Annotated in this window: 54 protein-coding genes, 1 riboswitch and 1 other annotated feature (1 of these 56 running past the window's edge); of the genes, 40 read left to right on the forward strand and 14 right to left on the reverse strand. The window is 45.4% G+C overall.

Translation table 11 applies throughout. From position 1 onward, the window contains the following. Positions 1 to 135 precede the first annotated feature (135 nt). Together ACKA06_RS15240 and ACKA06_RS15245 are read left to right on the forward strand one after the other, a co-directional pair. Positions 136 to 681 carry a CBO0543 family protein gene (locus ACKA06_RS15240; protein ID WP_058298011.1) on the forward strand — a complete coding sequence of 182 codons (546 nt, stop codon included), beginning with the start codon at positions 136 to 138 and terminating at the stop codon, positions 679 to 681. 53 nt (positions 682 to 734) lie between these two features. Then, positions 735 to 1,298 carry a biotin transporter BioY gene (locus ACKA06_RS15245; protein ID WP_064564588.1) on the forward strand — a complete coding sequence of 188 codons (564 nt, stop codon included), beginning with the start codon at positions 735 to 737 and terminating at the stop codon, positions 1,296 to 1,298. A 49-nt stretch (positions 1,299 to 1,347) separates the two neighbouring features. Here ACKA06_RS15245 and ACKA06_RS15250 read toward each other — a convergent pair whose 3' ends face one another. Then, positions 1,348 to 2,136: a GNAT family N-acetyltransferase gene (locus ACKA06_RS15250; protein WP_411160050.1), complete on the reverse strand. Its 789-nt coding sequence runs from the start codon at positions 2,134 to 2,136 to the stop codon at positions 1,348 to 1,350. 186 nt (positions 2,137 to 2,322) lie between these two features. Here ACKA06_RS15250 and ACKA06_RS15255 point away from each other — a divergent pair, with 186 nt between their 5' ends. Continuing rightward, complete coding sequence (locus ACKA06_RS15255; protein ID WP_141687673.1) at positions 2,323 to 2,472, forward strand: lmo0937 family membrane protein; 150 nt, start codon at positions 2,323 to 2,325, stop codon at positions 2,470 to 2,472. Positions 2,473 to 2,785: 313 nt separating this feature from the next. Here ACKA06_RS15255 and pckA read toward each other — a convergent pair whose 3' ends face one another. Then, complete coding sequence (gene pckA, locus ACKA06_RS15260; protein ID WP_032087270.1) at positions 2,786 to 4,375, reverse strand: phosphoenolpyruvate carboxykinase (ATP); 1,590 nt, start codon at positions 4,373 to 4,375, stop codon at positions 2,786 to 2,788. A 330-nt stretch (positions 4,376 to 4,705) separates the two neighbouring features. After that, a riboswitch (SAM riboswitch) is annotated at positions 4,706 to 4,846 on the forward strand. Positions 4,847 to 5,071: 225 nt separating this feature from the next. Here pckA and metK point away from each other — a divergent pair. After that, the gene (gene metK, locus ACKA06_RS15265; RefSeq protein WP_058298007.1) at positions 5,072 to 6,271 is read left to right on the forward strand and encodes a methionine adenosyltransferase; all 1,200 of its coding nucleotides are present in this window, start codon (positions 5,072 to 5,074) and stop codon (positions 6,269 to 6,271) included. 389 nt (positions 6,272 to 6,660) lie between these two features. Here the strand turns inward: metK and ACKA06_RS15270 are convergent, their stop codons facing one another. Then, positions 6,661 to 7,176 carry a gamma carbonic anhydrase gene (locus ACKA06_RS15270; protein WP_411160051.1) on the reverse strand — a complete coding sequence of 172 codons (516 nt, stop codon included), beginning with the start codon at positions 7,174 to 7,176 and terminating at the stop codon, positions 6,661 to 6,663. 84 nt (positions 7,177 to 7,260) lie between these two features. Here ACKA06_RS15270 and ACKA06_RS15275 point away from each other — a divergent pair, with 84 nt between their 5' ends. From ACKA06_RS15275 to ACKA06_RS15290, 4 genes are all read left to right on the forward strand, one after another. Then, positions 7,261 to 8,064, forward strand: coding sequence for an alpha/beta hydrolase (locus ACKA06_RS15275; protein ID WP_032087273.1), 804 nt, complete (start codon positions 7,261 to 7,263; stop codon positions 8,062 to 8,064). A gap of 13 nt (positions 8,065 to 8,077) precedes the next feature. Beyond that, positions 8,078 to 9,142, forward strand: a complete 1,065-nt coding sequence (locus ACKA06_RS15280; RefSeq protein WP_411160052.1) for a tetraprenyl-beta-curcumene synthase family protein — start codon at positions 8,078 to 8,080, stop codon at positions 9,140 to 9,142. Positions 9,143 to 9,382: 240 nt separating this feature from the next. Further along, positions 9,383 to 11,782 (forward strand): immune inhibitor A domain-containing protein, encoded by a 2,400-nt coding sequence (locus tag ACKA06_RS15285; RefSeq protein WP_411160053.1) that lies wholly within the window; start codon positions 9,383 to 9,385, stop codon positions 11,780 to 11,782. 116 nt (positions 11,783 to 11,898) lie between these two features. Continuing rightward, positions 11,899 to 12,900 (forward strand): LLM class flavin-dependent oxidoreductase, encoded by a 1,002-nt coding sequence (locus ACKA06_RS15290; protein WP_411160054.1) that lies wholly within the window; start codon positions 11,899 to 11,901, stop codon positions 12,898 to 12,900. A 453-nt stretch (positions 12,901 to 13,353) separates the two neighbouring features. On the opposite strand, the gene ACKA06_RS15295 is transcribed toward ACKA06_RS15290, so the two are convergent. Continuing rightward, positions 13,354 to 13,926 (reverse strand): class I SAM-dependent methyltransferase, encoded by a 573-nt coding sequence (locus tag ACKA06_RS15295; RefSeq protein ID WP_032087276.1) that lies wholly within the window; start codon positions 13,924 to 13,926, stop codon positions 13,354 to 13,356. Then, the gene (locus ACKA06_RS15300; protein WP_411160055.1) at positions 13,923 to 14,876 is read right to left on the reverse strand and encodes a TIGR01212 family radical SAM protein; all 954 of its coding nucleotides are present in this window, start codon (positions 14,874 to 14,876) and stop codon (positions 13,923 to 13,925) included. Before ACKA06_RS15300 ends, ACKA06_RS15295 begins: the two co-directional genes overlap by 4 nt. Before the next feature lie 201 nt (positions 14,877 to 15,077). Between ACKA06_RS15300 and ACKA06_RS15305 the strand changes: the two genes are divergently transcribed. The 3 genes from ACKA06_RS15305 (at position 15,078) to ACKA06_RS15315 (ending at position 17,027) form a co-directional block, all read left to right on the forward strand. Then, positions 15,078 to 15,371, forward strand: coding sequence for a YtzC family protein (locus tag ACKA06_RS15305; RefSeq protein WP_064564577.1), 294 nt, complete (start codon positions 15,078 to 15,080; stop codon positions 15,369 to 15,371). Next, complete coding sequence (locus ACKA06_RS15310) at positions 15,368 to 15,532, forward strand: glycogen biosynthesis protein GlgD (protein WP_197669275.1); 165 nt, start codon at positions 15,368 to 15,370, stop codon at positions 15,530 to 15,532. The genes ACKA06_RS15305 and ACKA06_RS15310 overlap by 4 nt, the downstream gene beginning before the upstream one ends. 307 nt (positions 15,533 to 15,839) lie before the next feature. Beyond that, positions 15,840 to 17,027 (forward strand): MDR family MFS transporter, encoded by a 1,188-nt coding sequence (locus tag ACKA06_RS15315; protein WP_411160056.1) that lies wholly within the window; start codon positions 15,840 to 15,842, stop codon positions 17,025 to 17,027. Between the two features lie 461 nt (positions 17,028 to 17,488). On the opposite strand, the gene ACKA06_RS15320 is transcribed toward ACKA06_RS15315, so the two are convergent. Next, on the reverse strand, positions 17,489 to 18,004 hold the full coding sequence (locus ACKA06_RS15320) for a cupin domain-containing protein (RefSeq protein ID WP_058298002.1): 516 nt from the start codon (positions 18,002 to 18,004) through the stop codon (positions 17,489 to 17,491). 190 nt (positions 18,005 to 18,194) lie between these two features. On the opposite strand from ACKA06_RS15320, the gene ACKA06_RS15325 reads away from it, so the two are divergent. The 6 genes from ACKA06_RS15325 to ACKA06_RS15350 all read left to right on the forward strand — a co-directional run bounded on the left by ACKA06_RS15325 (position 18,195) and on the right by ACKA06_RS15350 (position 26,122). Beyond that, positions 18,195 to 19,559 carry a sigma-54 interaction domain-containing protein gene (locus ACKA06_RS15325; RefSeq protein ID WP_411160073.1) on the forward strand — a complete coding sequence of 455 codons (1,365 nt, stop codon included), beginning with the start codon at positions 18,195 to 18,197 and terminating at the stop codon, positions 19,557 to 19,559. A gap of 272 nt (positions 19,560 to 19,831) precedes the next feature. Continuing rightward, positions 19,832 to 21,154, forward strand: a complete 1,323-nt coding sequence (locus ACKA06_RS15330; RefSeq protein ID WP_032087283.1) for a GntP family permease — start codon at positions 19,832 to 19,834, stop codon at positions 21,152 to 21,154. Positions 21,155 to 21,169: 15 nt separating this feature from the next. Further along, entirely contained in the window at positions 21,170 to 21,946 is a 777-nt protein-coding gene (locus ACKA06_RS15335) for a 3-hydroxybutyrate dehydrogenase (protein ID WP_214871956.1), read from the forward strand. Between the two features lie 513 nt (positions 21,947 to 22,459). Beyond that, positions 22,460 to 22,681: a binding site (T-box leader), on the forward strand. Between the two features lie 109 nt (positions 22,682 to 22,790). Further along, positions 22,791 to 25,205, forward strand: a complete 2,415-nt coding sequence (gene leuS / locus ACKA06_RS15340; protein WP_064564569.1) for a leucine--tRNA ligase — start codon at positions 22,791 to 22,793, stop codon at positions 25,203 to 25,205. 301 nt (positions 25,206 to 25,506) lie between these two features. Continuing rightward, on the forward strand, positions 25,507 to 25,821 hold the full coding sequence (locus tag ACKA06_RS15345; RefSeq protein WP_032087454.1) for a rhodanese-like domain-containing protein: 315 nt from the start codon (positions 25,507 to 25,509) through the stop codon (positions 25,819 to 25,821). Positions 25,822 to 25,939: 118 nt separating this feature from the next. Next, on the forward strand, positions 25,940 to 26,122 hold the full coding sequence (locus ACKA06_RS15350; RefSeq protein ID WP_032087287.1) for a sporulation protein Cse60: 183 nt from the start codon (positions 25,940 to 25,942) through the stop codon (positions 26,120 to 26,122). A 44-nt stretch (positions 26,123 to 26,166) separates the two neighbouring features. Here ACKA06_RS15350 and ACKA06_RS15355 read toward each other — a convergent pair whose 3' ends face one another. After that, positions 26,167 to 27,426 carry a BaiN/RdsA family NAD(P)/FAD-dependent oxidoreductase gene (locus ACKA06_RS15355; protein ID WP_058297999.1) on the reverse strand — a complete coding sequence of 420 codons (1,260 nt, stop codon included), beginning with the start codon at positions 27,424 to 27,426 and terminating at the stop codon, positions 26,167 to 26,169. A 204-nt stretch (positions 27,427 to 27,630) separates the two neighbouring features. Here ACKA06_RS15355 and ACKA06_RS15360 point away from each other — a divergent pair, with 204 nt between their 5' ends. Further along, positions 27,631 to 29,253 (forward strand): putative polysaccharide biosynthesis protein, encoded by a 1,623-nt coding sequence (locus tag ACKA06_RS15360; RefSeq protein ID WP_032087289.1) that lies wholly within the window; start codon positions 27,631 to 27,633, stop codon positions 29,251 to 29,253. 34 nt (positions 29,254 to 29,287) lie between these two features. On the opposite strand, the gene ACKA06_RS15365 is transcribed toward ACKA06_RS15360, so the two are convergent. Further along, the gene (locus ACKA06_RS15365; protein ID WP_052011486.1) at positions 29,288 to 29,512 is read right to left on the reverse strand and encodes a hypothetical protein; all 225 of its coding nucleotides are present in this window, start codon (positions 29,510 to 29,512) and stop codon (positions 29,288 to 29,290) included. Positions 29,513 to 29,647: 135 nt separating this feature from the next. Here ACKA06_RS15365 and ACKA06_RS15370 point away from each other — a divergent pair, with 135 nt between their 5' ends. Beyond that, the gene (locus ACKA06_RS15370; RefSeq protein ID WP_032087290.1) at positions 29,648 to 30,364 is read left to right on the forward strand and encodes a pseudouridine synthase; all 717 of its coding nucleotides are present in this window, start codon (positions 29,648 to 29,650) and stop codon (positions 30,362 to 30,364) included. Between the two features lie 89 nt (positions 30,365 to 30,453). On the opposite strand, the gene ACKA06_RS15375 is transcribed toward ACKA06_RS15370, so the two are convergent. After that, positions 30,454 to 30,675, reverse strand: a complete 222-nt coding sequence (locus ACKA06_RS15375; RefSeq protein WP_032087291.1) for a DeoR family transcriptional regulator — start codon at positions 30,673 to 30,675, stop codon at positions 30,454 to 30,456. A 372-nt stretch (positions 30,676 to 31,047) separates the two neighbouring features. Here ACKA06_RS15375 and pepV point away from each other — a divergent pair, with 372 nt between their 5' ends. The 3 genes from pepV to ACKA06_RS15390 are packed head-to-tail and all read left to right on the forward strand — an operon-like array spanning position 31,048 to position 33,637. Further along, on the forward strand, positions 31,048 to 32,448 hold the full coding sequence (pepV, locus tag ACKA06_RS15380; protein ID WP_411160074.1) for a dipeptidase PepV: 1,401 nt from the start codon (positions 31,048 to 31,050) through the stop codon (positions 32,446 to 32,448). 21 nt (positions 32,449 to 32,469) lie between these two features. Then, positions 32,470 to 33,336 carry a D-amino-acid transaminase gene (gene dat / locus ACKA06_RS15385; protein ID WP_411160057.1) on the forward strand — a complete coding sequence of 289 codons (867 nt, stop codon included), beginning with the start codon at positions 32,470 to 32,472 and terminating at the stop codon, positions 33,334 to 33,336. Between the two features lie 13 nt (positions 33,337 to 33,349). Next, positions 33,350 to 33,637 carry a hypothetical protein gene (locus tag ACKA06_RS15390; protein WP_032087294.1) on the forward strand — a complete coding sequence of 96 codons (288 nt, stop codon included), beginning with the start codon at positions 33,350 to 33,352 and terminating at the stop codon, positions 33,635 to 33,637. Positions 33,638 to 33,699: 62 nt separating this feature from the next. Here the strand turns inward: ACKA06_RS15390 and cysK are convergent, their stop codons facing one another. Beyond that, positions 33,700 to 34,629 carry a cysteine synthase A gene (cysK, locus tag ACKA06_RS15395; protein ID WP_032087295.1) on the reverse strand — a complete coding sequence of 310 codons (930 nt, stop codon included), beginning with the start codon at positions 34,627 to 34,629 and terminating at the stop codon, positions 33,700 to 33,702. Positions 34,630 to 35,201: 572 nt separating this feature from the next. Here cysK and thpR point away from each other — a divergent pair. From thpR to ACKA06_RS15420, 5 genes are all read left to right on the forward strand, one after another. Beyond that, complete coding sequence (thpR, locus tag ACKA06_RS15400; protein WP_214871953.1) at positions 35,202 to 35,768, forward strand: RNA 2',3'-cyclic phosphodiesterase; 567 nt, start codon at positions 35,202 to 35,204, stop codon at positions 35,766 to 35,768. A 24-nt stretch (positions 35,769 to 35,792) separates the two neighbouring features. After that, a complete protein-coding gene (locus ACKA06_RS15405) occupies positions 35,793 to 36,770 on the forward strand; it encodes a nuclease-related domain-containing protein (RefSeq protein ID WP_411160058.1) in 978 nt (325 codons plus the stop codon). After that, positions 36,767 to 37,720, forward strand: a complete 954-nt coding sequence (locus ACKA06_RS15410; protein ID WP_052011487.1) for a diacylglycerol/lipid kinase family protein — start codon at positions 36,767 to 36,769, stop codon at positions 37,718 to 37,720. Before ACKA06_RS15405 ends, ACKA06_RS15410 begins: the two co-directional genes overlap by 4 nt. Then, positions 37,714 to 39,864: a type I pullulanase gene (pulA, locus tag ACKA06_RS15415; protein ID WP_411160059.1), complete on the forward strand. Its 2,151-nt coding sequence runs from the start codon at positions 37,714 to 37,716 to the stop codon at positions 39,862 to 39,864. Before ACKA06_RS15410 ends, pulA begins: the two co-directional genes overlap by 7 nt. Before the next feature lie 203 nt (positions 39,865 to 40,067). Continuing rightward, positions 40,068 to 40,841 carry a phosphotransferase family protein gene (locus tag ACKA06_RS15420; protein WP_032087299.1) on the forward strand — a complete coding sequence of 258 codons (774 nt, stop codon included), beginning with the start codon at positions 40,068 to 40,070 and terminating at the stop codon, positions 40,839 to 40,841. Here ACKA06_RS15420 and ACKA06_RS15425 read toward each other — a convergent pair whose 3' ends face one another. Next, positions 40,842 to 41,120, reverse strand: coding sequence for a YtzH-like family protein (locus ACKA06_RS15425; RefSeq protein ID WP_032087300.1), 279 nt, complete (start codon positions 41,118 to 41,120; stop codon positions 40,842 to 40,844). 568 nt (positions 41,121 to 41,688) lie between these two features. On the opposite strand from ACKA06_RS15425, the gene trmB reads away from it, so the two are divergent. Then, positions 41,689 to 42,333: a tRNA (guanosine(46)-N7)-methyltransferase TrmB gene (gene trmB / locus ACKA06_RS15430; RefSeq protein ID WP_032087301.1), complete on the forward strand. Its 645-nt coding sequence runs from the start codon at positions 41,689 to 41,691 to the stop codon at positions 42,331 to 42,333. 784 nt (positions 42,334 to 43,117) lie between these two features. Further along, positions 43,118 to 43,963 (forward strand): YtnP family quorum-quenching lactonase, encoded by an 846-nt coding sequence (locus ACKA06_RS15435; protein WP_058297987.1) that lies wholly within the window; start codon positions 43,118 to 43,120, stop codon positions 43,961 to 43,963. Positions 43,964 to 44,010: 47 nt separating this feature from the next. On the opposite strand, the gene ACKA06_RS15440 is transcribed toward ACKA06_RS15435, so the two are convergent. Then, a complete protein-coding gene (locus ACKA06_RS15440) occupies positions 44,011 to 44,325 on the reverse strand; it encodes a PepSY domain-containing protein (protein ID WP_058297986.1) in 315 nt (104 codons plus the stop codon). Positions 44,326 to 44,491: 166 nt separating this feature from the next. Between ACKA06_RS15440 and ACKA06_RS15445 the strand changes: the two genes are divergently transcribed. The 3 genes from ACKA06_RS15445 to ACKA06_RS15455 all read left to right on the forward strand — a co-directional run bounded on the left by ACKA06_RS15445 (position 44,492) and on the right by ACKA06_RS15455 (position 46,665). Next, complete coding sequence (locus ACKA06_RS15445) at positions 44,492 to 45,565, forward strand: M42 family metallopeptidase (RefSeq protein ID WP_411160060.1); 1,074 nt, start codon at positions 44,492 to 44,494, stop codon at positions 45,563 to 45,565. Positions 45,566 to 45,684: 119 nt separating this feature from the next. Then, on the forward strand, positions 45,685 to 46,209 hold the full coding sequence (locus ACKA06_RS15450) for a DUF84 family protein (RefSeq protein WP_411160061.1): 525 nt from the start codon (positions 45,685 to 45,687) through the stop codon (positions 46,207 to 46,209). A 108-nt stretch (positions 46,210 to 46,317) separates the two neighbouring features. After that, the gene (locus tag ACKA06_RS15455; protein WP_141687671.1) at positions 46,318 to 46,665 is read left to right on the forward strand and encodes a hypothetical protein; all 348 of its coding nucleotides are present in this window, start codon (positions 46,318 to 46,320) and stop codon (positions 46,663 to 46,665) included. 88 nt (positions 46,666 to 46,753) lie between these two features. Here ACKA06_RS15455 and ACKA06_RS15460 read toward each other — a convergent pair whose 3' ends face one another. Both ACKA06_RS15460 and ACKA06_RS15465 read right to left on the reverse strand, forming a co-directional pair. Beyond that, complete coding sequence (locus ACKA06_RS15460; RefSeq protein ID WP_411160062.1) at positions 46,754 to 48,247, reverse strand: peptide MFS transporter; 1,494 nt, start codon at positions 48,245 to 48,247, stop codon at positions 46,754 to 46,756. A 247-nt stretch (positions 48,248 to 48,494) separates the two neighbouring features. After that, positions 48,495 to 48,941 (reverse strand): YtoQ family protein, encoded by a 447-nt coding sequence (locus ACKA06_RS15465; protein ID WP_032087307.1) that lies wholly within the window; start codon positions 48,939 to 48,941, stop codon positions 48,495 to 48,497. A 197-nt stretch (positions 48,942 to 49,138) separates the two neighbouring features. On the opposite strand from ACKA06_RS15465, the gene ACKA06_RS15470 reads away from it, so the two are divergent. The 8 genes from ACKA06_RS15470 to murC all read left to right on the forward strand — a co-directional run. Further along, positions 49,139 to 49,645 (forward strand): hypothetical protein, encoded by a 507-nt coding sequence (locus ACKA06_RS15470; protein WP_411160063.1) that lies wholly within the window; start codon positions 49,139 to 49,141, stop codon positions 49,643 to 49,645. A 217-nt stretch (positions 49,646 to 49,862) separates the two neighbouring features. Beyond that, entirely contained in the window at positions 49,863 to 50,897 is a 1,035-nt protein-coding gene (locus ACKA06_RS15475) for a PTS transporter subunit IIC (protein WP_032087309.1), read from the forward strand. 1 nt (position 50,898) lies between these two features. Continuing rightward, positions 50,899 to 51,216 (forward strand): thioredoxin family protein, encoded by a 318-nt coding sequence (locus ACKA06_RS15480; protein ID WP_032087310.1) that lies wholly within the window; start codon positions 50,899 to 50,901, stop codon positions 51,214 to 51,216. Between the two features lie 140 nt (positions 51,217 to 51,356). Continuing rightward, positions 51,357 to 52,151: a DUF1444 domain-containing protein gene (locus tag ACKA06_RS15485; RefSeq protein WP_032087311.1), complete on the forward strand. Its 795-nt coding sequence runs from the start codon at positions 51,357 to 51,359 to the stop codon at positions 52,149 to 52,151. A 14-nt stretch (positions 52,152 to 52,165) separates the two neighbouring features. After that, a complete protein-coding gene (ytpR, locus tag ACKA06_RS15490) occupies positions 52,166 to 52,771 on the forward strand; it encodes a YtpR family tRNA-binding protein (protein ID WP_032087312.1) in 606 nt (201 codons plus the stop codon). A gap of 738 nt (positions 52,772 to 53,509) precedes the next feature. Continuing rightward, on the forward strand, positions 53,510 to 56,350 hold the full coding sequence (locus ACKA06_RS15495) for a DNA translocase FtsK (RefSeq protein WP_411160064.1): 2,841 nt from the start codon (positions 53,510 to 53,512) through the stop codon (positions 56,348 to 56,350). 78 nt (positions 56,351 to 56,428) lie between these two features. Next, entirely contained in the window at positions 56,429 to 57,280 is an 852-nt protein-coding gene (locus tag ACKA06_RS15500) for a hypothetical protein (RefSeq protein ID WP_411160065.1), read from the forward strand. Positions 57,281 to 57,497: 217 nt separating this feature from the next. Beyond that, positions 57,498 to 57,671, forward strand: partial view of a UDP-N-acetylmuramate--L-alanine ligase gene (murC, locus tag ACKA06_RS15505; protein ID WP_032087313.1) — the 5' portion only. It continues 1,149 nt past the right edge of the window; the window shows 174 of its 1,323 coding nt (coding positions 1-174); it begins with the start codon at positions 57,498 to 57,500; its stop codon lies off the right edge, out of view.

Consider the following 57,671-nt stretch of genomic DNA (forward strand, 5'->3'; position numbering starts at 1 on the left):
CTCACTATAACTCTAAAAAGAAAAATAGTGGGTAAAGTCATCCGTCGATGACTTTACCCACTAATCTTAGTATGTTTATTTTAGGATAAATACTTGGATATATTCCCATACTAGTAAAAAAACTGAGGTACTGCGATGGTTGAGAAATATGATAAAGTTCATGACGAGCTGCAGAGGGCGGTAAATTTAAATATTGACTATTGGTTGAAATACAATTTCCTTTCACTGAAGTGGTGGATCATAATTGTTTTAATGATTCTTCTCTGGGTGCTGCTGTTGAAATTGGTGGATCGCCGGCAGCTTCCGAGGATATTGTTCCTGGGTCTGGTATGGATCATGGCAGCGGCGAACTTGGACGGGTTTGGGTATGAACTGGGTTATTGGGGCTATCCGACCGAGCTTTTGCCCATTTATCCGAAAGCCTATTTATTTGATTATGCGTTGATACCGGTCACTTATATGTTAATTTATTATTATTTTCCCAAAGGAAAAGCATTTTTTATTGCAAATTTAGTTTTGGCCGGTGGAGCTTCATTCATCAGCGAACCGTTTTTCAGGTGGCTCGATTATTATAAGGCGTATCAATGGGAACCATGGTGGTCGTTTGTTATATATTTTGTCCTTTCCTATATCATACGCTGGTTTGTAGAAAAAGTATTTAAGGTTCTTCCCGAGAATTGAAAATTGTGTTAACTTTATATTATTGAAGGTTAACGCAAAAGGGGAGAACAATCATGAATGGGGAAAAATTAAGAGTGATCATACAGTGCAGCATCTTTGCTGCGATAACGGGGATTTTTGCGCAGATAGAAATACCGCTCCCGCTCGTTCCAATCAGCGGGCAGACACTGGCGGTCGGACTGACGGCAACGATTCTGGGAAGCAGATACGGAGCTTTCGCCATGATTGGATATGCATTGCTTGGAGCGGTAGGGGTGCCGGTCTTTGCAGGATTCAGCGGGGGTGCCCAGGTGTTGGTGGGACCAACCGGGGGCTACATATTCGGGTTTATCGCGGCGGCATTCATTACAGGCTTGATCCTTGAGAAGACAAAGTTCAATCTTACAATGGCAATGGTGGCGAATACGGCGGGGATGGTCGTCACCCTTCTGATCGGGACCATTCAATTGAAATACGTGGCAGATTTAAGCTGGACACAGGCGATGGCGGCAGGAGTGTATCCGTTCATCGTGGTCGGATTGATCAAGGCATTCCTGGCCAGCTGGATAGGGATTACCGTTCGAAAGCGGCTGATTCAGGCAAGATTGATACACAATCGTGCAGATGCTGCGGCATGAATCAGCCGGGTCTCCTGAAAATGGAGATCCGGCTGTTTTTTTGGGAACATTAAAATTTATACATCATCCAGAACCCGATATCCTCAAATCCGATATTTTTATAAATCCTGCCCGCTTCGGGATTATCGTAAAAAAGGCAGAGCTCCTTGCCTTCTTGGAGAACATCACGGCATAATTTTGTCATGCACTCGGTCGCATATCCTTTTTTCTTATAATCTGGATGAGTGCAGACGGCCACGATCATCGCCGAGGAGCTGTTCTCCGCAGTAGTGGAAGCGGAAGATACAAAGATGCCGTCTCTTTCGATATAGTAGCTGCGCGCGACCCCTTTTTCCATCCCGTGTTTTCTTTTCTCGACAGTGAAACTTCCGCCGCTGAACTCCGGGATGCTGTTCAGGAGCTCAACCAATTTTGGCAATGCCTCAATGGAGGCTTTTTCAACATGATGAAGCTCTCCTTCTGATAATGACTCCGAATTATCCAGTTTGGCATAGTACATCTGTCTTTTGGATTGGAATTCCCTTGATAGAAAAGGTTCGACTTTCGACGTTACGGCCTTTAACCCGGACATGATGGAAAAGTCCTCGCAGCTGTTGATGATGGCTGCAAACCCTTCCGCATCGAATTCCCCCGGAGAGTATGGAATAAAATTCTCTCTATATTTAAGAAGGACCCCTCTCAGATTCCCGTATTCGTCAAAATCTCCCCAGATTTTCTGAAAGTCCTGTTCGTAACCGAAAGCTTCGATGTCACCGATGATAAACAAGTTCTCTGCAGGCTCTTTTTGAATTAACTGCTGGCATTGCCTGTCATCCTCCTGTGTCAATACTCTGATCATTTCCCCAAACCCCTTTATAAGTTTTAATTGATATATTACCAAAATTTATAATATTTAGTAAAGAGAATTTTTACTAAATTTCCTGTTTTGTTTTAAAAAATGAATTTTAGGGAAAGTTAGCATCAATACATGATTTATCATCAGTAAATGAGTGAGCACTAATTCATCATGAAGGAGGCGTTATAGATGTTGTGGACCATTATCGGGATCCTTGTTGTCCTTTGGCTGCTTGGACTGATATTCAAGATCGGCGGAGCCATCATCCATATTTTATTGGTCATTGCCGTAATCGTGTTCTTGTGGAATCTGATTACAGGCCGGAAGAAAGGTGTATAGCTTTGTTTTAAGGAAAGAGGAGGAATCCTCTTTTTTTATTTGGGGATGGGTTGGATTGGGGTGCTGGATGTGGTTATCGGCGCGGGCGGAATTTGTTGATTTACAGAGAATTGTCGGTAACCAGAAAAAACGATGATAAATCGGTTTTTTTGTTGATAATCAATCCGAGATTTTCGTTGATAAAAAACTAAATCGTTGATTACCGCCCATGCCTCCAGATGAGACAACCAAGAATTAAGATCATCCCCGCAAAACCCGCCCCAAAAATAAAAAAAGCCCAACACATTTGAAGTGCTGGACTCTTCTGCATGAATTATTTTACTGACGGACCGCCTTTTGCTTCGATTTCGGCTGGAACGTTAGTGAATTTCTTGAAGTTGTCGTTGAATTGGCTGGCAAGTTCGGTCGCTTTCGCTTTGTACGCTTTTTCATCCGACCATGTCTTAACCGGCTGCAGTACCTCATCCGGTACTCCAGGTACGTGTACAGGGATGTTCAGGCCGAAGATTTCGTCCTTTTCGGTTTCGACGTTCGTCAGTTCCCCTTCCAATGCTGCCTGCACCATCGCACGCGTGAATGAAAGCTTCATTCGGCTGCCGACGCCATATTCACCGCCGGTCCATCCAGTATTCACGAGATACACTTCTGCATTATGCTCATCGATTTTCTTTCCGAGCATTTCAGCATAACGAGTAGCTGCAAGCGGCAGGAATGGCGAACCGAAGCATGTTGAGAATGTTGCCTGCGGCGAAGTGATGCCGCGCTCGGTTCCAGCAAGCTTGGAAGTGTATCCGCTCAGGAAGTGGTACATTGCCTGTTCTTTTGTCAGTTTGCTGATCGGAGGCAGTACGCCGAATGCATCCGCAGTCAGGAATACGATTGTATTAGGGTGTCCGGCCACGCTTGGCTCCACGATATTTTCCATTGCCTGGAGCGGATAAGCGGCACGGGTATTTTCTGTTAAACTGTTATCCTCATAATCCGGAATGCGTGAATCGTCATCAAGCACGACATTCTCAAGGACTGATCCGAATCGGATGGCATCGAAGATTTGAGGCTCTTTTTCACGGGTCAGCCCGATGCATTTTGCATAGCAGCCGCCTTCGATATTGAATACGCCGTTCGGCGACCATCCGTGTTCGTCGTCTCCGATAAGACGGCGGTTGGGATCTGCCGATAAAGTCGTCTTCCCGGTTCCGGAAAGTCCGAAGAATAAGGCAACATCGCCTTCGCGGCCTACATTCGCCGAGCAGTGCATGGAAAGGATATCGGCTTCAGGGAGCATGTAGTTCATGACTGAGAAGATTGACTTTTTCATTTCTCCTGCATATTCAGTCCCGCCGATCAGGACGATGCGTTTTTCAAATGAAACAATGATGAATGTTTCCGAGTTGGTGCCGTCAACCGCGGGATCTGCTTTAAAGTTAGGGGCAGAAACGATCGTGAATTCGGAATTGTGAGAGATTAGCTCCTCCGCACTTGGACGGATGAAAAGCTGGTGCGCGAAAAGGTTATGCCACGCAAATTCATTGATCACCTGAATCGGCAGTCTATGTTTTGGATCTGCGCCTGCAAACCCGTTGAAGACGAATACTTCTTCTTTTTCTTTTAAGTATGCAAGGACTTTATGATATAATTTATCGAATGATTCAGCGGAGATTGGCTGATTGACAGATCCCCAATCAATCTTATCTTTCGTAGTAGGCTCCTCGACGATGAATTTATCTTTAGGAGAGCGCCCTGTATATGTTCCAGTTTCAGCTCTTACCGCACCCGAAGAAGTTAAAACGCCTTCATTTCTATGGAGAACTTTTTCCACTAATTGTGAAACAGACAGTTGATTTTTTATGTTTTGACCGTTAAGTAATTCTGTTAACTCATTAGACATGCTCACTGAATTCATTAGAACCCTTCCTTTATATAAATTTAAATACCTTGTATCTTTTCAAAAATAGTATAACACAATTAATTTATTAGTCTATACTATTTAGTCATTTTTTATATTGTGACTTAAACTTGTAACATTTTCCTTAAAATCCGCACCTTATTTCTCCTTATTAGAGCAGTTTATGCTTGTCCACCGGAAAATCATCATGCATTTACCCATGGTTGTTATGTTTCTTCTTATATATTTGAGTCGTTTATCCAGTCGGATTTACCGGGAATCTTTTCATACTAAAAAACATTTGACACTCTTGAGTATTTAACGTTATTATTGTACCTTGAACGGATACTCTTATCCTGAGCTGGTGGAGGGAGCAGACCCTATGAAACCCAGCAACCTGCTAAATAGATAGTGGGTCCTTCTTATTGAAGGATCCCATGAAGCGAAGGTGCTAAACTGAGGCAAGGTGGATACCTTGAACGATAAGAGAGAAAAGGCGCGGCTATGATCTGAAACCTTTCCTCTTTGTGCTTTTTAGAGGAAGGGTTTTTTCTGTTTTTATAGTCTGCATAATTAGTTAAATCTCAGGTTTTATATAAGGGCCTTCCTTATAAAAAAACCATGTTTACTTCATACTACTTAGGGAAATGAGTACCGTATCTGTTTATTTGTTTTGCCGGTAAAGCCGGCAATTACGCTTAAGGAGGAACCTTGATGTCAACTAAACGTCGTCTGTTTACATCTGAGTCCGTAACTGAAGGACACCCAGATAAGATTTGTGACCAAATCTCTGATTCAATTCTTGATGCCATTTTAACGAATGATCCGAATGCCCGCGTGGCTTGTGAAACATCTGTTACAACAGGCCTTGTGCTTGTTGCAGGTGAAATCACGACGAGTACGTATGTGGACATTCCGAAAATCGTCCGTGAAACGATTCGCGGGATCGGCTACACTCGTGCAAAATATGGTTTCGATGCCGAAACTTGTGCTGTATTGACATCAATCGACGAGCAGTCCGCAGATATCGCCCAGGGTGTAGACCAGGCGCTTGAAGCTCGTGAAGGGCAAATGTCCGATGAAGAAATCGAAGCGATCGGTGCAGGGGACCAGGGGCTGATGTTCGGATTTGCGTGCAACGAAACGAAGGAGCTTATGCCGCTTCCGATCTCGCTTGCTCACAAAATATCCCGTCAATTGACTGAAGTCCGTAAAGAAGAAGTTCTTCCTTACCTACGTCCGGACGGTAAAACCCAGGTAACTGTTGAGTATGATGAAAACGATAAGCCTGTGCGTATCGACACGATCGTCATCTCTACACAGCATCACCCTGAAGTTTCACTTGAACAGATCCAGCGCAACCTGAAGGAATATGTCATCGATCCGGTTGTACCGAAAGAACTGATCGACGAAAACACTAAATACTTCATCAACCCGACTGGCCGCTTCGTCATCGGCGGACCTCAAGGGGATGCAGGTCTTACAGGCCGCAAGATCATCGTTGACACGTACGGCGGTTATGCACGCCACGGCGGCGGTGCCTTCTCCGGTAAGGATGCAACGAAGGTTGACCGATCTGCAGCTTATGCAGCACGCTATGTTGCGAAAAACATCGTGGCAGCAGGACTTGCTGAGAAATGTGAAGTCCAACTGGCGTATGCAATCGGTGTAGCTCAGCCTGTTTCGATCTCAGTCGATACATTCGGAACGGGTAAAGTTTCGGAGGATGTATTGGTTGATGTGGTTCGCAATAACTTTGACCTTCGCCCGGCAGGAATCATCAAGATGCTCGACCTTCGCCGTCCGATCTACAAGCAGACAGCTGCTTACGGACACTTCGGCCGCAACGATCTTGATCTTCCTTGGGAGCGTACGGACAAAGCTGAAGCATTGAAAGCAGAAGCTCTTAACTAATAGCAGGTATAAAAAAACCAGCACCTTTACGGGTGTTGGTTTTTTTGATGGAATTCCTTCGGGTAGGGGATGAAAGGAATATGTGGGTGAAGAGTGCGGGTTGAAAAGCAGAGCGAATGCAGGATTTGTCGTATTTTGCAGATTGGTCGATATATCGGGATTTTGGTCGATAAAAAGATATTCTGGCCGATATACTGTGCATTTGCACGATAAAATAAAAAAACGGGAGATATAATTTCATCCCGGGTGATAAAATAATAAGCACCAGCATTCTCTATTCTGCTGCAGGTTTCTAATTGCCGATCCGGCCAAAATTAAGACCGGATCAGTATATCCCGTTTTTTAACAGTAGTAATCCAGCTGGGATTGGGGTATCACAAGTATAAGAATCAAAATGGTTTGATGCTTTTATAATACTGTCCTTTTTCTGCATATTCCCTCGAGATCCGTTTCATTTCACTGATATCATGCTCATTTAGTTCCCTCACCACTTTAGCGGGACGGCCGAAGGCAAGTGTATTGGGAGGGATGACTTTCCCTTGGGGGACAAGACTTCCGGCACCGATAAAAGCACCTTCCCCGATTTCGGCATTATCGAGGATGATCGATCCCATGCCGATGAGGGCTTTTTTCCTTATTTTACAGCTGTGCAGGATGACACCATGGCCGACTGTCACTTCGTCTTCCAGGATAAGGGGGTTTTCAGGGCTTTGGTGAAGGATGGAATTATCCTGCACGTTCACCTTGCTGCCAATCCTGGTTGGGGCTACGTCCCCCCTGATGACAGTATTGAACCAGATGCTGGATGCTTCCCCGATCTCAACATCTCCCGTAATCGTTACATAATCAGCGATATAGGCAGATTCTGCAATCACTGGTTTTTTATCATGATAAGGATAAAGCATTTTTTACTACCCCTTTCAATTTTTTTTACTATAATAATGGTAGCAGATGATGACCATTAGAGAAACATTTAAGGAGGATTTGCCATGTGGAAATGGGAAACAGATCAAGAGGCAAAAGCAGTCATCGTCATCATTCATGGAGCAATGGAACATCATGGCCGGTACGGCTGGCTCATTGAAATGTGGCGGGCATCGGGCTTTCATGTCATAATGGGTGATTTGCCCGGCCAGGGAATGACGTCAAGGAGACAAAGAGGTCATATCGACTCGTTTGACGAATATATTATCGAAGTGAAAGACTGGGTTCAGGCTGCGTATCAATTTGACCTGCCCGTATTCATCCTTGGTCATAGTATGGGCGGACTGATTGCTGTAAGAATGCTTCAGGAATCCCACGTGAACGTGGCGGGAGTCATTTTGTCATCCCCATGCCTCGGGCTGGTTGACGGACCGTCGAAACCTGTGGAACTTCTTTCTTATGGTCTGAACAAGATTGCGCCGATGGTGAAATTCCCATCGGGATTGACGATCGATATGGCAACCAGGAACGCAGATGTAAGGGAAATCGACAGCAATGACACTCTTTATATTACAAAAGTTTCGGTCCGCTGGTACAGGGAGCTTGCACAAGCGATCAAGCTTGCTAAACTGAATATGAATAAAATGCCTGATGTCCCTTTGCTTGTGCTGCAGGCAGGGGATGATAAAATCGTGGATAAGAGTGCGGTCAAGAAATGGTTCAATGAACTGTCTCTTTCTGAAATGCATTATAAGGAATGGCCGAAGTGCTATCATGAAATTTATAACGAGCCTGAAAGGGAGGAGATCTTCGAATACTCGAAGATCTTCATCGAAAGCCGGCTGAAGGCGCTGGGATATTTAATCTAAACGAGGTGGTAACTTGTCAGTACCTGCAAGTCCTTTTTCATTAATGACTAAAGTATATCGGGATATTTTCCCGCTTGTTCATCAAGAGCTGGATCACTGGAAAGAACGTGCCGCTGAAATTCCAAATGATGAATTAAGAAAACAGGCATTAGCGAGTATTGAGCATAAGACCTTTCATTGTGAAGGAGGTTCGATCCTTTCCATCCTCTCGCTTAAAAAGAAGAAAGAAACGATACGCTTCACGGTTGCTTACCAGACGATCAGTGATTACCTTGATAATCTTTGTGACAGGAGTACGTCCCTCGATCCAGAGGACTTCAAACTCCTGCATCAGTCCATGAAGGATTCATTGACCGTCGGGGCGGAGCCTGTTAACTATTATGCACTGAGGGAAGACCAGGATGACGGCGGTTATTTGCGCGATCTAGTGCTTGCCTGCCAGGAATCGCTGTCGGGTATCCCTCACTATGAAAGTATCAAGAATGAGCTTCTGGAACTGTGCGATTACTATTGTGATCTGCAGATACATAAACATGTTACTCCGGAAGAAAGGGAAGGGCGGCTTCAGGCATGGTTTGAACGGCACCGCTCCGGACTCCCGGAGATGGATTGGTATGAATTTTCGGCATGTTCCGGTTCCACACTCGGCATCTTCTGCCTTGTGGCCTATGCCAGCAGGCCGGATTTTCAGCCTTCCTATACAGAAAAAATCAAGGCTGGTTATTTTCCTTACATACAGGGCCTTCATATCCTGCTGGATTATTTCATCGATCAGGAAGAGGATCATGAGGGAGGAGACTTGAATTTCTGTTTTTACTATGAAAATGAAGATCACCTGAAGGATAGACTCATTCATTTCCTGCGGAAAGCGGATGAACATACGAATGAACTTCCTCACTCGGGCTTTCACCGATTGATCAATAAAGGGCTGATCGGAGTGTACCTTTCTGATGAAAAAGCCAGAAGGCAGAAAAGGGTCCAGGCTTTTTCGAAAGAATTCATCGGAGAAGCCGGCTGGGTGACAAAATTTTTCTTCTGGAATGGAAAAATGTACCGGAAATTGAAGAAAGTTAAGTAAAAAAACATAGTTATTTCGTACCACGAAATAAAATAGTCCCATAAAAAAAGCTGGTCCTATATCTATAGGACCAGCTTTTTGTCATTTTATGTCTTTTCTTATTAGTTAAATTTTCCCTTGTAAATATTTCTTGTAGGAGAAAATAATCAACTTATGTCAGAATATATGGATTTTTCTGAAAAATCTAGTATATTGTAATTAGTTGTAAAAACATAGTACATACGAAGGGGGAATGACGTGTTGAAAACACGTAAAGTTTTATCTATGGCTCTCACTGCTGCCTTGGGTATCGGGGCTTTTGCCGTACCGGCATCAGCGGGGACTGTAGTACCAGAGAATGTGTTGGCGAAGCCGACGGTGAAGGTGGATCATAGTAAAGGTGGAGCATTTGATGCAGGCATCGCCAATGACGAGCGCCTGATCGAGATGCTGAAGAAAGAAGGAAAGATTGCGAAAGACGCGACTCCTGCACAAGCCCAAAAAGTGCTGAAGTCCTATCTCGCTTCAAAAGCGGACAGTGCCGGCAAATCAAAGGACAAGCTTCCAAAGGGTCTTAAAGGGAAAGTGAAGCAAGACGGTAATAAATCGACTGACAGCCTGACAAAAGGTAAAGGAAACAAATTAGGACAGGCTAAAAAGAACCAGCCGGACGGCGTCGAGAAGGAAAACTATGACGGTGACGTGCGGGAAGACAAAGTATTGGTCCTTGCAATTGACTTCCCGGATTATGAAAAAAGTTCAATCAAAGAAGACGAAACAGACATGTTCTATGAAGATTATACGCATGAACACTTCCAAAACATGATCTTCGGTGAAGATGGATATGAAGGTCCAAATGGAGAAAACCTGGTTTCCATGAAGCAATACTATGAAGAACAATCGGGCGGAAGCTATACGGTTGATGGAACAGTTGCAGGCTGGTACACAGCTGATCACCCGGCAGAGTATTACGGCGGCAACTATCCTGATGATGACGGCAGTGACGCCAGACCGCGTGAGCTTGTTTACGAGGCACTTGCTAAAGCAGGAGCTGACGATAATGTAGATTTATCAGAGTACGATGTGTGGGATCGTGATGATTATGATGGAGACGGTGTGTACAATGAGCCGGATGGAATCATCGATCACCTCATGGTCATCCATGCGGGTGTCGGTGAGGAAGCTGGCGGAGGATCGCTTGGTCCTGATGCAATCTGGTCTCACAGATGGAACCTCGGTAAATTAGTTGCAGTACCTGGCGGGGAATCAAACAGTGATCGTTTTGGTGGCCTGCTTGGAGCCTATGACTACACTATCGAGCCTGAAGACGGCGCTGCCGGCGTATTCGCCCATGAATATGGACATGACCTAGGTCTGCCTGATGAGTATGACACGCAATACACGGGAGCAGGGGAAGCTGTTGCTTACTGGTCACTGATGGCAAGCGGAAGCTGGGCCGGTGACATCCCTGGTACAGAGCCTCCTGGAATGAGTGCTTATGCGAAAGAAATGCTGCAGGCAAATCACGGCGGCAAATGGTTAAGCGGAGATACGCTTAATGCTGACGACATTTCGAAAAGCGGTACAGAAGTTCTTTTAGATGAAGGTGTCACAAAGGGTACGAATAATGATGCTGTAAGAGTCAACCTTCCTGATAAAGTGAAGGAAATCAACAAGCCTGCTGAAGGTGAAGCAGAATTCTTCGGTGGTACTGGTGATGAAATCGATCATAAGATGGTGACTTCTGTCGATCTTTCCAACAAAGAAAATGCAACACTTGATTATGATGTTTGGTATGAAATCGAAGATGGATGGGATTTCGGTATGGTTCAGGTTTCAACAGACGATGGTGAAACTTGGAACTCTTTATCGACTCCAAATACCACGGATGACATCGTAGCAGATGGATATCCTGCAATCAAAGACAACGTCCCTGGTTACACTGGCTCAAGTGCCGGCTGGCTCCATGAGTCAATCGACTTAAGTGATTATGCCGGTCAAGAAATTAAACTGCAGTTCCGCTACATGACAGACTGGGGTTCAAACCTGACAGGAATGTTCGTTGATAATGTAAAAGTGACTGCCGATGGAGGCGAAGTTCTTTCTGACGGCGCAGAAGGTGACAGCAGCAGCTTCACATTTGATGGTTTTGAAGTATCCGATGGAAAAACGACATCACCTCATTACTACCTGCTCGAATGGAGATCACACAATGGTGTGGATGAAGGGTTATCTCATATCCGACGCGGTGACAGCTTAATGTCGTATGATCCGGGATTGCTTGTATGGTATGTGGATGAAAGCTACGATAATAACTGGACTGGTGTCCATCCTGGTGATGGTTACCTTGGTGTGGTGGATGCTGATCAAAAAGCGAATTACTGGAGCGATGGTTCTGTAGGATCTACACGCTACCAATTACATGATGCAGCATTCAGCTTGAATAAGACAGAAAAAATGTTCTTGGATTACACTGATTTGCTTGGTGTAACGATGAAAGATAACTTCACTAAGCGCACTCCGCTGTTTGACGACAGCGCAGACTACAGCAACAAAGGCCTAGTCGATGCTGGACGCAACGTCCCTGAATACGGATTGAAATTCCGTGTGACTGGGGAAAGCGCGGACGGTACTGTAGGTAAAGTCTTGATCTACAAATAAGAAACAAAGCTCAAAAGGGTGACGGCTTCAAGCCGTCACCCTTTAAGCATGTTATTGGACATTTTTTCTCTTGAAATTGATAATAATACTCACATCAGATAAAGGAGATGTCCAAATTGACGATCAAATTAAGTGTCTTGGATCAGTCACCCATTTCAGAAGGAATGAGCGCCCGCGAGGCGTTGAACAATACAGTGGAACTTGCACAATTCGTGGAGAAGCTGGGATTCACCCGCTTCTGGGTATCGGAGCACCATGATTCACAGAGCCTGGCCGGGTCATCACCTGAGGTGTTGATTGCCCACCTGGCGCAGAATACTTCGAAGATCCGTGTCGGATCCGGCGGTGTGATGCTGCCGCACTACAGTTCTTATAAAGTAGCGGAAAACTTCAGGCTCCTCGAAGGCTTGAACCCCGACCGCATAGATCTCGGACTTGGAAGGGCACCTGGCGGCATGCCGATGGCTTCGATGGCACTCAGTGACGGTAAACACCGTGACGTGCACCGTTATCCGGAACAGATTGATGAGCTGCTGGGCTACCTGACGGATTCACTGCCTCCTGCCCACCCTTATCAAGGATTGACGGCTGCACCGATGATACCGACGATGCCGGAGGTTTGGATGCTTGGATCAAGTCCATCCAGTGCCATGCTTGCTGCGCAAAAAGGGCTACCTTATACATTTGCCCAATTCATCAATGGGGAAGGCGGTCCTCAGTATACTGAGGCTTACCGCAACAATTTTGTACCATCGGAATACCTTGATAAACCAAAGAATACAGTAGCAGTATTCACGATTTGTGCTGAGACCGATGAAGAGGCGGAGAGAGTCGCTTCGAGCATCGACCTGTCACTGATCATGATCGAACAGGGAATGCGTTCAAACGGGACACCCAGTCCTGAGAAAGCAGCTGCATACCAGTACAGTCCGTTCGAAGCTGCACGGGTTCGCGAAAACCGCAAGCGCATGATCGTCGGAAGCCCTGAGAAAGTGAAAAAGGAAATCCTTCAGCTAAGTGAAGCGTATCAGACGGATGAAATCATGCTTGTCAGCATCACCTATGACTTCAAGGACAAACTCAGATCCTTCGAGCTCATTGCCGATGCACTTCTATGACACCTGAAAAGGGCGGGGATGGGACAAAAGTGCTTTAGACTAAGAAAAACCCGAACTAATTCGCATGAGATGAGGCAAATTAGTTCGGGTTTTAAATTTGTTCATTTTACTTTTATGGTTTAACTCATTCAGCGATTGATTGGAGTGCAAGACGTAGACTCCTGCGGGAAGAGTAGCTTATAAGAAAAGCGGAAGGGCTTTGCTCAGAGGCGTGTGGCATAAGACGAATCGGCCACGAAGGCGTTCTTTGCCTTCTTGGTTGGTTTGGCTTATGACATGTGCCTCTAAGCCCTGCAGCTGGACAAGTGAGACCCCGCAGGCTTGCCGAGGCTCACGGTCTACCCGCGGAAAGCGAAGTCTTGCACGGAAATCATTAGCGTTGTTTAGAGTGCACTCTAAAATGTTCGTCTTTAGACATTGGATTTAATTTTTGTCCCAACCCCGTCCCTGTTTTTATCTTTTCTCCAAAGCTAGGATGAATGGAGGATTATTGAGTTGGTTGACGAACTGATAGCGTAAAACGTGTACGTAATTCTGATCCAGTTTTTCTACGTAACGGAGCAGGTAGTCCCGTTCTACGGCTCCTTCGTGGTGACCGTGATATATAACGAGAATAAGGATTCCTTCAGGCGCAAGCATTTCAAGGATTTGGTTCATTGCCGAAATGGTGGTCCTTGGCCGGGTGACAATTGTTTTGTCTCCTCCTGGTAGGTATCCAAGATTAAAGACGGCTCCTGTCACTTTTCCGTGATGAAGGGGTGGAATGACATTCATGACCGTCTCATGACCCTGATGAAAAAGGGTGACACGATCAGAGAGTTCATGGGTGGCGAGCTGATCTTTCGTGTTCTGAATGGCATCCTCTTGAATGTCGAAGCCGTAAACCCTTCCGTTCTCGCCTACAAGCTGAGCGAGAAACAATGTATCATGGCCGTTGCCAAGTGTTGCGTCTATTGTGATATCACCCGGTTTCACTGCATTCTCGAGCAGTTTTCGGGCAAAAGGTAAGATTCGTTCCAATTTCATGCTTTCACATCCACATTATAATATTTTCCCTGCCAGCTGTTTCGATCTTTCAATTCCCGGTCGATTGCATTGAGCACATTCCATTTATTCACGCTCCACATCGGACCCACCATGATTTCAATCGGTCCGTCACCTGTGATCCGGTGGATAATCATTTCAGGGGGCAGGATTTCAAGCTGGTCGCATACAAGCTTCACGTATTGATCAAAGTCCATGAATTCGAGCAGCCCTTTTTCATACTGCTTGACCATGGGTGTTCCCTTCAGTAAATGAAGAAGATGGATCTTGATCCCCTGAACATCGGGTTTTGCCACTTCACGGGCCGTTTCCATCATCATTTCCGTATTTTCCTGAGGCAGGCCGTTAATGATATGGGAACAGACGCGGATCCCGTGTTTCCTGAGCTTTTTCACGCCTTCAACATAGCATTGATAATCGTGGGCGCGATTGATCAAGTCTGCCGTCTTTTCATGTACGGTCTGAAGTCCGAGTTCAACCCAGAGATACGTCCGTTCATTGAGTTCGGCAAGATACTCGACCACATCATCGGGAAGACAGTCGGGACGGGTGGCGATCGAGAGACCGACCACATCCTTTTGTTTCAGTACAGACTCATACTTCTCCCTGAGGATCTCGACAGGTGCGTGCGTATTGGTGAATGCCTGGAAATAGGCCATGTATTTTCCGTCTTTCCATTTTGTATGCATTTTCTCTTTGATATCATTGAATTGTTTTTCAAGGGAGTCGACACGGTCCCCTGCAAAATCACCGGAGCCTGCTGCACTGCAAAAGGTGCATCCGCCGTGAGCGACTGTTCCGTCACGGTTCGGGCAGTCAAAACCGCCATCGAGTGCGACTTTAAAGACTTTATGGCCAAAATGATTACGCAGATGGTAATTCCACGTATGATACCGCTTGTTATCGGCCGCGTATGGAAACGGGTTTGTCATGATGACAAACACCTCCTAATTTCTTCTGTTATGTATGTGACCCTTATCAAAAAGATTTTAACATGAATGTGCCCGCGAAGATATCCGATGTCATGAAATAGGTGAAGATTACCACTTCTGAATGCGGTCTTGAGGTTAAAACTAATGAAGAAGGAGAGCATGCACTCTTCTTTAAACATTAAAATGCAGGAGGTAGTCGACATGGCAACGAGAAAATCCATTGAAGACTGTATTCAGAAATGTGAAGATGCCATTCGTTACGCTCAAGAACAGTATAAATCCGGCCTGGAGCAGGAGCACTATCACGATCAGGAATACACGAAAGCGATGCAGCAGATCGAAGAATCGGTCAATGATGTTTCTGACCTGGCACACAGTGCGAATTCCCAGCAGCGTGAACAGCTGCACAGGATGAGGCTTCAGCTGCAGAACCTTCAAAATGAGATGATTTTATTAGAACATGATCCGACTGTGGTGGGAGGAAAACTACATTGAAAAAACGTTCTAAGCAAAATAATCCGGAGCAAAAGACAAGAAGCGATTTCCGCAGCCTGGATACTGAATTCGGTGCAGAAAAGAACCCTGTGAAAACGGCAAAAAAACGTTATGAAAAGCAGGGGCAGCCGGTCAAATCCAAACAGAATAACGGGAAATGATTTAAAAACCAGGTGCTGAAGCGGCGCCTGGTTTTTTTATGAGAAGAAGCGGTCCGTAGCTTGGGGAGCCTGGCTCAGATCCGCTGAATTGAGCCAGGGTCAATTCCGGTCGTACGAGCCTGGCTCAATCCACCTCATCTGAGCCTGGCTCAAGTTGTATCATCCTCTCCTTTACACCGTCATGACAACAATTGAAGCGCAGAAAAAAACACCGGAAAAAATATAAAAAATATTTCTTGCTCCGTCAGATTAAAAGGAGTAAAATTCTTTTGGGACTCGAAATAAATGGTAGAAAGGGAAGAAGAAAATGCCTAGATCACTATGGTTGCTTGTCATTGGGATGATGGTGAATGTCACAGGTTCTTCCTTCTTATGGCCGCTCAATACAATCTATCTGCATGACCATCTTGGGAAATCTTTATCTGTAGCAGGTCTTGTGCTGATGGTCAATGCAGGAGCAAGTGTCATCGGAAATTTGATAGGCGGAAGCCTTTTTGATAAATTGGGGGGCTATCGCTCCATACTGCTTGGGATCAGTATTACGCTGGCAGCCCTTGCAGGAATGAATATTTGGCAGGGGTGGCCATATTATGTTGTGTTTCTGACTGCAGTCGGTTTTGGTTCGGGGATAGTGTTTCCCTCCATGTATGCCATGGCCGGTTCGGTTTGGCCTGAAGGCGGGAGGAAGGCCTTCAATTCCGTGTATGTGGCCCAAAACATCGGAGTTGCAGTCGGTGCAGCTTTAGGCGGCCTTGTCGCATCTTTTTCATTCAGTTATATATTCCTTGCGAATTTACTTATGTATATCCTATTTTTCTTGATTGCCGTTTTCGGCTACCGTGACATCTCGGCCGGTTCAGGGAGGCAGACATCTGTTCTGAACGAGAAAAAGGTGATCAGGAACAAATCAAAGCTTACTGCTCTTCTGATCATCTGTGCAGCTTATTTGTTATGCTGGGTCGGTTATGTCCAGTGGCAGTCGACAATCGCCACATATACACAGGAAATCAATATAAGCCTGAAACAGTACAGCCTGCTTTGGACGATCAACGGTGCCTTGATCGTGCTCGCGCAGCCCATTTTGTCTAAAGCAATCAAACGGTTCGAAGATAATTTGAGGCTGCAGATCATGATCGGAATCATCATATTCATGGTTTCATTCGGGGTAGCGTCTGTTTCAGATACGTTTGAATGGTTTGCGATTTCAATGATCATATTGACCATCGGTGAGATGCTGATTTGGCCAGCCGTCCCTACAATTGCAAATACACTTGCACCTAAGGGCCGCGAAGGATTTTATCAGGGGATTGTGAATAGTACGGCAACCGGCGGGAGAATGATCGGACCGTTCCTTGGGGGCGTCCTGGTCGATTTGTTCAGTATGCAGGTTTTGTTCATGTCACTGATCGGTTTCTTGTTCGCTGCTCTGGTACTGGCGAGTCTATATGATCGTCCACTGAAAAAAGAAGCACCTGTATCATTGCCTGTACAATAAAAAGCCGCTTGGATAAAACCCTACTAATACTGACTAAAGACGAAGATCTCAGCTCTAAAAACCGCTAATGATTTCCGTGCAACCGCTGGATAGAAAAATTATCTAACTGAACATTTAAACAAAAACCCGAATGAATTTGTCAAAACGATAGCAAATTCATTCGGGTTTTGTTTTTCTATAAATAAACAAAAAGCATCTGAAAACAGAATCTTCTAGTATTTATGTAATGATTTAAGTCGGAGCCGGACACCTTGCCTCCGTAATATAAAAATAAAAGGGCTCCCATTTCCTATGGAAGCCCACTTGCAAAAAATTGAGGCGGATGATCCAAACTCCACATAGTTTGCTGCCGTTAGGCGTGATCACCGACTTACACAATTCAGCTCATCGCTTGTATAGAATAACACGGAATGAAGACAAACACAACTTACTTTTGAGTAGAAAAAGATGGTTTTTTTGAATTAAGCCCTGGTTCTGCTCTGAAGCCAGTATTTATTGACAGGACCGCCGTTCCCATATACGGGGTCGAATTCAGGGAGGGGAACATTTTTAATATCGATGAGTACCTGCGGCCGGTCTTTTAATGAGCCTTCATACATATTGAAATCCGCACCGTCAGGATAGGCACCGGCTACTTTGAAATCCGTACTTGAGGATAGTTTCTTGTGTCCGGTCCCTGCAGGGAGGATGATTACATCCCCTTTGGATATCGTCAGTTCCACTCCTTTCTCACCGCCGAGTTTTACAGATGCATCACCTGAAACTACTCCAAGGACTTCATGTGTATTGCTGTGATAATGATGGTAATCATGGATGCCGTTTATCCAGCTGTTCATCCATTGATTAAGATGAAAGATTTCTTCCATCTCCGCTGTATCTTTCACGGCATTACGGTAGATGAGAACAGGCAGATCCGGGTTGTTGGGGATATTTCCATCATCTTCAAGATAATAGATTTTTAAACGGTCAATTTCCATTCCATCAGCTCCTTGTATTTATTAACAAAGATTCCCCGTAATCCCGCATCATAAACCCATTCCTAAGCTTTTGTATTTTTTGGAAACCCCCTTTATGTTGAATGGATATGCTACTATAATAGGAAGGATTATTTTGAATAGAGAGACAATTTATTTAATGAATCAAACAGCAAGAGAGAAGGGGAATGGGATGAGCAGTCTGCTGAAGAAAGTTTCTGCCGAGATGATTGAAATCATGCTGGAGAATGCCTTTGAATGGCTGGTTGTAGTCGATAGAGACGGAAAAATCATTTACATCAACGAGAATTATTGCAAATTTCTTGAGGTGGACAGGGAGAAAGCGATAGGCGTCCACGTAACAAATGTGATAGAAAACACAAGAATGCATAAAGTCGTGGAGAGCGGGAAAGAGGAAGTGGCCGATCTTCAATACATAAAAGGCAATTACATGATCGCAAACCGGATCCCGATTGTTGTGGACGGGGAAGTGATTGGCGCGTTCGGCAGCGTCATTTTCCGTGATACGAGCGAATGGATGCAGATGAGCACACATGTGAAAAATATGATGTCTAAAATACAAAGCTACATACAGGATATCAACTCAGGCGTTAAGTACAGCCTAAATGATATCATCGGAGATTCTGAAGTGATAAAAGAACTGAAGGATAAAGTTCAAATGATTGCGCCAAGTGATATTTCAATCCTTGTCAGGGGGGAAAGCGGGACCGGAAAGGAATTATTCGCACACAGCATCCATCAGTTGAGTGAGAGGAGCGGTCAGCCTTTCATCAAGGTGAATTGTGCTGCAATTCCAGAACAGCTCCTCGAGTCGGAATTATTCGGGTATGAAGAAGGCGCCTTCACTGGTGCCAAAAAAGGCGGGAAAAAAGGGAAATTCCAGCTTGCCAACAAAGGGACACTGTTCCTGGATGAAATCGGGGACATGCCATTGAACATGCAGGCAAAGCTTCTAAGGGTCCTTCAGGAAGGGGAAGTGGAGGCAGTCGGGTCATCCCGTATCCGCCAGGTAGATGTAAGGATCATCGCAGCCACCAACAGGCCGCTTGAGAAAATGATGGAAGAAAAAAGATTCAGGAGCGACCTCTACTACAGGATCAATATCGTGCCATTTGTCATCCCGCCCCTCAGGGAGAGAAAAGACGACATCGCTGTGCTGTCCGAATTCTTCTTGAAAAAGTCGATGAAATCATCAGGCAAGAGGATTCAGGGCTTCCATAAAGACGTACTGGATGTCTTTACTTCTTACAGCTGGCCGGGTAATTTAAGGGAATTGGAGAACGTGATCAATGCTTCCACCTATTTATCAAATGATCACCAGATTTCCCTCACTTCCCTCCCTGAATATATGAAAGCAGGGACCGTCTTTAATGTAGAATCGAAAACGTTAAAGGAAATTCTCGATGATACTGAAAAAAGTGTTCTTCAGCAAAGTATGGAGAAGTTTCAGCATGATAAACGAAAACTGGCCGCAGCACTTGGGATAAGTAAATCAACGTTATATGAGAAATTAAACAAATATCAGCTGCTTGATTAGTCCGGAAATTCGGAAAGGGGTCCGAATTTCCGGACTATCTATTTTTCTACGCAAGATTGTGTACATCCTGTGAATTTTAAAAAAACAGTCCGAAATACCGGACTTTTCATTCTGAGAACGTAGATTTTCATTAACCTGAAAGTTGGCACAATTATTGCATGTTAATAGATGTACGGTTTTGAAAGGGGCGTCCACGAGCAATCAAAAAATGTAAACGATTGCAAAAAGGTGTCTCGAAAGAAACTTTTATATGAAAAAGGGGGAAATACAAGATGTTGAGTATGATTGGACTCATAGGAGGACTCATTTTATTAATCTTTTTAACGATGCGGGGTATGAACATCCTGATTGTTGGGCCTATCTCTGCATTATTCGTAGCTGTTTTAAGCGGTATGCCTTTGTTTCCGCAGCTGGCTGCAGAAGGGGAAGCGGATCTGGTCACGAATTATATGTCCGGATTTACAAGCTTCGTTGCCGCATGGTATTTAATGTTCTTGCTCGGTGCCATCTTCGGTAAAGTGATGGAAGACAGCGGAGCGGCAGACAGTGTGTCGAGGTTCGTTGTCGAAAAACTTGGTATGAAATATGCCGTGTTGGCGATCGTGGCGGCGTGTGCGATCTTGACATACGGAGGGGTTAGTTTATTCGTCGTGGCATTCTCTGTGTATCCGATGGCTTTAAGTCTGTTCAAGCAGGCAGACCTGCCGCGCAGGTTCATTCCCGCGGCACTTGCCCTCGGGTCAGTCACATTCACGATGACCTCGGCCGGTTCACCTGAAATCCAAAACTGGATCCCGATTGAATATCTGAATACGACACCATACGCCGGCTGGGAAGTCAGCTTGATCGTGGCAGTCTTCATGGCAGTCTTCGGTTATTGGTGGTTAAAGCGCATGATCAAGAAAGCGATCAATAAAGGGGAGAGATTCCAATCCCGCGAAGAAGATCCAGTCATCGATGAGGGGCGTCCTCTGCCGAATCCGTTGATGGGATTGATCCCGCTTCTGATTGTACTGATCCTTGCATTCATCTTCCACGATTCGATGAAACAGTCTGCTTTGATCATTGCCCTGCTTGGAGGGGTTATCTCCACGTATCTATTGAACAGAAAGTACTTCAAAGGCTTTTGGCCGGCAGTATCTGAAGGGACGATCGGAGCCTTGATCGCAATCGGGAATACTGCAGCTGTCGTTGGATTCGGGGGCGTGGCAAAAGCAGTGCCGGCGTTCGAAACGGCTGTTGACGTCATGACCAATATTCCGGGCTCGCCATTGATCGGCGGTGCCATTGCAGTCAGTGTGATCGCAGGTATGACAGGATCGGCATCCGGCGGTCAGGCAATCGCCCTTCCGCTGATTGCACCACACTATATGGATATGGGTGTGAACCCGGAAGCGCTGCACAGGGTTGTCGCGATTTCTTCTGGTGCCCTGGACTCCCTGCCGCATAACGGCTACGTCGTAACCACGATCCGCTCGATTTGTAATGAGTCGCACGGGGAAGCGTATGGAGCAGTCGGGGCAGTGACGGTCATTGTGCCATTGCTCGGTCTCGCGATTGCAATCATTTTATTCAGCTTAGGATTGGGTATTTAAGAAAGGAGTATCATCATGGTAGAAAACAAAGTCGTATTTGTAACCGGAGCAGCGCAGGGAATCGGATTTGAAATCGGGAAGGAATTCGCTGCAGCCGGTGCGAAAGTTGTACTAACAGACCTGAAGGTAGATGGAGTGCAGGAAGCTGCACTTTCTCTGAAAAAAGAAGGATATGAAGCGATGGGCATCCGCTGTGATGTTACTTCTGAGGAAGACTTGAAAGAAGCCATTGCGTCCACAGTGAATCATTACGGAAGGCTTGATGTGCTGATTAATAACGCGGGTCTTCAGCATGTGTCACCTATCGAAGATTTCCCGACAGAGAAGTTCGAGTTTTTGGTGAAAGTCATGCTGACGGCTCCATTTGTGGCAATCAAACATGCCTTGCCTATCATGAAAGAACAGGGTTTCGGCAGGATCATCAATATGGCTTCCATTAATGGACTAGTGGGATTTGCCGGCAAGGCAGCCTACAATTCTGCGAAACATGGAGTCATCGGTTTGACCAAGGTCGCAGCACTTGAAGCAGCAGCACATGGTGTCACTGTGAATGCTGTCTGCCCTGGCTATGTCGATACACCGCTCGTGCAGAACCAGCTGGCAGATCTCGCCAAGACGCGAAATGTACCTCTTGAAAAAGTAGTGGAAGAAGTCATTTATCCGCTGGTTCCGCAAAAAAGGCTTCTGGATGTAAAAGAGATTGCCGATTACACGATGTTCCTGTGCAGTGACGCCGCAAAAGGTGTGACGGGGCAGGCAGTAGTGCTTGATGGAGGATATACGGTTCAGTGATTTATGGAAGAAGAGCGTACTTTAGATAAGGTTGACCCGAACTAATATGCCTTTTTATAGACAAATTAGTTCGGGTTTTTGTTTGAATGTACAGTAGATGTTAGTACTTTCCAGCGGTAGATTGGAGTGCAAGACGCAGACTTCTGCGGGATGATTAGCTTATGTGAGACTTGTCTAGCTGCGGGGCTTAGAGGCACATGTCATAAGTCAAATCGACCAAGAAGGCAAAGAACGCCTTCGTGGCCGATTCGCCTTACGCCACCCGCCTCTGAGCAAAGCCCCTCCGCTTTTCTGATGGAAAGAGAAGTCTTGCACGGAAATCAAAAGCGGGATTTAGAACCGATTCTAAAAGGCCCCTTTTTTAACAGTTTTGTAGAAATGGTTATCTGTTTTTTATTAAAAATTGACATAATCACTTAAGAACGGCATCAAAATTACTAAATTCCTTCACATTGGGCTTGCGCTCCTGAATATTTTCTCCTAAAATAGTGAATACATATAATGATTCTTATATTTCAGACGTTGATCGGGAGTAGTAATGAATGTTTTCTGTCTTAGAGAGTTGACGGGTGGTGGAAGTCAACCGGGAACATCATGAACTCGCCTGCTGAGTTGCAAGTGTGAACAATCAGTAAGACTTGCCGTTTTCCGCGTTAAGGATGAATGAAGCTGAGTGCGCGTACACTAATGTGGGTGGTACCGCGGGAGAATATATACATAACTCTCGTCCCAAATATTTTTATTTGGGATGGGAGTTTTTTATTTTGCTTCAAATAAGCCTGATCAAAGAACGAACCGTCCGTCTGAACCACAATCCATTCATTTGATAAAGGAGGATCTCAATATGAGTTTTGATCATAAAAGCATTGAGACAAAATGGCAGCAGTATTGGGAAGAAAACAAAACGTTCAAAACGACCGAGGATGAGTCGAAAAAGAATTTCTATGCACTGGATATGTTCCCGTATCCATCAGGTGCAGGCCTTCACGTAGGCCACCCGGAAGGTTACACCGCAACGGATATCCTTTCCAGAATGAAACGTATGCAGGGATATAACGTCCTTCATCCAATGGGTTGGGATGCATTCGGTCTTCCTGCGGAGCAGTATGCTCTTGATACAGGAAACGACCCTGCCGAATTCACGAAGCAGAACATCGATAACTTCCGCCGTCAGATCAAGGCGCTTGGTTTTTCTTATGACTGGGACCGTGAAGTGAACACGACTGACCCTGGCTACTACAAATGGACACAATGGATCTTCCTTAAGCTTTATGAAAAGGGCTTGGCTTACGTTGATGAAGTAGCAGTGAACTGGTGCCCGGCGCTTGGTACGGTTCTTGCCAATGAAGAAGTCATCGACGGGAAGAGCGAGCGCGGAGGCCATCCGGTCGAACGCCGCCCGATGAAACAGTGGATGCTTAAGATCACGGCTTATGCGGACCGCCTTCTTGAAGACCTTGAAGATGTCGACTGGCCGGAAAGCATCAAGGATATGCAGCGCAACTGGATCGGACGTTCTGAAGGGGCAGAAGTCGTCTTCAACATTGACGGACACGATGCATCATTCGATGTGTTCACTACACGTCCTGATACGATCTTCGGTGCAACGTACGCGGTGCTCGCGCCTGAACATGATCTAGTCGGGAAAATCACCACTGCCGAACAAAAGGAACAGGTGGAAGCTTATCTTGATAAGGTGAAAACAAAGAGCGATCTTGAACGCACCGATCTTGCCAAAGAAAAAACAGGTGTGTTCACAGGGGCTTATGCGATCAACCCTGCAAACGGAAGCAAAATGCCGATCTGGATTGCAGATTACGTTCTTGTGAGTTACGGATCTGGAGCGATCATGGCCGTACCTGCCCATGATGAAAGAGACTACGAATTTGCTAAACAATTTGATCTTCCAATTGTTGAAGTGGTTGCCGGCGGAGACGTTGAAAAAGAAGCCTACACAGGTGACGGGGAGCACGTTAACTCTGATTTCCTGAATGGACTTGGTAAAGAAGAAGCAATCACAAAATCGATTGCATGGCTTGAAGAAAAAGAAATCGGTACGAAGAAAGTCACATACCGCCTTCGTGACTGGCTGTTCAGCCGCCAGCGCTACTGGGGCGAACCAATCCCTGTCATTCACTGGGAAGACGGCACAACTTCAGGTGTTCAGGAAAGCGAACTTCCGCTTGTCCTTCCAAAGACGACTGAAATCAAACCATCCGGAACAGGTGAATCACCGCTTGCCAACATCAGCGATTGGGTAAATGTAGAAGACCCTGAAACAGGCAAGAAAGGCCGCCGCGAAACAAATACAATGCCGCAGTGGGCAGGAAGCTGCTGGTACTACCTTCGCTACATCGATCCTCATAACGAGGAAGCACTTGCGGATGCGAAGAAAATGGATGACTGGCTTCCGGTCGATATGTACATCGGTGGAGCTGAGCACGCGGTACTACACCTTCTGTACGCGCGTTTCTGGCATAAATTCCTTTATGATATCGGAGTCGTGCCAACGAAAGAGCCGTTCCAGAAGCTGTTCAACCAGGGGATGATCCTTGGTGAAAACAATGAAAAAATGAGTAAATCAAAAGGGAATGTCGTAAACCCTGATGAAATCGTCGAATCTCACGGAGCAGATACTCTCCGTCTTTATGAAATGTTCATGGGGCCGCTTGAAGCATCGGTTGCATGGAGCACGAACGGACTGGATGGAGCCCGCCGTTTCCTTGACCGTGTATGGCGCCTTCTTATCGAGGAAGACGGTACGCTTTCCCGGAAAGTGTCCGACACTGCGAACCCGGCCCTTGATAAAATTTACAACCAGACGGTCAAGAAGGTCACGGAAGACTATGAAGGTCTTCGTTTCAACACAGGGATCTCCCAGCTTATGGTCTTCATCAATGAAGCATACAAAGCAGAGACCCTTCCAAAAGCATATGTCGAAGGTTTCGTGAAGCTCCTTGCGCCGATCGCACCTCATATGACGGAAGAGCTTTGGGCGAAACTTGGACACGAAGATTCCATCACATACGTGGAATGGCCGTCATTTGATGAATCAAAACTTGTGGACAACGAAGTGGAAATCGTCCTTCAGGTCAACGGCAAAGTAAAAGCAAAAGTGATGATCCCTCGCGACATGAACAAGGATGAACTTGAAAAAACAGCGATGGAAAACGAAGACATCAAGAACCAAATTGAAGGAAAAACAGTGCGTAAAGTGATTGCCGTACCTGGCAAGCTAGTGAATATTGTGGCGAACTGATTTTGAATGGGGGAACGGACTTTTCTTGGTCCGTTCCTTTTTTTGTTGTGATGGACACTGTTTGTGGTGCCAGCATAAAAGAGATGATTTGAGCCAGGCACAAAAGAGGTGTTTTGAGCCAGGCACAAAAGAGGTGTTTTGAGCCAGGCACCACAAAACAAGGATAGGATGTACCAGGTACAAACCAGCCTCCTTGTACCTGGTACATCCCCTCCCCCGATACCCACACATGTGTAAATTTTTTGTGATAGGGAATACCTTTGATATAATCAAAATGGATTACCATGAAAGGGTGAAGAAAATGACTGAAATCAAAACGATTACAACAGATGAATTGAACAAAAAACTTCAAAACGGCGAAGACCTATTATTGGTGGACGTACGGGAAGATGAAGAAGTAGAAGAAGGGATGATTCCTGGAGCGCGTCACATCAAAATGGGCGATATCCCTGAATCATTGGACAAGTTTGAGAAGGATAAAGAATATATCTTTATCTGCCGCTCAGGAAACCGCAGCGGAAATGTTGCCCACTATATGCAGGAACAAGGCTACAAAGTGGTGAACATGGAAGGCGGCATGATGAATTGGGGCGGCGAAACGGCTCCCAAGAAATAATATGTGATCACTGAAACACATTCCTTTAATAGGGAATGTGTTTTTTTACGTGGATTTGTTTGAAAATTGAAAAATCTGACAATACTAGTGATAGTTTCTAAAAGAAGGTGGGAGCGGGATGATCCAGGTCAAAGTGTTTGATTATGAACATGAGAAGGATTTGGAGCAGGATATGAATCAATTCCTGAGTAAAGTGGATGAGAAGAAAGTCGTCGATATCAAATATCATATTGCTGCGCTGACGGAAGAAGAGGAAGAACAGATATACTGCTTCTCCGCCATGGTCATTTATCGAAAATAAAAAAGGTTGATCCGTCTATTATTAAGACGATCAACCTTTCTCTTTTATACTCTTGCTGCGTTATATCCGGCAAGACGTCCCGTCACAAGGGCGCTTGTGATGTTATAGCCCCCGGTGTACCCGTGGATATCGAGTACTTCCCCGCAGAAGAAGAGGCCGTGCATTTTCTTTGATGCCATCGTTTTCGGCTCGATTTCCTTAACTGACACGCCGCCTCCCGTCACGAAGGCTTTATCGATTGAAAGGGTTCCGTTCACAGTGAATGTGAATTGCTTTAACAGCTTTACAAAATGACGTACTTTTTCTGATGAAAGATGATCTCCCTTTTCATCCGGATCCATTCCTGACTTGTCGAGCAGGAATAGCAAATACCGTTCGGGAACCAGGCCTTTGAAGATATTCTTGGCCGCTTTTTTGCCTTCTTCTTTTACCTGCTTATAGAGGGATTGGAAGAGTTGTTCTTCGTTGGTATCCGGCATTGAGTCAATGACCATCGTCACATGGGTCAGTTTCCATTTTTTCATAGCTTTTACAACATATTGGCTGCACCTCAGGACTGCCGGCCCTGATATCCCCAGATGAGTGAAAATCATGTCCATTTTATGGGTGATGAGCTTTTTGCCCTTTGGATTCAGGACGCTCAATTCAATATCCCTGAGGGACAGTCCCTGAAGGGCTTTTTGTTTGATGAATGGTTCCTCCGATGTGAGCGGCACCTCGGTCGGGAATAAATCCGTGATGGTGTGTCCGGCTTTTCTGGCCCAAGGATATCCGTCACCGGTGGAGCCTGTGTGAGGGACCGACTTTCCGCCAACGGCAATGACCACGGCTTTTGCATCGATCACTTCTCCGTCCATCAAGCGGATTCCTTTTGTTTCCCCGTCTTCGTAGATCACTTCTTCAACAGCAGTGTTCGTCCTTGTCTCTACGCCCAGTTCCTTCATCCTGTTCAGAAGAGCCTCCACGACATCCAGTGCCCGGTTTGAGACGGGGAACATCCGTCCGTGGTCTTCTTCTTTCAAATGAATGCCGAGTTTCTCGAAAAATGAAATGATGTCTTCATTATTAAACTCCGAAAATGCGCTGTACAAAAAGCGCCCGTTTCCCGGGATGTGCTTGATGATCTCGTCGATCGGCAGGCGGTTAGTCACGTTGCAGCGTCCGCCGCCTGAAATTGCAAGCTTTCTGCCGAGTTTTGTTCCTTTATCTACAAGAAGGACCTTTGATCCGTTTTCACCGGCAGCGATGCTTGCCATCAACCCGGACGGTCCCCCTCCTATTACGATTACGTCATATGCTGACATTTCTTCACCAACTTTATTGTTTTACTTCTCAACAGTTAATATTATCAAAAACAAGCCCCTATAAAAAGTTTCATTTCATAACTGCCTCCGTCCGAAAAAAATTGTCATTCGATACTGACAGTAGTAAACTATGATAGTGTGAAAATTTTTCGAAGTAATAACGCATGTTCCTAAATGGAATATGCTTTTCCAGAGAGGGATATTATGTCATCAAAATTAATAAAAGGAACGTTTATTTTAACGCTTGGGACCTTCATTTCAAAGTTTTTGGGTCTTTTTTATGTTATACCGTTCGATGAACTGCTGAAGGGTCATGAAGAGGGGGCATCGCTGTATCAGTATGGATATGTGCCTTATACGATCTTTTTGACAGTGGCGACCGCGGGGGTGCCGCTGGCTGTTTCGAAATTCGTTTCGAAATATAATGCGATTGGGGAATACGCCGTCGGGAGAAAGCTCTTTAAATCCGGATTGCTCCTTATGACGCTGACGGGGATCCTTTCATTCCTGGTCATGTACATTTTTGCACCCGTCTTTGCGGAGATGACCATCAAGAGTGATGAACAGGTCATTTCTGTCGCACAGGTAACGACGGTGATCAGGGCGGTCAGCTTTGCGCTCCTCATCATTCCGTTCATGAGTCTGATACGCGGTTTCTTCCAGGGGCATCAGTCGATGGGCCCCACAGCCGTATCTCAGGTCATCGAACAAATTGTCCGCATCATCTTTTTACTCGGTGGGATTTATGTCGTATTGGATGTAATGGACGGTTCGGTCACCACTGCCATCAGCGTAGCGACGTTCGCTGCATTTGTGGGAGGTCTCGCAAGCCTTGCCGTTTTGATCTGGTATTGGTTCAAGCGAAAGCCTCATTTGGATGTGCTGCTGGAGGAAGACCGGGGGGAAGCGGATGTTTCTTTACCGAAGATGTATAAAGAAATCATTGCCTATTCTATCCCGTTCATCTTCGTTGGACTGGCCAATCCACTGTTTCAGCTTGTGGATCAGATCACGTTCAATACAGCGATGGCGGATATCGGCAATGCAAAAGTTTCCGACCATGCTTTTGCGGTCTTGAACTTTTATACGCATAAGCTAGTCATCATCCCTGTGTCATTGGCAACTGCTTTTTCCATGACGCTGATCCCGCTTATTACAAGCTCGTATACGAGCGGTGACCGGAAGACGATGCGCAGGAATATCGATCAATCTTTTCAGATATTGCTGTTCTTGACGGTCCCTGCTTCGATCGGGATTGCCCTGTTGGCGGAGCCTACGTACACGCTGTTTTATCATAGTGATGAACTGGGTACATCGATTCTCAGGACATATGCGCCGGTTGCGATCCTGTTTGCTCTTTTTGCCGTCACTGCGGCCATCCTGCAGGGCATCGATGAACAGAAGTTCACCATTTTCAGTCTGCTCGTAGGACTGCTGTTGAAGCTTGTCCTGAACATCCCGTTGATCCGGATGTTCGAAACACAAGGTGCTGTCATGGCCACAACCATCGGTTATGCTGTTGCTATTGCCATCAACCTGTATATCATTAAAAAATACGCACGCTATAAATTCGAGCTTATTTTCAGGAGGACTGTGGCGATTGGTATCATGAATGTCGTCATGGCCGTTGTCGTCCTGATTCTGTATGGTATCTTGAAACAGTTCCTGAATCCTGCATCAGGATTCCAATCTATCATCCTGGTCGCGGTCTGCGGTGGTGCAGGAGCGCTTGTCTATTTTTATCTCAGCCTCAGAAGCAAGCTTGCAGATAAATTATTCGGGGACAGGATCAGCAAAATCAGAAGCCGTCTTCGGATCGGTTCATAAAAAAGGGGATGACGTGCTCATCCCCTCTTTTCATTTACTGATTATAGTAGCCAAGCTGTCTTTCCAGTCTTTCTACTTGTCTTTCAAGGCGGTCAACCCTGCGGTCGAGCCTCTGAAATTGTCTTTCCAACCGGTCCAGGCGGTCATTGAATCCGCCGCCTCCCCCGCCGCCGGGATAACCCGGGTATTGCTGTCCCCCGCCGGGAAGGGGGATCGGGATCAAAATGCCGCCGGTTCCTTGCTGTCGATATGGATACATTATTTTCACCTCATGAAGGATATTTTCTTGCTTATCATTACCAGCCTATGTGTAAAATAAGAGAATGAATGGGCTTATAACCCAAGACAGAACCGAATGAACGATGAAGAATTAATTGAATTAGGAGTTGTCAGTATGAGAATAGATAAATTACTTGCGAATATGGGCTATGGAAGCCGGAAAGAAGTGAAAAAACTGCTGAAGGATGGCGGTCTCCAGGTAAATGGGGAGGTCATCAAGGACGGGAAGGTCCATGTTGACACTGATAAAGATACCGTCATGCTGTACGGAGATAAAGTGGAATATCGTGAGTTCATCTATCTGTTGATGAACAAGCCGCCGGGACTGATTTCAGCGACCGAGGATGCCAATGAGGAGACGGTCATCGATATTCTGCAGATGGACGACCAGATCTTCAACCCGTTCCCTGTCGGAAGGCTCGATAAAGATACAGAAGGATTGCTTCTGATCACCAATGACGGTCAATTGTCCCATCAGCTTCTTTCCCCGAAACGGCACGTGCCGAAAACGTATTTTGCCGTGATCGAAGGCGAAGTGACCGAGCGTGATATTGAGGCCTTTAAAGCAGGTGTGACACTTGAGGACGGGTACCACACCAAGCCAGGTGACCTCGTGATCTTAAAATCCGGGCTCACTTCCGATATCGAGTTGACGATCACGGAAGGAAAGTTTCATCAGGTGAAGAGGATGTTTGAAAGCGTCGGGAAGCGTGTTGTCTATCTGAAGCGTCTAACGATGGGGCCACTGAAACTGGATGAGGATCTTGAGCTTGGCGAATATCGTGAGCTGACGGATGAAGAAGTGGAGATGCTGAAGGAGTACCGTCCTTGATTTTATCCTGAAAATGAAAAAATTCCAGCCCCTCAAGTGGCATACTTCAGGGGCTGGAATTTTCATATTATTACTCTTTTTCTTTCTCTCTATGAAGACATCTTTACTTTCTTCTCGGTTGTTGTCCATTGGCCGCGGCTTGGGCTTTGCACCAAGTCGTTGTAAGCTAACACGTTGAGATCCCTTTGAATGGTGCGAGGAGTAATGCCAAATTCGTCAACGAGATCTTGAGTTGTTACAGTACCTTTCTTGTTGATGTACATGTATACAGCTTTTATTCTTGTTAGCATACGATTGGTTGAAGGTTTCAAAGAACCACTCCCTCATCATTTTTCCAAAGTCAAAGACTACATCGCCATGTGTGCACCTCACGTGCTACCTATGTACTATGCGCTTTAGACAACCCCTTTTCCTTTTATCGTTTACTCATAAGATGTCTGACAATTATATTGTACCCCTATTCCTGAAAAAATTCTATAATATTGTCTAAATTTACAAACAATTAACGGGGTCTCCCTTTGTTACCCCCATTGTATGAGGGGTCTAGTAAAAAGATGTATAATTCTGAAAATTAGAAGGTTAAACTTTTTAACATAGGTCTTTCTCCTTGTTTGGATTTCCTGTCTAAACAGTATAAAATGGAGGGGAATGAGATTAAATACATAATGAGCAGGTGTTGAATGATGAACTGGACACAGGAAGTCGAGAAACGCAAAGATGATTTATTGAAAGACTTGCAGAATTTTTTACAAATCAAAAGTGTGCTGGATGAAGAGAATGCCACTGATGATGCCCCGCTTGGCAAAGGGGTGAAGGAAGCGCTGGATTATTTATTGATGCTAGGCGAAAAAGATGGATTCACCCCAAAGAATGTCGGGAATCTTGCCGGTCATCTTGAGTTCGGGGGAGGGGATGAACTTCTTGGGATCCTCTGCCACGTGGATGTCGTGCCTGAAGGAGACGGCTGGAGTGTCGATCCTTTTGGCGGAGAAATCAAGGATGGGAAGATTTATGCCCGAGGTGCGATCGATGATAAGGGTCCTACCATGGCCGCCTATTATGCAATGAAAATCGTAAAAGAACTGAAGCCGGATTTTAACAAGCGGATCCGGATGATCATCGGAACGGATGAAGAGAGTGATTGGAGGTGTGTGGATCACTATTTCAAGAATGAAGAAATGCCATCGATGGGATTTGCTCCTGATGCTGACTTCCCGATCATTTATGCGGAGAAAGGGATTGCGGACTATGATCTTGTCCAACGAACGGGCAGAGAAGGAAATGGATCTCGGAATCAAGTTATCTCGTTTGAATCCGGCCGCCGTTATAATATGGTACCTGATTTTGCAAAAGCGGTCGTCCACCTTGATGAAGACCATACAAAATGGGTGCAGCAGTTTGAAATCTTCACAAAGAATGAAGGAGTTAAGGGAAGATATTATATTGAAAACGGTGAAGTGATCTTTGAGGTGGAAGGTGTGTCCGCACACGGGATGGAGCCAGATAACGGCAAAAATGCCGGACTGTACCTCGCTGCTTTCCTTACCGAGCTTCCATTGGACGCGCAGGCAGAAAACTTCTTTGCTTTTACAAAAGAAACTTTTTTCAAGGAATCCCGGGGCGTGAAGCTTGGCGTCAGCCATCGTGATGAAATCACAGGAGACCTGACAATCAACGTCGGAAAGCTGCGCTATTGCCATGAAGAAGGCGGTCGCCTAGGCCTTAATATGCGCTACGGTGTCGATTACGAAATGGAGAAGGCGAAAGAAACCCTTCAGTCCATTGAAAGCTTCACTGTTGAAAATTTCACGGACAGCAAGCCTCATCATGTGTCATCGGATGACGAGCTTGTACAGACATTGCAAAAAGTATACGAAGAGCAGACGGGTGAAAGAGGGGAACTCATCACCATAGGCGGCGGGACTTATGCAAGGAGCCTTGAAGCAGGCGTGGCATTCGGACCGTTATTCCCGGGAAGGGAAGATATTGCTCATCAAAAAGATGAATACATGTACATTGAGGATCTCTTAAAAGCGACGGCGATCTATGCTCAGGCAATCTATGAATTGGCCTGCAAATCCTAAGGATCTAAAGGAGAGAGGGAAATGACTGAAGGAACGGTATTTCTTAATGGGGATTATGTGAAAAGATCCGGTGCGAAAGTGGATATAGAGGACCGCGGCTATCAATTCGGTGATGGGATCTATGAGGTTGTCCGCGTCTACAACGGAAATGTCTTCACGATGGATGAACATATGGAGCGCCTGTATCAAAGTGCTGATAAAATGAAGCTCAAGATTCCATTTGAACTTAAGGACTTCACTTCCATTGTGTTCAAATTGATCGAAATGAATAATGTCCAAGAGGGCATCGTTTATATCCAGGTTTCAAGGGGGATATCGACGAGGCAGCATCACTTCCCTGCGGGGGATGTTCCCGGTAGTGTGGTGGCTTATACGAAAGAGTTTAAAAGGCCTGTAAAATCAATGAACGAAGGTGTTACTACGACGCTTGTAGAGGATATCAGGTGGCTCCGATGTGATATCAAGAGCCTCAATCTGTTAGGGAATATCCTTGCCAAAGAGGAGGCTGCTTCAGGGGGCCATTTTGAAGCGATCGGGCATCGCGGCGAGACAGTGACGGAAGGATCCTCGTCAAATGCTTTCATGGTCAAGGGCGGGGCGGTTTATACGCATCCGGCTACGAATCTGATCCTAAACGGTATCACAAGGAGAGTCATTAAAGAATTGGCCGATGCACACGGTGTGAAGTTCGTCGAGAAGACATTCACGGTGGATGAACTGCTTTCTGCTGATGAATTGTTCATCGCCAGCACCACTTCAGAAGTAATGCCCGTCATTAAGGTGGATGAAACGGTCATAGGACAGGGGGCACCAGGACCTGTGACAAGGAAACTCCAGGAATGGTTCACAGAGAGAATCGAGAAAGAATGTAATAAACTTCAAGTTTGACGGAGGATGCGGGATGGAATTGATATGTTCACAAGCTTTCATGAAAAAAGAGCGCAGGATTGAAGACAATCAGCAGTTTACGGTGGAGTCGGAGGAATATCTGTATCTGTACAGTGATAAGATCGTGACGCCTAAAAGGAGCTTCGGGCTGCATCAAGTGCTGGACGTGACGAAGAAGCATCTCTCGGCCCGATATATTTTCCTTTATCTCCATACCATTGAAGGTGTCCTTACGTTCGTGGTAAAGTCTTCACCCGACCCGTTCATCTCGCATTACCGTAAAATAAAAGAAGACCTATAACGAAGGCCCGTCCCGCACTGCTTTAAAGCAGTGCGGGACGGGCCTTTGAAATTTTTTTGAATTTAGAATCGGAACAGGTCGCTTGAAAGGTATCTTTCTCCTGTGTCACATGCGATGCAGATGACCACATCGTCAGGCGATAATGTTTTGGCAACCTCGATTGCAGCGTAGCAGGCAGCACCTGAAGATGGTCCTACAAGAATGCCTTCTTCCCTTGCCATCCTTCTCGCTATATCGTATGCCTGTTCGTCTTCGATTTTATGAATTTTATCATATACCTCTGTATTCAATGTATCAGGGACAAAGCCGGGGCTCGTACCGACAAGCTTGTGTTTGCCGGGTTTACCGCCTGAAAGGACTGGGGAACCTGCAGGCTCTACGACATGTACCTGAATATCCGGATACTGTTCCTTCAGTACCTCGCCAGTACCAGTAATGGTTCCTCCTGTCCCGGCTGTCGCGACAAAAGCAGACAGCGGCTTGCCGATCTGTTCCATCGCTTCAATGATTTCGAGTGCCGTCGTTTTACGGTGGGCATTCGGATTGGCGTCATTTTCAAACTGCATCGGCATGAAGCTGTTCGGGATTTCTTTTGTCAGTTCTTTTGCCTTTTCGATTGCACCAGGCATCTTCTCATCCCCTGGAGTCAATACGACTTCCGCTCCGTATGCTTTCAACAGGTTGATCCGCTCCTGTGTCATCGTGTCAGGCATGACCAGGATGGAACGGTAGCCTCTTGCCGCTGCATTCATAGCAAGGCCGATCCCGGTATTCCCGCTCGTCGGTTCGATGATCGTCGAACCTTCCTTCAGCAGGCCTTCTTTTTCAGCTTCGACGATCATCTGGAAGGCAGCCCGGTCTTTTACGCTTTTGCTCGGATTATAGAATTCAAGTTTAACGTACACATCCGCACCATCAGAAGGATTCAGGCGATTTAACTTAACAAGGGGGGTATCCCCGATTAATTCAGCAATATTCTGTACTACTTTCATGGTCAACTTCCTTTCCTGCATTCTCTACTTATATGGTACTCATTCATATAAATCTTATCAACTATATAGGCTTTGTATTTCATTTTCATTGCATTTCCCTTAGGAGATTCTTTCTCTTAGCACAATTTGCTAAAATAGAGATAAATAAGTCAAAGTTTGTTCTTATAAACATCGCAGTTGATTTCCGTGCAAGACTTCGCTTTCCGCGGATGAACGGTGAGCCTCAGAGGTCTCACATGTCTAGCTGCAGGGCTTAGAGGCGCATGTCATAACCAAACCGGCCAAGAAGGCAAAGGACGCAAAGAACCCCTTCATGGCGGATTCGTCATATGCCACCCGCCTCTCTTCGAAGCCCTTCCGCTTTCTTATTAGCCACTTCTCCCGCAGGAGTCTTGGTCTTGCACTTCAATCAACTGCTGGAACCTGCAATAACTTTATACAATGACAATAAGTAAGACTCAAAATGGGTATACAAATAACTTAAGTATGATTCTTTAGAACAAAAATATATTAATGAGGTATTAAACTGACTATATACTTTATAAAAGACTAACAAAAAGGGATGGAATGTTATGTTAAAAACTCATTATTTTTTTGCATGTGCATTACCGGACGAGATGAAGAAGGAGATAGAAAGACTGACTGCTCCCATGAAGGAAGAGGATTCTTTTAAGAAATACGTCCATCCGGAAGACTACCATATCACTCTGGCTTTCCTGGGTGATGCTGCACAAGAAAATTTAGATGCGGCCATTGACCATGTAACAGAGTCTTTACATAACCTGGGGAGTTTCCCGCTTTCGCTAAAGAGGTTCGGCACTTTCGGGAAAAGTGATGAGCCGAGGATTTTCTGGATGGGTGTGAACCCGTCTTCGACTCTTCATCAGATCCGTGAAAAGGTGTATGAAGCCTGTGAAGAAGCAGGCTTTCAATTGGAAACCAGACCTTTCACCCCCCATGTCACCGTCGGGCGGAAATGGAACAAGTCAACACGATTTTCAAAGGAATGGCTGAGTGGTTTCAACCCGGAAGAAACTCCCGGCCACCTGATAAAAGAGATCGTTCTATACCGAACGCATATGGATCGCACACCGAAATATGAAGCGGTCCAAACGATACACTTGAATGAATCGCCCTAAATAACCTGAAAGGAAGGACTCCTGATGGCGCAGCTGATAAAACTCCAAGATTATGTTTCAAGATATGAAACCGATTTATATAGATATCCTTCCCAATTTGTACGATTAAAAAAGCAGCAATGGGAAAAAATGAAACTTCACTGGGAAAACGGCGGTGGATTTCCTTCTCTGGAAAAAGAAGAACCCGAGAAAGAAAAAACAACCGTCACCCGTAAATTCATGTCCTTTTTTAAAAAGAAAGAGGAGGGGGAAACGGAAGACAGTGACAACCCAGCTCAGAAGGATGATGATGCGATTGAGCTTGAGATGAACCCGCATGCTGAATTTGCCTCCGAAGAAGAGTTGAAGAAGCACTTCCTGGATTCCATCTTTGAATTCCAGTTAAGGTGGGCAAGCTCGACGATATCAGAAAAATCCTATGTAGATAACAGCTATTATTATGATGAGAGGCTTAAATACCTTCTTCAGCGCTTTCCTGATAACATCCTTGTTTTATATTTTCCGGTTTTTAAAATAAAAAATGCCCCCGTTGAACTGGAGGTTGTCCTGATTACGCCTACAGGAATATGGTGCTTATCCTTCCTGGAATTTGAGAACGGGACGGCTTACATCGGTTCGGGGGATCGTTTTTGGGTGAAAAAATGGGGAGACGCCGAATCAAGGGTGTTGAATCCGCTGATTTCATTGAGAAGGATGGAACGCATCATCGGTCAGATCGTTGAGTATGCCGGTATTGAACTGCCGGTACACAAAGCCGTGGTCTCAAGAAACGGGTATATCGATTATCCCCAGGCGCCTGCAGGCTGTGAATTCATCGATAAGAGGAAGCATGAGAGCTGGTCTAATCAGCAGCGGTCAAGCCGGTCACCGATAAAAAGTGTTCAATTGAAAGCAGCTAAATCGATTCTGGATTACTGTCAGACGACCTCCTTTCAACGGATGCACTACCAGCATGAGACCCTTAAAGATTGGAACACGGGAGCGGAAGAGGATTCCCAATGAAGACTATCTTTATTGTGAATCCTTCTGCAAAGAATCATCATTCGCTTTCCTCCTGGGAAAAGTTTCGTAAGAGCATTACCATTCCCCATTCGTTATACATCACAGATCACCCGGACGATGTGAGAAGAATCGCAGGGGAGCTTGTACGTACAAATCCCGGTGAAACTTTCTACATGATCGGAGTCGGGGGAGACGGGACTATGAACTCGATTATTTCCGGTACAGCCGGTTTTGAGAATATCTTTATCGGGTATATTCCCGGAGGAAGCGGAAATGATTTTGCCCGCGGGTATAGGTGGCCATCGGGCAAACAAGAAGCGTACGATCTGATAAAGGAAACCATACATACTGCTTTACCGATTTCACTGGATGCAGGCCTTTTCTCTATAGAAGGGGGGCCAAATCACTATTTTGTGAATAATATAGGAGTAGGGTTTGATGCCTTGATTGCCAGGAAGGCAAATGAATCACGGTTAAAAAGGAAATTGAACCGCTGGTCGCTTGGTAAACTGGTCTATCCACTTATCCTTTGCCGGGAAGCGCTCACCTTTACACCATTTCAGGCAGTGATGGAAGTTGACGGTGTAGAACATACGCTTGAAAAAGTGTGGTTCATCACCGTTTCGAATCAGCCTTATTTTGGGGGAGGAATGAAAATTGCCCCGAAAGCACGTCCGGATGATGGTGTGCTTGACCTGACCATTGTATCCGGGCTTTCGAAATGGAAGCTGATGTTTTTGTTTATATCTGTCTTTTTCGGAAAACATACTGAATTAAAAGAAGTCCATACATTAATAGGAAGAAGTATCAAGATAAAAAGCCGTAAGGGAATACCCGTGCATGCAGATGGCGATTATGCGGGAGTCATCGATGAAGGCAGGGAACTCCATGCAGAGGTGACCCCCGGCATGTGGAAAATGTTAAATAGAAGCAGGTGGGAGAAGTGTTAGTCATTAGTCGGCAGTACGAAGCATTCCTGGATACATTTCATATGATCACCCTGATTCTCCCTTATTCGTATCATGGGGGGCAATCCAGCCGGTTTACCCTGGTGAAGGACGGGAATGAAATCCCTCTTGAACTGAAGGAAAGGATACCGCTCGATGATGCAATGAAATATACGGTATCCCTGGCGTACGAATTGGAACTTGGAAGAACGTATACCATCAAAGACGAACATAACACGGAAACGGATCTGCAAATAGGGGCCGTCATCCGCACAGACGAATTTGACAGGCAATTTTACTATGACGGAGACGATCTGGGTCTCACCTTTGAAGAAGACAGGGCTGTTTTTAAAGTGTGGTCCCCGACTGCTACTGAAGTGAAGGTGAAGTTAAAGGCGCCACAGGAAGAGGATGCTGTTCAACTTGCCATGGAAAGATCTATAAACGGCGTGTGGGAACTGACAATCAGGGAAAACATTGAAGGCTGGCATTATACCTACCTGACGTGCATCAATCTTATCTGGAGCGAGCTGGTCGATCCGTATGCAAAGTCTGTTTCCTTCAACAGTGAATGGGGATGTGCAGTGGACCCGGAAAAAATAACCCCGCGATGTTCATCCTTGCAGCCTCTTCCTTCCCCGGTCGATTCAGTCATTTATGAGTTGAACGTAAGGGACTTTTCAAGTGCAAAAGAAAGCGGGATGAAGTTCAAGGGCAAATATCTTGCATTTACCGAGAAAGAAACAGGGACACCCAGCGGGTTATCTTCTGGCATAAGTTATTTGAAAGAGCTGGGGGTCACGCATGTTGAATTGCTGCCTGTGAATGATTTCGACGGAGTATCGGATGATCCGGCAGATAATCGTTACAACTGGGGGTATAATCCTTTATACTTCAATGCCCCGGAAGGAAGCTACAGCATGAATCCATCCGACCCGGCCGGACGGATCCGAGAACTGAAATCCGCCATTCATTCCCTGCATGAAGAAAATATAAGGGTCATTCTGGATGTCGTATACAATCATGTATTTGTCAAGGAAACATCTTCATTCGAAAAGCTTGTCCCGGGGTATTTTTTCCGGCACGATGAAAACGGACTCCCCTCCAATGGGACGGGAGTGGGAAATGATTTTGCATCCGAACGGTTGATGGCACGGAAGTTCATAAAGGATTCCATCCGCTATTGGTTGAAGACGTATGGGGTGGATGGTTTCCGGTTCGACCTGATGGGGATCCTTGATGTCACGACAATGAATGAAATCCGTGATGAAGTGGATGAAATTCTACCCGGTGCCATCCTGATTGGTGAAGGCTGGGACCTGAACACACCCATTGCGCCGGACAGGAAAGCCAATCTCAGGAATGCAAACAGCCTCAAGGGAATCGGCCAATTCAATGATTGTTTCCGGGACACCATTAAGGGGAGTACATTCAATCTTCACGATAAAGGATTTGCCCTCGGCCACGGAAATCTGGAGGCAAAAGTGGAGCTGGTGCTGACGGGGAGCATCGGTGTCACGGATGGTGACAAAGGCATTTTTAACGAGCCGGCCCAATCCGTCAATTATGTAGAATCACATGACAACCATACACTTTGGGATAAAATGAAAGCTTGTCTTGAGGAAGAGGATGAACTTCTGATGAAAAGACAGAAGCTGGCGACTTCGATGGTGCTGCTTTCTCAGGGGATACCATTCCTGCATGCCGGCCAGGAATTTTTCCGTACCAAACAGGGTGTGGAGAACAGCTATAATTCACCGGTGGAAATAAACCGGATTGATTGGCTGAGAAGGGAAAGGCATGAGGAAGATATCGAATATATCCGGGGATTGATTGCAATCAGAAAAAGTCACGGTGCATTCCGCTTCAGGCAATCGGACCTTATCAGAAAACATGCATTTGTGCATCATCCTGAAGAAAAACTTGTAACAGTCCACTACCGGGATGTCCATCCATATGGTCCGTGGAATGAATTGCTTCTTATCTTTCATTCAGGTGAAAGCAGCAATGTCAGGTTCCCGCTTCCCAAAGGGAAGTCCTGGACTATGCTGTCAGACGGAAAGAAAGCGAATGTGAACGGTTTACAGGAGCTGGACGGTGATTCCATCGGGCTTGAGGGGATTTGTTCCTATGTCATCGTCCGCTGACACATCGTTCCAAAGCTTGACGAAATGAGAAGATGACGATAAAATCAAAAACAGATGGCTATTGATTGATCTGCCCAATAGCTGTCTTTTTTGTTTTATAAGACTTTTAAGTTGATCTATTAAATGTATGAATTGTAATGACGATAATAAACGTAAGATTGAAATACATGAACACGACTAAGGACCAATAGAAGGTGAAAATATTGGAACACTTATTTGACCAAGATTGGGAAATAGTCCCCGCAGGCGGTGCCACCGGAGAAGCTTTTTTTGCTCAGTACCAAGAGCAGAAGCTGTTTCTTAAACGCAACTCTTCTCCTTTTCTAGCCGTATTGTCGGCAGAGGGCATCGTACCGAAGCTTGTCTGGACAAAGCGAATGGAAAATGGGGACGTAATAACAGCACAGCACTGGTTAAATGGAAGAGAACTCAATCCGGAAGAAATGAAGAATGAACGGGTTGCAAGACTGCTCAAGAAAATCCATTCTTCAAGGCCACTGTCCACCATGCTTGAGAGACTGGGCCAGGAACCTTTCCAGCCTGAACATATGCTCACAGAAGTGGAAACGGGGCTGGAGTTCGATCTCCTTTCTTTGCCGGTAGTAAGGCAGGCGTTATTATTTCTGCAAAAAGAACTGGAAGAGGTTCGGCAGGATGAATACGTAGTCTGTCACGGAGACGTCAATCATAACAACTGGCTGCTTTCCGATCACAACCAGCTGTACTTGATCGATTGGGACGGGGCAATGATCGCCGACCCTGCTTTCGATGTAGGAATGCTTTTGTACTGGTACATCCCCGAGGAAGAATGGCCTGCGTGGCTCAACCAATATGGTGTTGAGCTGACAGACAATCTGAGATTGAGGATGAAATGGTATGTAGTGGCTCAAACGATCCTTTCCATACAATGGCATAAAGGGAAAGGACGCTTTCATGAAATGAACCACTGGATCGAATATTTGCATAAGGTTGTTTGATCAGGAGAACTGATCCATATCCGAAACCCACTGAGACAGGTTTTGGCGATTGCTCGTAATATGAGTATCGAGGTCAGAGCTGCCTGCTCCGCTTTGACCGTATTGATAAATTTCTTGCAGGACCGGCTTTATATTTTCATTTATTTCCGTGTTGACCATCAACGACTTGACTAATCGCTCTACCTGCTCACATTCAGATACTGAACCGCAGCAATCTGTCTGATGATTGGAGAGTATATCTTTTAACAACTGCATTTGATAATGGGAATCTAAAGGCATGACGTACACCCTTTCATATAGATCTTTGCATCGTTTTCTTCTGCGAAAACAAAACAGGAATTCACATTTAGTGTGTGGATTCCTTTTCTATTTATTCGTCGGTTTTTTGAAATGGTCTGTACGCAAAATAGTGTTGCATAGTACCCATTCATCTGTTATTGTTTTTTTCGGTAGAGCTGTTTTCATATGAATTGTTTTGAGGAAAACGTCTTATATGAAAACAGTTTTAAATTAAATTTGTGGCTCTGTTATTTTGTTTTAACAGAATCCAGCTATTGATTGGAGTGCAAGACGAAGACTCCTGCGGGAAAAGCGAGACAGGTGAGACTTGTCCAGCTCTGGGGCTTAGAGGCACATGTCATAAGTCAAATCGTCCAAGAAGGCAAAGAACGCCTTCGTGGACGATTCGCCTTATGCCACCCGCCTCTGAGCAAAGCCCCTCCGCTTTTCTGACCCGCAGGAGCTTAAGCGACGAGGAGGCTCACCGGCCGCCCGCGGAAAGCGAAGTCTTGCACGGAAATCAATAGCGGATTTCAATGGGCCAAACTAATAAATGAGGTGTCACAACATGCGTTTAAGACATAAACCATGGGCTTCAGAAAAAATCAGCGAGAACCCGCAGTATGTGGTCGCGCAGCCCGAAGAGAAAAAAGGCAAATGGAATGAAGTGTTTGGAAACGACAATCCCATCCATATAGAAGTCGGAACCGGGAAAGGCCAGTTCGTCACGGAAATGGCAAGAGCGAATCCCGAAGTCAATTACATCGGTATCGAATTATATGAAAGTGTCATCGTGACAGCCCTTGACCGCTTGATAGAAGCCGAGCTTCCGAATGTAAAGCTGTTGAACGTGGATGCACGCCACCTGACCGATTTCTTTGCAACTGAAGAAGTTGGCAGGGTATACCTGAACTTCTCTGATCCATGGCCGAAAAACCGCCACGAAAAGCGCCGCCTCACATACAAAACATTCCTCAAGCTTTATGAGGATATCCTGATCAAAGGCGGGGAAATCCACTTCAAGACGGATAATCAAGGCTTGTTTGAATATTCATTGATGAGCTTTTCATGGTACGGCCTTCACTTGAAATTCCTGAGCCTGGATTTGCACAACAGCGATTTCGAAGGAAACATCATGACCGAATACGAAGAAAAATTCTCAGCAAAAGGCCAGCGGATCTACCGCGTTGAAGCGCAATATCAGAATCAATAATAGTAGGAGAGCATCCCGATGAGTTTTGCGGGGTGCTTTTTTGTATGAATTCAGTTTTGAAGTGGAGGTCTTCTTTATATGGTAGATGCTATTTGAATTTTAATTGAAAAACTTGTTGGTTTTGGCAAAAGTAACACTGTATTGCCGCGTTTTTATAGAGGGAACGGTAATTTTAGGTGGAATCATAGTCCTCCAGCGGTCCGTGAACTGGTAATTGCGCCATTTTTCAGGATAATTGCGCCTGTATCAAGATTATTGCGCCGCTTGTCGAATTTTTATTTATTTAATTACTCCTTTTTGAAACTGCTCCAGCGGTTGATTGAAGTGCAAGACGAAGACTCCTGCGGGAAGAGTAGCTTATAAGAAAACGAAAGGGCTTTGTTCAGAGGCGGGGGGCATAAGACGAGCCGGCCTGGAAGGCGCTCTTTGCCTTCTTGGCCGGTTTGACTTATGACCTGTGCCTCTAAGCCCTGCAGCTGGACAGCTAGAAAAGCGGAGGCGGCTCGTTTAGAGACGACAAGCATAAGACAGGGCATCCGGAAAGGCGGGGTTTTGCCTTTTTGGATGGCATGGCTTATGTCTCGAGTCTCTAGCCGCCGGAGCTGGACAGGTGAGACCCCGCAGGAGCTTTAACTCCGAGGAGGCTCACGGCTACCCGCGGAAAGCGAAGTCTTGCACGGAAATCAATAGCGGTTTTTTATAGACTATCCCCAGGCTTATCTATATAAGTCGTCCGTAAATTCTGATAAAATAAAACCGTACGAACAAAGGAGGAATAGACAATATGGAATCATTGAAATCAGGAGATTTAACATTTCACTGGCTGAATGGGGGCGTCACACACATGGACGGCGGCGCGATGTTCGGAGTGGTGCCGAAACCTCTTTGGTCAAAAAAATACGCAGTCAATGAATTGAACCAGATCGAGCTGCGAACCGATCCGCTCTTTCTTCAATATCAAGGTAAAAATATCCTCATTGAATCCGGAATAGGAAAAGGAAAATTAAATGATAAGCAGAAACGGAATTATGGGGTGCACGAGGAATCATCGGTAGAGGAATCCTTGGAGAAGCTTGGCTTGACGACTTCTGATATCGATATCATCCTGATGACGCATATGCACTTCGATCATGCTTGCGGACTCACGAAATATGAGGGGGAGAAGCTTGTCCCGGTATTCCCGAATGCCGAGATTCATACGTCTAAGGTTGAATGGGACGAGATGAGGGAGCCGAATATCCGCTCGAGAAATACATATTGGAAAGAAAACTGGGAGAGCATCGCAGGGCAGGTGAAGACGTTCGAAGGAGAAAAGGAAGTGCTGCCGGGACTGCGCATGGTCCATACGGGCGGGCACAGTGACGGACATTCGATCATCATCATCGAGCACGGCGGCGAGACGTTCATCCATATGGCGGATATCATGCCGACCCATGCACATAAGAACCCGCTTTGGGTCCTTGCCTACGATGATTATCCAATGACATCGATCCATGCAAAAGATAAGTGGGTCAATCAGGCCATCGACAATGAGTGGTGGTTCTTGTTCTATCACGACGCCGTCTACAGAGCACTGAAGTGGAACAGGGACGGGGAAATCATCGAAGAAGTACCTAGAGGAAAAGTTTGATCATGAAAAAACAGGATGACACTTTTGCCATCCTGTTTTTTCATACCTTAAGAGATAGGGTAAACATCGATTACAGTGCCCGTATAGGCATCTGCCAGGAATTCGAATTGTTCCAGGCGGCCTTCACTCCTGCGTGATACCCCGCCTTTATAGACTTTTGTCGACAGGGAATGCTTTTGATAATCTTCAGGTTTCATTGAAATCCACGACCCGTCGACCTTCCCTTCTTTTTTAAATGAGAGTTTTACATCCTTTAACACCTTTTCGGCTGAAACCAGGCTTGTTTCTTTTAGCTTCCCGCTAACTAATAACCCGCCGGCAGCGCCGATGCCCACTCCTAAAATGAATGACTTCCAGTTCATCTTTATCCCTCCACAGCCTTGATTACAAACTTGCATATAGGTACATTCTAACAAAGAATCTGAAAAAAAGAGAACTGCTTTTGTCTTAATTGGTGGTAAGACGTGAGAAAGTTCTGTAAAATGAAAGTATACATAACTGAATTTTTTTAAAAAAGGGGCAGAATATATGAAACAAGATACATTGGATTTATTTAAAACATTGACTGAGTTGCCTGGGGCGCCCGGGAACGAACATGCAGTCCGACAATTCATGAAGGAACAATTGGCTGCGTATTCCGATGAAGTGGTACAGGACCGCCTCGGTGGAGTATTTGGAGTGAAAAGGGGCCAGGAAGAAGATCCGGTTGTCATGGTAGCAGGGCATATGGATGAAGTCGGCTTCATGGTCACTTCCATCACCGATAACGGAATGCTCCGCTTCCAGACCCTTGGCGGCTGGTGGAGCCAGGTTCTCCTTGCTCAGCGTGTGCAGATCATCACGGAAAACGGTCCCGTCACAGGCGTGATCGGCAGCATCCCTCCGCATCTTTTGGGGGAAGAGCAGCGAAGAAAACCGATGGATATTAAAAATATGCTCATCGATATCGGTGCGGATAATAAAGAGAATGCACTTGAAATCGGAATCAAGCCGGGTCAGCAGATTGTCCCGATTTGTCCGTTCACCCCTATGGCAAATGATAAGAAGATCCTCGCCAAAGCTTGGGATAATCGTTATGGCTGCGGATTGTCCATCGAGCTTTTGAAGGAACTCCAAGGTACTGAATTGTCCAATACCCTATACTCCGGTGCGACAGTACAGGAAGAAGTGGGCCTCCGCGGAGCTCAGACCGCAGCTAATATGATCAAACCGGATATTTTCTTTGCACTTGATGCAAGTCCCGCAAATGATATGTCCGGTGATAAGAATGAGTTTGGCCAGCTTGGAAAAGGGGCCCTTCTCAGGATCCTTGACCGATCTATGGTGACGCATAAAGGAATCAGGGAATTCGTACTCGATACTGCGGAGTCCAATGACATCCCTTATCAATATTTCGTATCTCAGGGCGGTACGGATGCAGGAAGAGTCCATATTTCAAACGAAGGGGTGCCGAGTGCTGTAGTGGGCATTTGTTCACGCTACATCCATACCCATGCATCCATGATCCACGTTGACGATTATGCAGCGGCAAAAGAATTGATTGTGAAACTTGTCAAGCAGTGTGACCGCTCGACGATCGACTCGATCAAAAGAAATGGATAATCGATTGAATCTGACAAAGATTAACTATATAGGCTAAGCTAAGAACTGTCTCTTCCAGAGGCAGTTTTTTTGGGCGGGGAATCCGGCTTGGGATGTTATAAGAAAAGAGGTATCGTAATTTGTTGAAAGTAGCAATAGGGACACAAAACAAGGCGAAAGTACAAGCAATCGAAAAAGGATTTCAGGGACGTTTTGATGATGTGAGCTTTCAATGCTTGAAAACGGAGTCAAATGTAAGTGAGCAGCCTTTTTCCGATCAGGAGACGATCGAAGGGGCTCTTAACCGGGCAAAGAACGTGTTGAGGATGACGGACGCCGATATCGGCATCGGCCTTGAAGGAGGGGTGACTGAAACGCTTTACGGCATGTTCCTGATCAATTGGGGAAGTCTTGTTGATCGGAACGGCAATGAAATCATTGCGGGAGGGGCCAGGATTTCATTGCCGGAAGAAATTGCAGACGGACTCAGGAAGGGAAGGGAACTTGGTCCGCTCATGGATGAATTCACTTCCAAAACAGGTATCCGCCAAAATGAGGGGGCAGTTGGTGTATTCACTGATGGGATCGTCACTCGTGATGCCATGTTCTTTCACGTCGTCCAGTTGTTGATCGGGCAATGGAAATATAAAAAAAATCAATCCTGACCCCTCAATTTCCTACTACTTGGCCCATACCAATCTGATGCCTTCCTCATAAGATAAAATATGTCAGTGCTATTTCACTGATAATTCTTATGCAGGGAGGTTTGATTTATGGGGTGCAGAAGACATGACCGAGTGGAAGGCCGCCGAAACAATTGCTGCTGGGACTTATTCGGCTGTTGTGGAAGACGTGATGATGTAAGAGGAGATGAAGACCGCGGAAGATGCCGCCGCCGAAATGATGATGTAGCTGGCGCTGAAGACCGTGGAAGATGCCATCGCAGAAGAGATGATGTACGAGGAGCAGAGGACAACAACCGCGGGAGATGTCATGGAAGACGAAATGACGATGTACGCGGTGCTGAAGATAACCGTGGCAGATGCCGTCATAGAAGAGACGATGTCGGCGGTGCTGAAGACCGCAGAAGACACCGCGGCAATTGCTGCTGGTTCTGGTAAAAGTCAGAAGGCTTCGCGCTTTTATTAGCGCGGGGTCTTTTTTTATAATAAAAGCCCCCTGAACGGATCAGGGGGCTTAAACAATAAATTATTTAACACCTTTCATAAACACTTGGATTTTAGGTGCCAGCAGGAAGAGGATGATACTTAATGCGATTGCTGCCCCTCCGATGGAACCAAAGTAAAGCATTTCTGAATCAGCTGAATAAAATCTTACAAGTTGTGCATTCAGTGCTTGTGCACCTGCTGAAGCAAGGAACCAAAGACTCATCGTTTGAGCCGAGAATGCTTCAGGAGCAAGTTTCGTTGTGGCTGAAAGGCCGACAGGTGAAAGCATCAATTCACCAAGGACAACGATGAAATAGCTCAATACAAGCCATAGCGGGCTGACCAATGCATCTTCACCTGAGAAATAACCAGGAAGCAGGATGACAAGGAATGACAACCCTGCAAAAAGAAGTCCCATTGCAAATTTCTGAGGGATCGTTGGCTGACGGTCACCAAGTTTTACCCACATTCCGGCGAAGATAGGCGCAAGTAGAATGATGAATAACGGATTAAGTGACTGGAACCATGCAGGTGAGATTTCGATTCCCATGAAATCAAGCTGCGTACGTTTATCTGCATAAGCAGCAAGGATCGTAGAACCTTGTTCCTGAATTGCCCAAAACATAACGGCAGCGATGAATAATGGAATATATGCAAGGACGCGTGAACGTTCAGTTGCTGTTGTTTTAGGACTTCTGTACATAATAATGAAATAGATAGTTGGAGCCAAGATTCCGAAAATTCCGACTAAATTGATGAATACATCCAAGGTGAACATTCCATTAGGAATGGTGATCCCAAGGATAACTGCCAGTGCAATCACCACAAGTGCAGTGAGGGAACCGTATTTTTTCTTTTCAGCAGCATTAAGCGGGTTCGGCACATACGTACCAGCAAGACCCAGGCTCTTCTTCTTTGTGATAAAGAAAACGACTAATCCGAAGAACATACCGATTGCGGCAAGTGCGAATCCCCAGTGGAATCCGTAGCTCTTCATAAGTGCCCCTGTCAGAAGCGGTGCAAGGAACCCACCCATGTTGATCCCCATATAGAAAATACTGAACGCAGCATCGCGGCGTGTATCATTTTCTGCATACATTTCACCGACAACAGTCGATACGTTCGGTTTTAATAAACCTGTACCCAGTACGATTAATACCATTGAAACGAAAAACATTGAAAGACTGCCCGGGAATGATAAGGCGATATGCCCGAACATAATCAAGATTCCTCCGTAGAAGACGGCTTTCGATGTACCGAAGATACGGTCTGCCAGCCAGCCTCCGATCACACCTGACATATAAACAAGTGAACCATAAATAGACATGATTGCTAAAGCTGTGCCTTCTTCTAAACCAAGGCCGCCTTTTGAAACCTCATAATACATATAGTATACAAGGATTGCGCGCATTCCGTAGTAAGAAAAGCGCTCCCAAAATTCTGTGAAGAATAGCGTGAATAGTCCCTTAGGGTGTCCAAAGAATCCTTTCTGGGGAACACTATCCACAATTTTCTGTTTATTAATTGACGACATATTACAACCTCCTTAGTTCTTTTACTATAATATTTTAATATTTTCATAAAGTCAAAAAAACTTTTAAAACTAGTAAGTATATCATAAAATGTTTTTATTTTACCAAGATTTTATTATTTTAGAATAGTAAGATAATTTGGGTCTAAAGTTCTTGATTTCGCAAAGAAAAAACATGCCGGGTACTATTATACCGGCATGTTTTTCATGAAAGAAAAATAAAAATACTGTCAGCCCAAGAATAAACTGGTTATTCAGTTTCGAATATATAGGAAAGTACTTTCGCTGCTTGTCCGATCGATGTGCATGTTACATTCGCTTTATTCGACAGTTCTTTCAGCGGATGATGAAGCTCTTCCGGACGGATCAGGATCAGCGGTTTATTCAAGGCAAGTGCTGTACTTGCATCCATGGCTGTATTCCATTGTTTATACTTCTCACCGAATAACGCTACGACAATGTCAGATTTCTTCATCAATAATTCAGTGCGGAGATTATTGACCGCAGATGCGGCCTCATCACGCAGAATCTTGTCAGGCTGTTCACCAAGAATTTCTTCCCCGATGTAATCAGAACGATCATGATTTTCCATTGGTCCCACAAATGTCAGTGGCAAGTCCAGTTTTTTCGCTTCCTTCTTCAGGTCTTCTCTCCAGCTGCTATGTATTTCCCCTGCAAGATAAACAGTGAATTCCACTTTGCATCTCTCCTTTTTTTAGTCATTTTATCATATTTACCCTCAGGTGGTGAAAAGTAACCTCCGCTGCCATGAAATTAAGGTTTTTTCTTTTTGTAAGGGTTGTCAATGGTACTTTGTGACGGTATTATTAGCGTAGGTCCTTCAGGTAACCTTGAAGGCGGGTTCCGACGAAGCAGGAAAAGGAGGAAAAGAGGATGAAAACAAAGATTTCGATCGTTCTCTTCTTTCTTGTGCTTATATTAGCTGGATGCAATACAACAATAGACGAAGAGAAAGAGCAGACAGCCCAGACCGTGGAGGATACGTTCGAAAATACAGAAAAGAACGCGAAAGAGGAAGCGGGAAACCTCAACTTCTATCTCCCGTTTGGAGCCAAGATTGAAAAGGAATCTGAAAACAATGTCATTATTTCAAAAGGCTCTGATACATTCATTCTATTCACTAACCCCGAGGAAGATCAGAAGAGTGAACTTCTATATAATATGGCAATCAGTGATGAGAAGAATATCGTTCAAAATGATTCTTTCAAAGAAGATAATCGTTTAGGATATTATGTCATTAATAAATTGCCGGATTCAGAGGAGTACGAGCTGATTGTTGGGGTCGGAGGCACTAAATTGACCACCCAGTCCAGTTTGGAAGATCTTTCAGATCATGCAGAAATGATGATGGAAATAGCCAACTCTGTAAAACAGAATTAATTATATATGCCGATTTTTCACTGCATTAAGTGGAAGATCGGCTTTTTTTATTTGCTTTTATCGTTCCCGGGAAACGCCATTGCCTGAATGCACCTTTCTATTTGGGGGGAGCATACTGTTTAAAAACTGTTTGAGGAAATTAATGATAGACAAAATCAACATGTGTCTTTACACTAGTAAATGTGTGATTCCTATTTAGAGAAAAGGGGAATGTGAATTGAAGAATTACATGGAAAGTAAAGGGGTTACGTTTTCTGCCAAAGTTTATTTTATAGATGCGTTGAGTTATATGGCACTCGGTCTTTTCAGCTCGCTGATCATCGGGCTGATCATCAAGACGATCGGGGAGCAGGCAGCGATTCTTCCTGACGCTGTTAATACGTTCTTCATCGATATGGGTGCGCTTGCCATCGGGCTGATGGGTCCTGCCATAGGCGTCGCTATTGCATATGGACTGGGTGCGCCCCCGCTCGTTTTGTTTGCTGCGGTGGTGACAGGTGCTGCGGGTGCCTCCCTGGGCGGCCCTGCCGGTGCTTATCTTGCAGCTGTCGTTTCAACTGAAATTGGGAAACTTGTAAGCAAGACGACGAAGGTTGATATCATCGTTACACCCTTTGTAACGATTTTTGCAGGTTTTTTTGTTGCTTATTTCGCGGGTCCGCAAATCGGTGACTTTATGACGATGTTCGGAAGCTGGATCAGCTGGGCGACTGAGCAGAGACCAATCATTATGGGGGTACTCGTGGCGGCACTAATGGGGCTTGCGTTGACGGCTCCGATTTCCAGTGCTGCGATTGCCCTTATGCTTGATTTAAATGGAGTGGCAGCCGGTGCTGCGACGATTGGTTGTGCTGCCCAAATGGTCGGATTTGCCGTAATCAGCTACCGGGAAAATAAAGTCGGGGGGCTCCTGGCCCAGGGGATCGGAACTTCGATGCTGCAAGTTCCCAATATAGTCCGCAATCCGCGTATCTTACTGCCGCCGACCATTGCAGGTATGGTCCTCGCACCGATCGGGACCACGATCTGGCTCATGGAAAACAATGCTGCCGGAGCGGGGATGGGAACGAGCGGCCTCGTCGGTCAGATCATGACATTTAAAACCATGGGTTTCACTTGGGATACAGCCATGAAAGTGCTGATGTTGCATTTCGTTGGACCTGCTGTCATCTCCCTGTTACTATCTGAATATATGAGGAAAATTGGCTGGATCAAACCGGACCAAATGACGATCGATACAGGAGGAAAATGATATGCGCAAACTTGAAACAATGGAAGAATTCAATGAATTGAAAAACGATGGGAAGCATGTTTTTATGTTTTCAGCCGACTGGTGCCCGGACTGCCGGATCATCGAACCGATCCTGCCGGAAATCGAAAATGAATACAGCGAGTATACCTTTATCTATGTCGATCGTGATCAATTCATCGATGTCTGCATAGAGCACGATATTTTCGGCATCCCAAGCTTCCTTGGTTATGAAGACGGAAAGGAAACAGGCCGCTTTGTAAGCAAGGATCGTAAAACGAAAGAAGAAATACAGGAGTTCATGAATTCACTGTCTAAATAATGAAGAAGGGATATTCTTTCGGGGATATCCCTTTTTTATCGTTGTTTCTTTTGTATTATCACAATTTTATTGTAAAATGTTAAAAGTGGCAGTTTATAAGATATGAACGGGAATACTTTAGTTTATGAAGGAGGGGAACCATGGATATAAAAAAATTAAAAGGCATCCTCCAGGGAAAGCTGGACAAGCCCAATCGCACCTTTTCATATGACAGGGATAAAGATTCCCTGCGGATTGAGAATACAGAGACCGGTAAAGGGATCACGGTAGCACTTCCTCCCATCGTTTCTAAATGGAAGGAAAATAATAAATCCATCATTGATGAAGTCGTTTATTACGTAGAAGAAGCATTGAATGTAATGGGGACTAAATCGGACATGGGAAGCAAAGAGAAAAACGTATTCCCTGTTATCCGCTCAACTTCATTTGCGACAGAATCAAATGACGGCATCCCGCTGGTAACCGATGATCATACAGCGGAAACAAGGATATATTATGCGATCGACCTTGGATCCACATACCGTCTCATCGATGAGAACATGCTGAAAGAGAAAGGCTGGTCGCATGAACAGATGAAGGAAACGGCCCTGTTCAATGTGAGAGGGCTTCCGACACAGATGAAAAAAGACGAAGTGGCCGGGAATGTCTTTTATTTCTTGAACAATAACGATGGGTATGATGCGAGCCGCATCTTGAATGATGCATTTCTGAAGAAGGTCAGCAGCGATATACAAGGGGAGATGACTGTGTCTGTCCCCCATCAGGACGTGCTTGTCATTGGTGACATCCGCAATGAAACAGGATATGATGTCCTTCAGCAGATGACGATGAGCTTTTTCACGACCGGCAATGTACCGATCACCGCTTTATCATTTGTCTATGAAGATGGAGATCTGGAACCGGTCTTCATACTGGCTAAAAACCGTAAAAAGTGAAGGGAGAAAACAAAATGAACGTATTTTACAATCTTGAAGGAATCGGGGATACCCTCATCATCACGATGCAGCCTGGGTTTGAAGGAAAAGTGGAGCATGAGGTTAAAGGAGATGCTGTCCGCATCTTTGATAAAGATTCAGGAGAAACAGTCGGCTTTAACTTATTTAAAGCTTCCGATTATATGGATCTGCAAGAAAAAGGGCAAGTGGAAATGAACGGCGACAAGCTTGGTCAAATCAATAAAGCCATTAAGGAAAACGGCTTTGACGAGGTTCTGGAAGCAGATTTCTCGCCTAAATTCGTTGTCGGCTTTGTTGCTGAAAAAGAGAAACACCCGAATGCAGATAAACTGAATATCTGCAAAGTGGATGTAGGCGGAGAATCCCTTCAAATCGTATGCGGCGCACCGAATGTCGACAAGGGACAAAAAGTGGTCGTGGCAAAAGTCGGCGCCGTCATGCCAAGCGGAATGGTCATCAAAGACGCAGAACTGCGCGGAGTCCCATCATCAGGCATGATCTGTTCAGCAAAAGAACTCGACCTGCCAAACGCCCCCCAGGAAAAAGGCATCCTGGTACTCGAGGACAACTATGAAGTTGGACAGCCATTTAAAGGATAAATTACTAACGTCAATCCCGGAGTCAAGTGACTTCGGGATTTTTAGTTTTAGTATAGAAAGGGGGGAGAGATTTTAAGATGAAAACTGCAGATAGTGAACGAATTATTTTGGTAGGAGTCAAAGGATTATTCCATCTTCATCATGTGATTTGACTGAAACATGAAGACTAATAAAGTGCTGTCAGGAAGATTCCAGGGGTGTAGCGATTACTTTTTCATTTTAGGTTGAAGTTGTGTGACATTAACTATATTCAAAACCGGTTCCAGCGATTGATTGGAGTGCAAAACGTAGACTCCTGCGGGAAAGCGTGTTAGGTGAGACCCCGCAGGCGAAGCCGAGGAGGCTCACCAACCGCCCGCGGAAAGCGGAGTTTTGCACGGAAATCATTAGCGGTGATGAAGGGAAACAAATAAGTTGAGAAGTCAAAAAGAGCTTCTCTAATTAAGGTTGCCTAAAAACATAACCAAAATCTGTGTAGGTCAATTTATTGACGGTTTCGTTCATATCAGGAGGCTCACGGGCTACCCGCGGAAAGCAAAGTCTTCCACGGAAATCAACTGGGGTATAGAAAGCCCAAACTTATTCATCCTTCATTCTAACTTTTCCCACCAAAACAATATTACACCAATATTGCTTTCGACACATTCTCTTAACAATTCTCTAATTCTATCGAAATCACTCGAATTTTTCTCTTTAACTGATAAAATAAAGATAAGTATCAAGGAAAGAGTGATAATTGTGAGCTGGATTAAAAAAATCATCAATAAACTATCAGATGAAGACGAACAATTTGAAGAATATGTTGAAGAACCTGAGGTCGAAGAAAAAGCACCCCGCCCTGAAAAGCGGATACTAAACAATAGAGCAGTAAACAAATCACGGGACGTTGAAGCAAGGATGACATACCAATATCCGAAAGGGAACTTCAGATTTCCGTTGATATCGGACGGGGAAAACCTACAGGAGAAGCGTCCAGTGAGAAAGCGTCATGAGCCCGAGAAGAAAGCCAAGAGTGAAGCTAAACGCGAAGAAGCACGGGAAATACAACGGAAACCGCGTAAAAGCAAGCTGCAGGATGCAGCCTATCAAAAACCGAAGGCCTCTGACAAGGCCGAAAGCACTTATGCAAAAAGTGAAAAGATCTCAAAAACGAAAAAAGTTGAGAAAGGCAACAGCCGGCCATTTCGCCCTACGGAAATCCCTTCTCCGATATACGGTTTCAGGACGAGACCTGTTAAACCTGAAAAAACAGGCGATGTGGAATATGAGCTGAATGAGTTCTTACATAGGGGGAATGGGAAAGTACCGGATGAAATCATGCAAGAGGTATACCCTCCGGAAGTTAAGGGAATAGAGGAAGCCACAGAAATTAAACAAGAAAAAAGGGCAGAAGAAAATGAAAGAATGCAGGAAACCGGCAGCTGGTACGGGGTTGAAGCTTCCCTGATTGGAAATGAATTTTCATTCAAGGAAAATGATGCTGAACAGACAAGCCCACATAATCAGGTCCCAGCGGAAGATCCAGCAGAAAAGGAAGCTGAAGAAGTCTTGCAATCTGGATTTACTTCTGCGGTCACTTACGAAGAATCGCAGTTGTCGGAAGAAGGGCAATCGGAGCAAAGGGTACAGCCGGAAGTGGAGCAGAATGATGGAGTCATCCACTTGGTACAACCAGAAGATAAGCTGAATGCGGAATCGCAACAGCAGCCGACTGAGTTTGAAGCGGAGCAGGATGAACAAGCAGGCCGGGAAGTCCAGACGTTGCAGGCAGATATCCCTGAATCTGAAACAAGACACGAAGAAACGGAACAGCTGCAAGCAGCCGGGCAGGAACAAGAAATCACGCCTGTTAATGAGCATGCAGTGGATAAGGAAGAAGAACCTAAACCAAGAAAGAAGAGGTCGCACCTTCCTTTCAACGTCCTGATGCTGAAGCAGGATAAACGGCAGATGAATCAGCGCCATAGAGCACAGGCAGTTACTGAACGAAAGACGGAAGCCCCTATGGCTGAAAATAGAGGTGGAATGGGCCCTGTAAGCGAAGCTGCTGCCAGGAAGGGGCAAGCGGCAGTTCTTGAGGATTCACCGGTCAGCAGGGAGTCAGATGCTGTACAGGGTGAGGCAGCTGCTAAAAGCTACAATGAATTGTCATCCGGAGTGAAGCACACAAAAGGCTATACTTTCCCTGATATGGAGTACTTGATGCCTCCTGTATCGAAGAAATTGAGCGGTGAATGGCTTGAATCCCAGAAAAATCTTCTGGACGAGACGCTTCACAACTTCAATGTGAGGGCGAAGGTGGTCAATGTCACCCAGGGGCCATCAGTTACACGTTTCGAAGTACAGCCTGAGCCGGGTGTGAAGGTAAATAAAATCACGAATCTCTCTGACGATATCAAGCTCAGCCTGGCAGCGAAAGATATCAGGATTGAAGCGCCGATCCCCGGCAAGCATACAATCGGGATTGAAGTTCCTAATAAGGAAAGCCGTCCGGTTTGTATCAGTGAGGTGATTGCCAGCCCTGCCTTCCAGGAATCGGAATCAGCCCTTACAGCAGCCCTCGGTCTTGATATTTCCGGTCAGCCGATTGTGACAGATTTGAGCAAGATGCCGCACGGACTGATTGCCGGGGCCACGGGTTCAGGAAAAAGCGTATGCATCAATTCCATACTCGTCAGCCTCTTATATAAGGCATCACCGGATGAGTTGAAGATGCTCTTGATCGACCCTAAGATGGTGGAACTTGCGCCATATAACCGAATCCCCCATCTGGTAAGTCCGGTCATCACCGATGTAAAAGCGGCCACGGCTGCATTGAAGTGGGCTGTGGAGGAAATGGAGAGGCGGTATGAATTGTTTGCCCATACCGGCGTTAGGGATATCAAGCGATTCAATGAACTGGCTAAGCGTAACAAACAATACAATGACACACTTCCATATTTGGTCATCGTGATCGATGAGCTGGCAGACCTGATGATGATGTCGCCTGCAGATGTCGAAGAGGCGATCTGCCGTATTGCCCAGAAGGCACGTGCCTGCGGCATCCATTTGATCATCGCCACACAGCGTCCGTCCGTAGATGTCATTACGGGATTGATCAAAGCGAACGTACCGACAAGGGTCGCATTCTCTGTTTCCTCAGGGGTGGATTCAAGGACGATCATTGATGGAAGCGGGGCAGAGCGGCTGCTCGGCAGGGGGGACATGCTATTTTTGGAAAATGGCTCCTCAAAGCCTGTTAGGCTGCAGGGGACCTTTGTCTCCGATGACGAAATAGACGACATCATCAACCATGTGAGAAACCAGCGTGAACCAGAATATATCTTTCAGCAGGATGAGCTGATTAAGAAGGCGCAAGTGACCGAAGAAGAAGATGAACTGTTTTTCGAAGCTTGCGAATTTGTCATCGATCAGGGAGGTGCTTCTGCCTCCAGTCTGCAAAGGAGGTTCAGGATTGGGTATAATCGTGCGGCAAGACTGATGGAAATGATGGAAAAGAGCGGTGTCATTTCGGAATCAAGAGGCAGTAAGCCAAGGGATGTACTGATTTCTGAAAGCGAACTGGAAACACTGGCATAGGCTAGTACAAACATAGGATACATGGTATTCTGTTTATGATATAAACAGAATACCTTTTTTTTTGAGAAGTAAGCAGACGTGCTGCCGTTACCCTTCAGCAGGGTGGGATACACCGCCATGTTGACGGCTGGTTTGGAGCTTAATGAAAAGGGGTACGGAAATAAGCGCCCGGTAGGTGGACAATGCATCAGGCAAGGACCAGTTGAAGGGACCGGCCGGATTATTAGAATTCGAATAGGTGAGAGGATGCAGGATAAGGAAATTTTAAATTTAGATCAATACCGTTTGAAGAAACAGCGCATCGCAGAAGAACAGATCGATGATTTATATCGCCAGGCGTTCGAATATGCGTTAAAAGAAACCAATATACGTGAAAAAGTAAGAGCCAAGGTGATCTTTGCAGAACGATTTCATCTGAAGGAACCATCTCTTGTCTCTAAAAAGGCAGAAGACGTTTTTCACCAATGGTTTCTTTTTGATTATAAGACAATTAAGGGACACACATTATTCTTCCAATTCCTCCAGTCCAAAAAATTTAGTGAGCCGGTCAAAATGATGGGCGCATTGCTGCTGACGGCCGCTCTCGAACCGTTGATCGTGACGGGTATCCGAACAGGAAATGGTGAAGCCGTGATCACAGGAAAAAACATCATCCATGATCAGGAAGAAAGTGTAAAAACTCCCATATCGGGGTTAACGGAAGAAATTCAGCCAAACTCTATCTATTTTGTGAGAAAAGTCCCTCTTGTTACTGATCAGTGGCTCATAGGGCCCGTATTTGAGGCAGCAGGCAGTGATTTTCCATCAAAGATAAAAGAAGATTACGATCTAAAGAATCATGAAACTGGAGTATTATGGAGAACTTTTTTAAAAGAAGCGGCTCCTTCCTATATCCTGAAAGGGGATTCCCCTCTCGTTCATGGTCATTAGGTTCAAAAAGTGATATAATGTTCAAGTTGAAAGAAACAAGAAATTATTATTTGGTGTGTCAGAAGTTAGCCTTTCTTCTGGAACTTCCTTATACTTAAGAAGACAGCGGCAGTCTGCCGCAAAGTGTTTCAGTATCTTATATCCACAGCCATACGGATAGCAAAAAAATATTCATTTCATATAATGCTTTAGATAGATGATTGTTGGAGGTTCTATTATGACTATATATCATTTCGTAGGAATCAAGGGTTCGGGTATGAGTGCACTGGCCCAAATACTCCATGATACGGGCTACGAGGTCCAGGGATCTGACTATGATAAATATTTCTTTACTCAAAAGTCTCTTGAAGATTCGAATATTAAAATACTTCCTTTTCAGAAAGAAAATATC

The organism is Rossellomorea oryzaecorticis (assembly GCF_045897515.1).
Lineage (GTDB): Bacteria > Bacillota > Bacilli > Bacillales > Bacillaceae_B > Rossellomorea > Rossellomorea enclensis.

Bases quoted from the DNA above. Each gene is read 5' to 3' on its own strand.
- ACKA06_RS15365 (WP_052011486.1), bottom strand. From the start codon at position 29,512: ATGTATCCATATCGACAGCAAGGAACCGGCGGCATTTTGATCCCGATC.
- pckA (WP_032087270.1), bottom strand. From the start codon at position 4,375: ATGAATTCAGTGAGCATGTCTAATGAGTTAACAGAATTACTTAACGGT.
- ACKA06_RS15370 (WP_032087290.1), top strand. From the start codon at position 29,648: ATGAGAATAGATAAATTACTTGCGAATATGGGCTATGGAAGCCGGAAA.
- ACKA06_RS15320 (WP_058298002.1), bottom strand. From the start codon at position 18,004: ATGGAAATTGACCGTTTAAAAATCTATTATCTTGAAGATGATGGAAAT.
- ACKA06_RS15300 (WP_411160055.1), bottom strand. From the start codon at position 14,876: ATGACAAACCCGTTTCCATACGCGGCCGATAACAAGCGGTATCATACG.
- ACKA06_RS15315 (WP_411160056.1), top strand. From the start codon at position 15,840: ATGCCTAGATCACTATGGTTGCTTGTCATTGGGATGATGGTGAATGTC.
- leuS (WP_064564569.1), top strand. From the start codon at position 22,791: ATGAGTTTTGATCATAAAAGCATTGAGACAAAATGGCAGCAGTATTGG.
- ACKA06_RS15325 (WP_411160073.1), top strand. From the start codon at position 18,195: ATGAGCAGTCTGCTGAAGAAAGTTTCTGCCGAGATGATTGAAATCATG.
- ACKA06_RS15355 (WP_058297999.1), bottom strand. From the start codon at position 27,426: ATGTCAGCATATGACGTAATCGTAATAGGAGGGGGACCGTCCGGGTTG.
- dat (WP_411160057.1), top strand. From the start codon at position 32,470: ATGACTGAAGGAACGGTATTTCTTAATGGGGATTATGTGAAAAGATCC.
- ACKA06_RS15445 (WP_411160060.1), top strand. From the start codon at position 44,492: ATGAAACAAGATACATTGGATTTATTTAAAACATTGACTGAGTTGCCT.
- ACKA06_RS15270 (WP_411160051.1), bottom strand. From the start codon at position 7,176: ATGCTTTATCCTTATCATGATAAAAAACCAGTGATTGCAGAATCTGCC.
- ACKA06_RS15350 (WP_032087287.1), top strand. From the start codon at position 25,940: ATGATCCAGGTCAAAGTGTTTGATTATGAACATGAGAAGGATTTGGAG.
- trmB (WP_032087301.1), top strand. From the start codon at position 41,689: ATGCGTTTAAGACATAAACCATGGGCTTCAGAAAAAATCAGCGAGAAC.
- ACKA06_RS15335 (WP_214871956.1), top strand. From the start codon at position 21,170: ATGGTAGAAAACAAAGTCGTATTTGTAACCGGAGCAGCGCAGGGAATC.
- ACKA06_RS15275 (WP_032087273.1), top strand. From the start codon at position 7,261: ATGTGGAAATGGGAAACAGATCAAGAGGCAAAAGCAGTCATCGTCATC.
- cysK (WP_032087295.1), bottom strand. From the start codon at position 34,629: ATGAAAGTAGTACAGAATATTGCTGAATTAATCGGGGATACCCCCCTT.
- ACKA06_RS15460 (WP_411160062.1), bottom strand. From the start codon at position 48,247: ATGTCGTCAATTAATAAACAGAAAATTGTGGATAGTGTTCCCCAGAAA.
- ACKA06_RS15405 (WP_411160058.1), top strand. From the start codon at position 35,793: ATGGCGCAGCTGATAAAACTCCAAGATTATGTTTCAAGATATGAAACC.
- ACKA06_RS15425 (WP_032087300.1), bottom strand. From the start codon at position 41,120: ATGCCTTTAGATTCCCATTATCAAATGCAGTTGTTAAAAGATATACTC.
- ACKA06_RS15245 (WP_064564588.1), top strand. From the start codon at position 735: ATGAATGGGGAAAAATTAAGAGTGATCATACAGTGCAGCATCTTTGCT.
- thpR (WP_214871953.1), top strand. From the start codon at position 35,202: ATGTTAAAAACTCATTATTTTTTTGCATGTGCATTACCGGACGAGATG.
- ACKA06_RS15295 (WP_032087276.1), bottom strand. From the start codon at position 13,926: ATGAAATTGGAACGAATCTTACCTTTTGCCCGAAAACTGCTCGAGAAT.
- ACKA06_RS15250 (WP_411160050.1), bottom strand. From the start codon at position 2,136: ATGATCAGAGTATTGACACAGGAGGATGACAGGCAATGCCAGCAGTTA.
- ACKA06_RS15255 (WP_141687673.1), top strand. From the start codon at position 2,323: ATGTTGTGGACCATTATCGGGATCCTTGTTGTCCTTTGGCTGCTTGGA.
- ACKA06_RS15330 (WP_032087283.1), top strand. From the start codon at position 19,832: ATGTTGAGTATGATTGGACTCATAGGAGGACTCATTTTATTAATCTTT.
- ACKA06_RS15240 (WP_058298011.1), top strand. From the start codon at position 136: ATGGTTGAGAAATATGATAAAGTTCATGACGAGCTGCAGAGGGCGGTA.
- ACKA06_RS15485 (WP_032087311.1), top strand. From the start codon at position 51,357: ATGGATATAAAAAAATTAAAAGGCATCCTCCAGGGAAAGCTGGACAAG.
- ACKA06_RS15305 (WP_064564577.1), top strand. From the start codon at position 15,078: ATGGCAACGAGAAAATCCATTGAAGACTGTATTCAGAAATGTGAAGAT.
- metK (WP_058298007.1), top strand. From the start codon at position 5,072: ATGTCAACTAAACGTCGTCTGTTTACATCTGAGTCCGTAACTGAAGGA.
- ACKA06_RS15440 (WP_058297986.1), bottom strand. From the start codon at position 44,325: ATGAACTGGAAGTCATTCATTTTAGGAGTGGGCATCGGCGCTGCCGGC.
- ACKA06_RS15390 (WP_032087294.1), top strand. From the start codon at position 33,350: ATGGAATTGATATGTTCACAAGCTTTCATGAAAAAAGAGCGCAGGATT.
- ACKA06_RS15360 (WP_032087289.1), top strand. From the start codon at position 27,631: ATGTCATCAAAATTAATAAAAGGAACGTTTATTTTAACGCTTGGGACC.
- ACKA06_RS15480 (WP_032087310.1), top strand. From the start codon at position 50,899: ATGCGCAAACTTGAAACAATGGAAGAATTCAATGAATTGAAAAACGAT.
- ACKA06_RS15455 (WP_141687671.1), top strand. From the start codon at position 46,318: ATGGGGTGCAGAAGACATGACCGAGTGGAAGGCCGCCGAAACAATTGC.
- pepV (WP_411160074.1), top strand. From the start codon at position 31,048: ATGAACTGGACACAGGAAGTCGAGAAACGCAAAGATGATTTATTGAAA.
- ACKA06_RS15435 (WP_058297987.1), top strand. From the start codon at position 43,118: ATGGAATCATTGAAATCAGGAGATTTAACATTTCACTGGCTGAATGGG.
- ACKA06_RS15345 (WP_032087454.1), top strand. From the start codon at position 25,507: ATGACTGAAATCAAAACGATTACAACAGATGAATTGAACAAAAAACTT.
- ytpR (WP_032087312.1), top strand. From the start codon at position 52,166: ATGAACGTATTTTACAATCTTGAAGGAATCGGGGATACCCTCATCATC.
- ACKA06_RS15410 (WP_052011487.1), top strand. From the start codon at position 36,767: ATGAAGACTATCTTTATTGTGAATCCTTCTGCAAAGAATCATCATTCG.
- ACKA06_RS15470 (WP_411160063.1), top strand. From the start codon at position 49,139: ATGAAAACAAAGATTTCGATCGTTCTCTTCTTTCTTGTGCTTATATTA.